At 38.1% G+C, this 57,671-nt stretch carries 53 protein-coding genes, 1 tRNA gene, 2 pseudogenes and 2 riboswitches (2 of these 58 only partly in view); of the genes and pseudogenes, 48 read left to right on the top strand and 8 right to left on the bottom strand.

All coding sequences use genetic code 11. From position 1 onward, the window contains the following. A protein-coding gene (locus IGI38_RS07965) for a lipoate--protein ligase family protein (RefSeq protein WP_438728610.1) crosses the window boundary here: on the bottom strand, positions 1 to 135 show its 5' end (the start). It extends 675 nt beyond the left edge of the window; only the first 135 of its 810 coding nucleotides appear in the window; the start codon lies at positions 133 to 135; the stop codon falls past the left edge of the window. Positions 136 to 279: 144 nt separating this feature from the next. On the opposite strand from IGI38_RS07965, the gene IGI38_RS07960 reads away from it, so the two are divergent. Together IGI38_RS07960 and rpoE are read left to right on the top strand one after the other, a co-directional pair. Continuing rightward, positions 280 to 714, top strand: a complete 435-nt coding sequence (locus IGI38_RS07960; protein WP_438728608.1) for a DUF1934 domain-containing protein — start codon at positions 280 to 282, stop codon at positions 712 to 714. Between the two features lie 73 nt (positions 715 to 787). Beyond that, positions 788 to 1,396: a DNA-directed RNA polymerase subunit delta gene (rpoE, locus tag IGI38_RS07955; RefSeq protein ID WP_438728606.1), complete on the top strand. Its 609-nt coding sequence runs from the start codon at positions 788 to 790 to the stop codon at positions 1,394 to 1,396. Between the two features lie 287 nt (positions 1,397 to 1,683). On the opposite strand, the gene IGI38_RS07950 is transcribed toward rpoE, so the two are convergent. Then, a tRNA-Arg gene (locus IGI38_RS07950) sits at positions 1,684 to 1,755 on the bottom strand. 52 nt (positions 1,756 to 1,807) lie between these two features. Between IGI38_RS07950 and rpoN the strand changes: the two genes are divergently transcribed. The 7 genes from rpoN (at position 1,808) to IGI38_RS07915 (ending at position 10,105) form a co-directional block, all read left to right on the top strand. Further along, positions 1,808 to 3,109, top strand: a complete 1,302-nt coding sequence (gene rpoN, locus IGI38_RS07945) for an RNA polymerase factor sigma-54 (protein WP_438728604.1) — start codon at positions 1,808 to 1,810, stop codon at positions 3,107 to 3,109. Positions 3,110 to 3,284: 175 nt separating this feature from the next. Next, positions 3,285 to 4,328 (top strand): sugar-binding transcriptional regulator, encoded by a 1,044-nt coding sequence (locus tag IGI38_RS07940; RefSeq protein WP_438728602.1) that lies wholly within the window; start codon positions 3,285 to 3,287, stop codon positions 4,326 to 4,328. Positions 4,329 to 4,363: 35 nt separating this feature from the next. Continuing rightward, the gene (gap, locus tag IGI38_RS07935) at positions 4,364 to 5,365 is read left to right on the top strand and encodes a type I glyceraldehyde-3-phosphate dehydrogenase (protein ID WP_438728600.1); all 1,002 of its coding nucleotides are present in this window, start codon (positions 4,364 to 4,366) and stop codon (positions 5,363 to 5,365) included. Between the two features lie 150 nt (positions 5,366 to 5,515). Continuing rightward, entirely contained in the window at positions 5,516 to 6,706 is a 1,191-nt protein-coding gene (locus tag IGI38_RS07930) for a phosphoglycerate kinase (RefSeq protein ID WP_438728598.1), read from the top strand. Positions 6,707 to 6,914: 208 nt separating this feature from the next. Then, positions 6,915 to 7,670, top strand: a complete 756-nt coding sequence (tpiA, locus tag IGI38_RS07925; RefSeq protein ID WP_438728596.1) for a triose-phosphate isomerase — start codon at positions 6,915 to 6,917, stop codon at positions 7,668 to 7,670. 118 nt (positions 7,671 to 7,788) lie between these two features. Beyond that, positions 7,789 to 9,102, top strand: a complete 1,314-nt coding sequence (gene eno, locus IGI38_RS07920) for a phosphopyruvate hydratase (RefSeq protein ID WP_438728594.1) — start codon at positions 7,789 to 7,791, stop codon at positions 9,100 to 9,102. A 295-nt stretch (positions 9,103 to 9,397) separates the two neighbouring features. Next, the gene (locus IGI38_RS07915; protein WP_438728592.1) at positions 9,398 to 10,105 is read left to right on the top strand and encodes a hypothetical protein; all 708 of its coding nucleotides are present in this window, start codon (positions 9,398 to 9,400) and stop codon (positions 10,103 to 10,105) included. 47 nt (positions 10,106 to 10,152) lie between these two features. Here IGI38_RS07915 and IGI38_RS07910 read toward each other — a convergent pair. Then, positions 10,153 to 11,211 (bottom strand): annotated as a pseudogene (locus tag IGI38_RS07910) (SulP family inorganic anion transporter); the annotation flags it as partial. 140 nt (positions 11,212 to 11,351) lie between these two features. On the opposite strand from IGI38_RS07910, the gene IGI38_RS07905 reads away from it, so the two are divergent. Then, positions 11,352 to 12,248 (top strand): IS30 family transposase, encoded by an 897-nt coding sequence (locus tag IGI38_RS07905; RefSeq protein ID WP_438728590.1) that lies wholly within the window; start codon positions 11,352 to 11,354, stop codon positions 12,246 to 12,248. A gap of 8 nt (positions 12,249 to 12,256) precedes the next feature. On the opposite strand, the pseudogene IGI38_RS07900 reads toward IGI38_RS07905, so the two are convergent. Beyond that, positions 12,257 to 12,823: pseudogene (locus IGI38_RS07900) on the bottom strand (SulP family inorganic anion transporter); the annotation flags it as partial. A 227-nt stretch (positions 12,824 to 13,050) separates the two neighbouring features. On the opposite strand from IGI38_RS07900, the gene IGI38_RS07895 reads away from it, so the two are divergent. From IGI38_RS07895 to IGI38_RS07870, 6 genes are all read left to right on the top strand, one after another. After that, complete coding sequence (locus IGI38_RS07895) at positions 13,051 to 13,500, top strand: YueI family protein (protein ID WP_438728588.1); 450 nt, start codon at positions 13,051 to 13,053, stop codon at positions 13,498 to 13,500. 190 nt (positions 13,501 to 13,690) lie between these two features. Next, complete coding sequence (locus IGI38_RS07890; RefSeq protein WP_438728586.1) at positions 13,691 to 15,301, top strand: CTP synthase; 1,611 nt, start codon at positions 13,691 to 13,693, stop codon at positions 15,299 to 15,301. A 181-nt stretch (positions 15,302 to 15,482) separates the two neighbouring features. Then, positions 15,483 to 16,352 (top strand): class II fructose-bisphosphate aldolase, encoded by an 870-nt coding sequence (locus IGI38_RS07885; RefSeq protein ID WP_010739541.1) that lies wholly within the window; start codon positions 15,483 to 15,485, stop codon positions 16,350 to 16,352. Positions 16,353 to 16,686: 334 nt separating this feature from the next. Continuing rightward, complete coding sequence (locus IGI38_RS07880) at positions 16,687 to 17,958, top strand: UDP-N-acetylglucosamine 1-carboxyvinyltransferase (protein ID WP_438728583.1); 1,272 nt, start codon at positions 16,687 to 16,689, stop codon at positions 17,956 to 17,958. After that, positions 17,958 to 19,253, top strand: coding sequence for a transcription termination factor Rho (rho, locus tag IGI38_RS07875; RefSeq protein WP_438728581.1), 1,296 nt, complete (start codon positions 17,958 to 17,960; stop codon positions 19,251 to 19,253). Before IGI38_RS07880 ends, rho begins: the two co-directional genes overlap by 1 nt. Before the next feature lie 99 nt (positions 19,254 to 19,352). Further along, positions 19,353 to 19,616 carry a type B 50S ribosomal protein L31 gene (locus IGI38_RS07870; protein ID WP_438728579.1) on the top strand — a complete coding sequence of 88 codons (264 nt, stop codon included), beginning with the start codon at positions 19,353 to 19,355 and terminating at the stop codon, positions 19,614 to 19,616. Between the two features lie 677 nt (positions 19,617 to 20,293). Here the strand turns inward: IGI38_RS07870 and IGI38_RS07865 are convergent. Further along, a complete protein-coding gene (locus tag IGI38_RS07865; protein WP_438728577.1) occupies positions 20,294 to 22,192 on the bottom strand; it encodes a PfkB family carbohydrate kinase in 1,899 nt (632 codons plus the stop codon). A gap of 215 nt (positions 22,193 to 22,407) precedes the next feature. On the opposite strand from IGI38_RS07865, the gene IGI38_RS07860 reads away from it, so the two are divergent. From IGI38_RS07860 to IGI38_RS07805, 12 genes are all read left to right on the top strand, one after another. Next, positions 22,408 to 23,049 carry an ECF transporter S component gene (locus IGI38_RS07860; RefSeq protein ID WP_438728575.1) on the top strand — a complete coding sequence of 214 codons (642 nt, stop codon included), beginning with the start codon at positions 22,408 to 22,410 and terminating at the stop codon, positions 23,047 to 23,049. Next, positions 23,046 to 23,810, top strand: a complete 765-nt coding sequence (locus IGI38_RS07855; RefSeq protein ID WP_438728572.1) for an energy-coupling factor transporter transmembrane component T — start codon at positions 23,046 to 23,048, stop codon at positions 23,808 to 23,810. Before IGI38_RS07860 ends, IGI38_RS07855 begins: the two co-directional genes overlap by 4 nt. Positions 23,811 to 23,822: 12 nt before the next feature. After that, the gene (locus IGI38_RS07850; protein ID WP_438728570.1) at positions 23,823 to 24,665 is read left to right on the top strand and encodes an energy-coupling factor ABC transporter ATP-binding protein; all 843 of its coding nucleotides are present in this window, start codon (positions 23,823 to 23,825) and stop codon (positions 24,663 to 24,665) included. After that, positions 24,655 to 25,464, top strand: coding sequence for an energy-coupling factor ABC transporter ATP-binding protein (locus tag IGI38_RS07845; protein ID WP_438728568.1), 810 nt, complete (start codon positions 24,655 to 24,657; stop codon positions 25,462 to 25,464). Before IGI38_RS07850 ends, IGI38_RS07845 begins: the two co-directional genes overlap by 11 nt. A gap of 54 nt (positions 25,465 to 25,518) precedes the next feature. Beyond that, complete coding sequence (locus IGI38_RS07840) at positions 25,519 to 26,967, top strand: MFS transporter (RefSeq protein ID WP_438728566.1); 1,449 nt, start codon at positions 25,519 to 25,521, stop codon at positions 26,965 to 26,967. Positions 26,968 to 26,994: 27 nt separating this feature from the next. Further along, the gene (locus IGI38_RS07835) at positions 26,995 to 27,942 is read left to right on the top strand and encodes a nucleoside hydrolase (protein ID WP_438728564.1); all 948 of its coding nucleotides are present in this window, start codon (positions 26,995 to 26,997) and stop codon (positions 27,940 to 27,942) included. A gap of 54 nt (positions 27,943 to 27,996) precedes the next feature. Beyond that, positions 27,997 to 28,911 (top strand): ribokinase, encoded by a 915-nt coding sequence (rbsK, locus tag IGI38_RS07830; protein WP_438728562.1) that lies wholly within the window; start codon positions 27,997 to 27,999, stop codon positions 28,909 to 28,911. Positions 28,912 to 29,192: 281 nt separating this feature from the next. After that, positions 29,193 to 30,293, top strand: coding sequence for a YncE family protein (locus IGI38_RS07825; protein ID WP_438728560.1), 1,101 nt, complete (start codon positions 29,193 to 29,195; stop codon positions 30,291 to 30,293). A 193-nt stretch (positions 30,294 to 30,486) separates the two neighbouring features. Continuing rightward, positions 30,487 to 32,100, top strand: a complete 1,614-nt coding sequence (locus tag IGI38_RS07820) for a PTS transporter subunit EIIC (protein WP_438728558.1) — start codon at positions 30,487 to 30,489, stop codon at positions 32,098 to 32,100. Positions 32,101 to 32,102: 2 nt separating this feature from the next. Then, positions 32,103 to 33,434: a 6-phospho-alpha-glucosidase gene (locus IGI38_RS07815; RefSeq protein WP_438728556.1), complete on the top strand. Its 1,332-nt coding sequence runs from the start codon at positions 32,103 to 32,105 to the stop codon at positions 33,432 to 33,434. 84 nt (positions 33,435 to 33,518) lie between these two features. Further along, a complete protein-coding gene (gene gnd / locus IGI38_RS07810) occupies positions 33,519 to 34,418 on the top strand; it encodes a phosphogluconate dehydrogenase (NAD(+)-dependent, decarboxylating) (RefSeq protein WP_438728554.1) in 900 nt (299 codons plus the stop codon). Next, positions 34,415 to 35,794, top strand: a complete 1,380-nt coding sequence (locus IGI38_RS07805) for a gluconokinase (protein ID WP_438728552.1) — start codon at positions 34,415 to 34,417, stop codon at positions 35,792 to 35,794. Before gnd ends, IGI38_RS07805 begins: the two co-directional genes overlap by 4 nt. On the opposite strand, the gene IGI38_RS07800 is transcribed toward IGI38_RS07805, so the two are convergent. Next, positions 35,791 to 36,513: a MurR/RpiR family transcriptional regulator gene (locus IGI38_RS07800; protein WP_438728550.1), complete on the bottom strand. Its 723-nt coding sequence runs from the start codon at positions 36,511 to 36,513 to the stop codon at positions 35,791 to 35,793. The genes IGI38_RS07805 and IGI38_RS07800 overlap by 4 nt on opposite strands. A 122-nt stretch (positions 36,514 to 36,635) precedes the next feature. On the opposite strand from IGI38_RS07800, the gene IGI38_RS07795 reads away from it, so the two are divergent. From IGI38_RS07795 to IGI38_RS07770, 6 genes are all read left to right on the top strand, one after another. Further along, a complete protein-coding gene (locus IGI38_RS07795) occupies positions 36,636 to 37,103 on the top strand; it encodes a PTS sugar transporter subunit IIA (protein WP_438730361.1) in 468 nt (155 codons plus the stop codon). Between the two features lie 44 nt (positions 37,104 to 37,147). Further along, the gene (gene tnpA / locus IGI38_RS07790) at positions 37,148 to 37,618 is read left to right on the top strand and encodes an IS200/IS605 family transposase (protein ID WP_438728548.1); all 471 of its coding nucleotides are present in this window, start codon (positions 37,148 to 37,150) and stop codon (positions 37,616 to 37,618) included. Between the two features lie 272 nt (positions 37,619 to 37,890). After that, entirely contained in the window at positions 37,891 to 38,733 is an 843-nt protein-coding gene (locus IGI38_RS07785; RefSeq protein ID WP_438728546.1) for a sialate O-acetylesterase, read from the top strand. 17 nt (positions 38,734 to 38,750) lie between these two features. After that, entirely contained in the window at positions 38,751 to 39,266 is a 516-nt protein-coding gene (locus IGI38_RS07780; RefSeq protein ID WP_438728544.1) for a PadR family transcriptional regulator, read from the top strand. Between the two features lie 135 nt (positions 39,267 to 39,401). Further along, entirely contained in the window at positions 39,402 to 40,790 is a 1,389-nt protein-coding gene (locus IGI38_RS07775) for a GNAT family N-acetyltransferase (RefSeq protein WP_438728542.1), read from the top strand. Beyond that, complete coding sequence (locus tag IGI38_RS07770; protein WP_438728540.1) at positions 40,768 to 41,703, top strand: phosphotransferase family protein; 936 nt, start codon at positions 40,768 to 40,770, stop codon at positions 41,701 to 41,703. The genes IGI38_RS07775 and IGI38_RS07770 overlap by 23 nt, the downstream gene beginning before the upstream one ends. Positions 41,704 to 41,772: 69 nt before the next feature. On the opposite strand, the gene IGI38_RS07765 is transcribed toward IGI38_RS07770, so the two are convergent. Further along, positions 41,773 to 43,020, bottom strand: a complete 1,248-nt coding sequence (locus tag IGI38_RS07765; RefSeq protein ID WP_438728538.1) for an MFS transporter — start codon at positions 43,018 to 43,020, stop codon at positions 41,773 to 41,775. Positions 43,021 to 43,112: 92 nt separating this feature from the next. Here IGI38_RS07765 and IGI38_RS07760 point away from each other — a divergent pair, with 92 nt between their 5' ends. Then, the gene (locus IGI38_RS07760; RefSeq protein WP_438728536.1) at positions 43,113 to 44,021 is read left to right on the top strand and encodes a helix-turn-helix transcriptional regulator; all 909 of its coding nucleotides are present in this window, start codon (positions 43,113 to 43,115) and stop codon (positions 44,019 to 44,021) included. Between the two features lie 64 nt (positions 44,022 to 44,085). Here the strand turns inward: IGI38_RS07760 and IGI38_RS07755 are convergent, their stop codons facing one another. Then, positions 44,086 to 44,808 carry a DUF1003 domain-containing protein gene (locus tag IGI38_RS07755; protein WP_438728533.1) on the bottom strand — a complete coding sequence of 241 codons (723 nt, stop codon included), beginning with the start codon at positions 44,806 to 44,808 and terminating at the stop codon, positions 44,086 to 44,088. Between the two features lie 338 nt (positions 44,809 to 45,146). Continuing rightward, a riboswitch (glycine riboswitch) is annotated at positions 45,147 to 45,253 on the top strand. Then, positions 45,254 to 45,337, top strand: a riboswitch (glycine riboswitch). Between the two features lie 83 nt (positions 45,338 to 45,420). Between IGI38_RS07755 and IGI38_RS07750 the strand changes: the two genes are divergently transcribed. From IGI38_RS07750 to IGI38_RS07690, 13 genes are all read left to right on the top strand, one after another. After that, a complete protein-coding gene (locus tag IGI38_RS07750) occupies positions 45,421 to 45,807 on the top strand; it encodes a GrdX family protein (protein WP_438728531.1) in 387 nt (128 codons plus the stop codon). Between the two features lie 40 nt (positions 45,808 to 45,847). After that, positions 45,848 to 47,134 carry a glycine/sarcosine/betaine reductase component B subunit gene (locus IGI38_RS07745; RefSeq protein WP_438728529.1) on the top strand — a complete coding sequence of 429 codons (1,287 nt, stop codon included), beginning with the start codon at positions 45,848 to 45,850 and terminating at the stop codon, positions 47,132 to 47,134. 23 nt (positions 47,135 to 47,157) lie between these two features. Continuing rightward, positions 47,158 to 47,631 carry a glycine/sarcosine/betaine reductase complex selenoprotein A gene (gene grdA / locus IGI38_RS07740; protein WP_088932293.1) on the top strand — a complete coding sequence of 158 codons (474 nt, stop codon included), beginning with the start codon at positions 47,158 to 47,160 and terminating at the stop codon, positions 47,629 to 47,631. 18 nt (positions 47,632 to 47,649) lie between these two features. Further along, positions 47,650 to 48,951 carry a glycine reductase complex selenoprotein B gene (grdB, locus tag IGI38_RS07735; RefSeq protein ID WP_438728527.1) on the top strand — a complete coding sequence of 434 codons (1,302 nt, stop codon included), beginning with the start codon at positions 47,650 to 47,652 and terminating at the stop codon, positions 48,949 to 48,951. 58 nt (positions 48,952 to 49,009) lie between these two features. Further along, positions 49,010 to 49,978 carry an NAD(P)/FAD-dependent oxidoreductase gene (locus IGI38_RS07730; protein WP_438728525.1) on the top strand — a complete coding sequence of 323 codons (969 nt, stop codon included), beginning with the start codon at positions 49,010 to 49,012 and terminating at the stop codon, positions 49,976 to 49,978. Next, positions 49,975 to 50,298, top strand: coding sequence for a thioredoxin TrxA (trxA, locus tag IGI38_RS07725; RefSeq protein WP_438728524.1), 324 nt, complete (start codon positions 49,975 to 49,977; stop codon positions 50,296 to 50,298). The genes IGI38_RS07730 and trxA overlap by 4 nt, the downstream gene beginning before the upstream one ends. A 12-nt stretch (positions 50,299 to 50,310) precedes the next feature. Continuing rightward, positions 50,311 to 51,846, top strand: a complete 1,536-nt coding sequence (gene grdC, locus IGI38_RS07720; RefSeq protein WP_438728522.1) for a glycine/sarcosine/betaine reductase complex component C subunit beta — start codon at positions 50,311 to 50,313, stop codon at positions 51,844 to 51,846. Between the two features lie 10 nt (positions 51,847 to 51,856). Further along, positions 51,857 to 53,014, top strand: coding sequence for a glycine/sarcosine/betaine reductase complex component C subunit alpha (grdD, locus tag IGI38_RS07715; RefSeq protein ID WP_438728520.1), 1,158 nt, complete (start codon positions 51,857 to 51,859; stop codon positions 53,012 to 53,014). Between the two features lie 182 nt (positions 53,015 to 53,196). After that, positions 53,197 to 55,467, top strand: a complete 2,271-nt coding sequence (locus IGI38_RS07710) for an ATP-binding cassette domain-containing protein (RefSeq protein ID WP_438728518.1) — start codon at positions 53,197 to 53,199, stop codon at positions 55,465 to 55,467. A 256-nt stretch (positions 55,468 to 55,723) separates the two neighbouring features. Beyond that, on the top strand, positions 55,724 to 55,999 hold the full coding sequence (locus IGI38_RS07705; protein WP_438728516.1) for a hypothetical protein: 276 nt from the start codon (positions 55,724 to 55,726) through the stop codon (positions 55,997 to 55,999). Further along, complete coding sequence (locus IGI38_RS07700; RefSeq protein WP_438728514.1) at positions 55,980 to 56,198, top strand: hypothetical protein; 219 nt, start codon at positions 55,980 to 55,982, stop codon at positions 56,196 to 56,198. Before IGI38_RS07705 ends, IGI38_RS07700 begins: the two co-directional genes overlap by 20 nt. A 122-nt stretch (positions 56,199 to 56,320) precedes the next feature. Further along, entirely contained in the window at positions 56,321 to 57,187 is an 867-nt protein-coding gene (locus IGI38_RS07695) for an arginase family protein (RefSeq protein WP_438728512.1), read from the top strand. Between the two features lie 214 nt (positions 57,188 to 57,401). Next, positions 57,402 to 57,671: the 5' portion of an IS30 family transposase gene (locus IGI38_RS07690; protein ID WP_438728510.1), read on the top strand. It continues 678 nt past the right edge of the window; the window shows 270 of its 948 coding nt (coding positions 1-270); it begins with the start codon at positions 57,402 to 57,404; its stop codon lies off the right edge, out of view.

Genomic DNA, 57,671 nt, shown 5'->3' with positions numbered 1-57,671 from the left:
CGGCAGTTGCCAAAAATGAATAATACGTTGATTTCGATCTCCGCTGAATTCTGTCAGCACATCAGTCAAAGCAAAGGGATTGAATAAATCCTGTTCTGGGAGCATACCTTGATCAAAAAGTAATGCCTTTTCCATCTAATCTTCCTCTCGTTCCTTGTTTTCTCTTTCTATTATAAACAAAAATACGGAAAGCAAGTAATTAAGCCACTTAAAAAGAAGAAGTAGTTGACAAAAAAAGCAAAACCGACAAAAATAAATAGTGGAAGGAGTGGAAGCTCTGTGAATATAAAAGAAGGCATTCCCGCAAAAATAAAAGTTCAAACGAAGGTCACTCAAAACAATGAGACAGAAGACTTCGTATTTGATCTCCCTGGTCAAGTAGTCAAGATGGGAGATACCCTGTACATTCGTTACAAAGAAGTACAACCTGATGGACAAGAATTTCCAGTTACTGTAAAAGTAACACCAGACTCACAAGTACAATTGATTCGTTCTGGTGAAGGGCGAATGAGGATGCGTTTTGCATATCGCGAAAAAATGGAAACAAACTACAAAACTCCTTTTGGCACCTTTATGATCTCGACCTATGCAAAAAATTTACATGTGAGTTTAAAGGATCGTCCATTTTCAGGTATTATCAACATTGATTATGCGCTTTATATGAAGGAAGAAAAAGTCGGTGATTATCATTTGGTACTGGAATTTACTACTTAAGTATAAGAAAGGTTTGCTTTTTAGTCTTTGATTTTGTATGATAAGGAGTAGACTTTGAAAGGACGTGTCATACTTGGAACTTAGTATTTTTGATGGTTTGAACAAAGATGAATTATCAATGATTGAAGTGGCACACGCAATTCTGGAAGAACGCGCAGATGTAATGGATTTTTCGGATCTAGTCAATCAAATCCAAAACTATCTTGGCAAATCAGACAGTGAGATTCGTGATGCATTAGCACAATTTTATACCGATTTGAATATTGATGGAAGTTTTATTTCTCTAGGAGATAATCGCTGGGGATTACGTTCATGGTATGCAATTGATTCAATTGATGAAGAAGTAAACCATGGCTTAGAAGATGAAGAAGAAGACAAACCACGTCGTAAAAAACGTAAGAAAGTCAATGCTTTTATTAATGGTGATGAAGACGCAATTGACTATAACGATGACGATCCTGAAGATACGGATCTGTTAGCTGACGATGAAGAAGATGAAATCGACGACGATGACGACGATGATGATGACGAAATCGCAGCATACAACTCTGATTTACAAGAAATCGGTGCTGATGCGAATGAAGACGACGAAGAGGTTGTCCCAGGCGGAATCGAAGATGATCTAAGTGTAATCGATGATGACGATGATGAATTTGAAGAAGAAGATGGAGAAGAAGAGTAGATCAATTGATCTACTCTTTTCTTTTTTTCTGGCCAATGAGGCCTATATCTACTATAACGAATGACATGAAATGATTGCTTTAAACGATCAAGAAAATGCTCAACTAAGTAGGAGAATAATCTTAAATAAATAGAGTACTATTTCGTATATTCATTTGGCAAGAGGCATTAGTTGAATGAAAATTGATAAGTATCCATTAAAAAAGTATAATGGGTTTTACGGAGTGGTACTAATTCAATTGAAAAAAGAAACGACACTCCTCAAAAAAGAGAAGTGTCGCAAAAGTACGCGCCCTGAGGGAATCGAACCCCCGTCTCAAGAACCGGAATCTTACGTGATATCCACTACACTAAGGGCGCAAGCACGATTATTAGTTTAGCATATAATTTTAAAAAAACAAGGGGAAAGTCTATGAAGTTTCAACAAGGGTATTCGCAAAAGCAACAACAAACCCAAAAATTGGCGATGACACAGGAATTGCAGCAAGCCATTCAAATTTTACAATTTAACACTGAAGAGTTGCAAGATTATGTTGAAACGGTCTCTTTAGAAAATCCACTGTTTGAAGTAGTCGCACCAAAAATCCAAAGTGACTTGATGCAAATGCATAGTGGAGCAGTTAAGGAAGAGTCGTTCATCCAGATTGCCGATCATCCAGTTTCTTTATTTGAACATTTGATCAATCAAATTCACTTGAATTATCGAGATACTTTAATTCGTGAAATTATGTTAGTACTAGTTGAGTATATTGATGTGAATGGCTACTTGAAGGTTGACGAAGAAGAGATCAAACAGGAATTAAACGCCACAGATATTCAATATCTTGATGCCTTAACACTGCTGCAACAATTAGATCCACCTGGTGTAGCTGCTAGAAATTTACAGGAGTGTTTGATGCTGCAAACTGAACAGGATGATTATGCACCAGAGTTGGCGTATCTTCTATTAGAAGAATCCTTTGATGCGATTGCTAAAAGAAAATTTGAACAAATAGCAAAGTCTTATCAAATCAGCTTGGTGCAAGTTCAGCAGATTCTTGACTATATTCGAACACTAAACCCCTTTCCAGGAGCAAGTTTTGGAGGTCAAGACTCAAATTTCATTATTCCAGATCTGACATTGGTAAGAAGAGAAGGTCAATTAGTCGTTCTATCGAATAAGCGTGGACAACTGCGGCTAAACTTTCAAGAAAATTATTTTAATCGTTTGAAACAACAGGCTGATGAAGAAACAAAAATTTATTTAAAGGAAAAGCTCCAGCAGTTCGAGTGGTTGAATAAAACGCTAGGCCAACGAAAAGATACGATTCTTGAAGTTGGAAAGATCATCGCTCAACATCAGGCACATTTTTTTGAAGAAAAGCAGGGGGCATTAAAACCATTAATGTTGAAAGATGTTGCGAAACAATTGGAGGTTCACGAGTCAACGATTAGTCGCGCGGTGAATGGTAAATATATCGAGACTGATTTTGGGGTCTTTGAATTACGAAGCTTTTTCGTAAACAAAGTGAATGACGAAGATACGTCTGCTGACGAAGTCAAACAAATGATTGCTTCATTTGTTGAGCAAGAAGATAAACGTAAACCATTATCCGACCAAAAGATTGTTGAATTGCTCGCAGAAAAGGAACAGAAAATATCTCGCCGGACGGTTGCAAAGTATCGAGATGCACTAAATATTCCCAGCTCATCGAAAAGAAAACGTTTTGATTAGGCCAAGTAAAAAAACTTGGCTTTTTCCTTGCGTAGAAGGTATAAAACTGTTACACTTTGTCATGTAAGAAATCAACAAATTCCAAAAGAGTAATTTGATTTTCTTATATTTTTTTAGAATTCATGGGTCGCTAAAAGTCTATGAGGGACTACTTAAGTCCAACGGAGGAATTCCTTTGTTAAGTGAATTAAGAGTGCTTGAAGCAGTCGCCCCTGATGTATTAGAGGTCGTAAAAAAAAGATATCGCATTATGCAGAATATTTTTTGGATGCAGCCTATCGGTCGGAGAAACTTGGCTGATTCATTGGGTCTTACTGAACGTGTTTTACGGAGCGAGACAGATTATCTTAGGGACCAGCGTTTGATTGATGCGACAAAGAGCGGTATGTTGTTAACTGAAAAAGGTGAAGGGCTGTTGCAACATCTGGAACTATTGATGGAACAGTTCACTGGCATGGATCAGTTAGAAAAGCAACTTGCTTCATTTTTTAAAATTGAACGTTGTTTGATTGTTTCTGGTAATAGCGATGAACAGGAAAAAGTGATTGGTGAATTTGGGGAACTAGTTGATGAAGCATTACAGCGTCAATTACCAGATGGCCGAAATATTATTGCAGTAATGGGTGGAACGACGATGGCCGAAGTTGCCAGACATGTGAGCCCGTTAGAAACAGCAAAACGGCACAATCTCTTTGTTCCAGCTAGAGGTGGGATTGGTGAATCAGTGTCAATCCAAGCAAACTCAGTGAGTGCGTTGATGGCAGCAAATGCTCATGGCGAGCATCGCGCATTATATGTACCGGAACAATTAAGTGAAGAAGCGTATCATACACTGCTGAAAGAACCTTCGATCAGAAGTGTCTTGGCGATGATTAAAGAGGCTAACTGTGTTGTTCACAGTATTGGTCGAGCCGTGCATATGGCGGCTAGACGGAAAATGTCGGAAGATGAGATTGTTCGTCTAAAACAAAAAAATGCTGTTGCAGAATCATTTGGTTACTTTTTTGACGAGAATGGAGAAATCGTTCATAAAGTGCCGCGTATTGGATTATCTTTAGAAGATATTCAAAAGATGTCAACGGTTCTCGCAGTCGCTGGTGGTAAAAGCAAAGTAAAAGCCATTACAGCTTACATGAAAAATGCTCCAAAACAGACGTGGCTCATCACCGATGAAGCTGCTGCAAACGAGATTTTAAAAGGGACAACCCCTTTAAAATAAATATATTTTTTGATTCCATAAGGAGGAAATCTTAAATGACAGTAAAAGTTGGAATTAACGGATTTGGACGTATCGGACGCTTAGCATTCCGCCGTATCCAAGATGTAGCAGGATTGGAAGTTGTAGCTATCAACGACTTAACAGACGCTAAAATGTTGGCTCACTTGTTAAAATATGATACAACTCAAGGTCGCTTTAACGGAACTGTTGAAGTTCATGATGGTTCATTCAACGTGAACGGAAAAGAAGTTAAAGTTCTTGCTAACCGCAACCCTGAAGAATTACCTTGGGGAGAACTAGGAGTAGATATCGTATTAGAATGTACTGGATTCTTCACTTCAAAATCTGCTGCTGAAAAACATTTAACAGCTGGTGCTAAACGTGTTGTTATCTCAGCTCCTGGTGGTAACGATGTTCCAACAATCGTTTACAACACTAACCACGAAACTTTAACTGGTGACGAAACAGTTATCTCTGGTGCTTCATGTACTACTAACTGTTTAGCTCCTATGGCTAAAACTTTAAATGATGAATTTGGTGTTGTTGAAGGATTAATGACAACTATCCATGCTTACACAGGGGACCAAATGACTCTTGATGGACCTCATCCTAAAGGTGACTTCCGTCGTGCGCGTGCTGCTGCAGCAAACATCGTGCCTAACTCAACTGGTGCTGCCAAAGCTATCGGTTTAGTTATTCCTGACTTGAATGGTAAATTAGACGGAGCTGCTCAACGTGTTCCTGTTGCTACTGGTTCATTAACTGAATTAGTTACTGTTCTTAACAAAAAAGTTACTGTTGATGAAGTAAATGCAGCTATGAAAGCAGCTGAAACTGAATCATTCGGTTACAATACTGACGAAATCGTTTCTTCAGATATCGTAGGTATGACTTACGGTTCATTATTTGACGAAACTCAAACTAAAGTAATGACAGTGGGCGAACAACAATTAGTTAAAACTGTTGCTTGGTATGATAACGAAATGTCATACACTGCTCAATTAGTTCGTACTTTAGAATACTTCGCTAAACTTTAAGATTTAAGTTGAACGAAGGCAACATTGTCTGAAACAAGGCGGGGAAGCAACGCGCTTCTCCGTTTTTTTGTAAGTTTATCATTGGCTCTTTTGTTGAAAAGAGTTGTATAATAATAAAGATTTAAAAAAATTATTTGGAGGTTTTCTTTCATGGCAAAAATGACAGTTAAAGATCTTGACTTGAAAGACAAGAAAGTTTTAGTTCGTGTGGACTTCAACGTTCCTGTTAAAGATGGCGTGATTACTGATGACACTCGTATCAAAGCGGCGTTACCAACAATCAACTACATTTTAGAACAAGGCGGCAAAGCAATTTTGTTCTCTCACCTAGGTCGTGTGAAAACAGAAGAAGACAAGGCAGGCAAGTCATTAAAACCTGTAGCTGAACGCTTAAGCGAATTATTAGGTAAAAAGGTAACATTTGTACCTGAAACTCGTGGTTCTGAATTAGAAGCAGCAATCGCAGACATGAAAGACGGCGAAGTGGTTGTCTTTGAAAACACTCGTTATGAAGATATCGACGGTAAAAAGGAAAGCGGCAATGACGCTGAACTTGGTAAATACTGGGCTTCACTAGGCGATGTATTCGTCAATGACGCATTTGGTACTGCTCACCGTGCTCACGCTTCAAACGTAGGTATCGCTTCTACTGGAATTCCAACTGTTGCTGGATTCTTGATGGAAAAAGAAATCAAATTCATCGGCGAAGCTGTTGAAGAACCTAAACGTCCTATGATCGCGATCTTAGGTGGCGCAAAAGTTTCCGACAAAATCGGCGTAATCAAAAACTTGATTCCTAAAGCTGACAAAATCTTGATCGGCGGCGGAATGACTTATACATTCTACAAAGCTAAAGGCATGGAAATCGGCAATTCATTAGTAGAAGCTGACAAAGTGGAATTAGCAAAAGAATTGATCGAAGCAGCTGGCGATAAATTAGTTTTACCGGTTGACTCAATCACAGCGGCTGAATTCTCAAATGATGTTCCAACTGAAGAACATACTGGTGATGTTCCTGTTGGACAAATGGGTCTTGACATTGGGCCAGAATCAATTGCTTTGTTTGCTCAAACATTAGAAGGTGCGAAAACAGTTGTTTGGAACGGACCTATGGGTGTGTTCGAAATGAGCAACTTCGCTCGCGGAACTATCGGTGTGTGTGAAGCAATTGCAAACTTAAAAGACGCTACAACGATCATCGGAGGTGGGGACTCTGCAGCAGCAGCTGAACAACTTGGCTTTGCTGACAAATTCACTCACATTTCAACTGGTGGCGGTGCAAGTCTTGAATTACTAGAAGGTAAAGAACTACCTGGACTAGCAGCAATCAACGACAAATAATCAGAAAAGTACTTTGAGCTCGTTAAGCTCTCGAGTACCAAGTAGGTACTGTTCTACATCAGCTCTGCTTCGGCAATCGCTGTGTGTCACTTCAATAAGTCTAAAATTTTGATGAATTGCTTCTCAAATTTCTAAAATTTTTCGTTTATTGTTGAAGAGAGCTAGCTCGTAATACTAGACAATCAAAATTTTAAAAGGAGTTTTTTAAATGCGTAAACCAATTATCGCTGGTAACTGGAAAATGAATTTAACTGCCTCAGAAGCAAAAGACTTTGCCGAAGCAGTAAAAACTAAAATTCCTGCAAACGATAAAGTAGATTCAGTGATTGGATCACCTGCTTTATTCTTACAAGAATTAGTTGAAGCAGCAAAAGGCACTGAACTAAAAATCTCTGCTCAAAACTGCTACTGGGAAAATGCTGGAGCATTCACTGGTGAAACTTCACCGGCAGCTTTAGCTGACCTTGGTGTGGATTATGTAATCATCGGCCATTCAGAACGCCGTGAATATTTCCACGAAACAGACGGAGAAATCAACAAAAAAGCCAAAGCAATCTTTGCTAACGGTATGTTGCCAATTCTTTGCTGCGGCGAGTCTTTAGAAACTTATGAAGCTGGCAAAACAGCTGAATGGATCGAAGGACAAATCAAAGCTGGTTTAGCTGATCTTTCTTCAGAACAAGTTTCAAGCATGGTGATTGCTTATGAACCAATCTGGGCTATCGGTACTGGTAAATCTGCTGACGCGCAAATCGCTGATGAAATCTGTGGCGTTGTTCGTTCAACAGTTGAAGGTATCTACGGCAAAGAAGTTTCTGAAGCTGTTCGTATTCAATACGGCGGTTCAGTAAAACCAGAAAACATCGCTGAATACATGGCAAAAGAAAACGTTGACGGTGCTTTAGTCGGTGGAGCCAGCTTAAAAGCTGATTCATTCTTAGCTTTATTAGAAGGCGCAAAATAATTTTTTACCGAAAATTGCAGCTTTTGTTTGCAACTGTCAGCAATTTTCACTAATATTGGTTATAAGGGTTTTTAAACCCCTATTTACAAAAAAACAAATTTTAAAGGAGAGACAAAACATGTCAATTATCTCAGATGTTTACGCACGCGAAGTCTTAGATTCACGTGGTAACCCAACAATCGAAGTAGAGGTTTATACAGAAGACGGCGCATTCGGCCGCGGTATGGTTCCTTCAGGTGCTTCAACAGGTGAATACGAAGCCGTTGAATTACGTGATGGCGACAAAGCTCGTTACGGTGGTAAAGGTGTTACTAAAGCAGTTGATAATGTAAACAACATCATCGCTGAAGCAATCATCGGCTACGACGTACGCGACCAAGCTGCAATTGATGCTGCTATGATCGAATTAGATGGCACTCCTAATAAAGGTAAATTAGGTGCAAACGCTATTCTTGGTGTTTCTATCGCTGTTGCTCGTGCAGCTGCTGATTACTTAGAAATCCCATTGTACAACTACCTTGGCGGATTCAATACAAAAGTTTTGCCTACTCCTATGATGAATATCATCAACGGCGGATCACATGCGGATAACTCTATCGACTTCCAAGAATTTATGATCATGCCTGTTGGCGCTCCAACATTCAAAGAAGCTTTACGTTATGGTGCAGAAGTATTCCACGCTTTAGCTTCAATCTTAAAATCTAAAGGTTTAGCTACTTCAGTTGGTGACGAAGGCGGATTCGCTCCTAACCTTGGTTCTAACGAAGAAGGTTTCGAAGTAATTATCGAAGCGATTGAAAAAGCTGGCTATGTACCTGGTAAAGACATCGTTCTTGCTATGGATGCTGCTTCTTCAGAATTCTACGACAAAGAAAAAGGTGTTTACGTTTTAGCTGATTCAGGCGAAGGCGAAAAAACAACTGAAGAAATGATCGCATTCTACGAAGAATTAGTTGCTAAATACCCAATCATCTCAATCGAAGATGGCCTGGACGAAAACGACTGGGAAGGTACTAAGAAATTAACTGAAGCTTTAGGTGATAAAGTTCAATTAGTTGGTGACGACTTGTTCGTTACAAACACTGAAAAATTAGCAAAAGCAATTGATTTAGGTGTTGCTAATTCAATCCTTATCAAAGTTAACCAAATCGGTACGTTAACAGAAACTTTCAATGCTATCGAAATGGCTAAAGAAGCTGGCTACACAGCAGTTGTATCTCACCGTTCTGGTGAAACAGAAGATTCAACAATCTCTGATATCGCTGTTGCAACAAATGCTGGTCAAATCAAAACTGGTTCTCTTTCACGTACTGACCGTATTGCTAAATACAATCAATTATTACGTATCGAAGACCAATTGGGTGATGTCGCAGAATATAAAGGAATCAAATCTTTCTACAACTTAAAAAACAACCCATTCATCGGTAAATAATAGACACAGATTATTTTTCGCTACTGTTTTTAGATAGCAGCTTTTCTAGTAATACCGAAAATATTGTATAACAAGATTTCCCTCATCTAATCATGGATGAGGGTTTTTGTATTTTTTGATTAATAAGCTATGAACTGAGAACAATCTGATAAGAAAATTTAGCAACAATATTAAAATAAGTCTTTTTTAAGGTAGACGATAGATCTTGTTATGTGGTTATAATAAAGGAAGCTATATATTTTAGGCTGTAAAGATGGTTGGAACTTTATTTTTACAATATAATTTGGAGGGATTTATGAAAAAGATTGTTGGGTTAGCAGCTATTGTTGCAAGTGTTCTTTTATTGACAGGGTGCAATAATGATAAGGAACAAAAAAGAGAAGCGAGTATTTCGCAGTCGTCTTCTGAGGAAAAGAAGAAGTTTGAAATTATTTGTTTTAAAACCTATGAAACAGACGAGCTGGGGAAGGCAATTATCACTGGCACGACAGAGCCAAACGCGACGGTTTCTATGGATGATCAAAAAGAAACCGCAGATGAACATGGCCTGTTTCGTTTAGAGTATCAATTGACCGAACCAGAAACCAAAGAATTAACACTAGTTTCTAAGAAAAATAGCGAAAAGGCTGAAAAAAAGATTAAAATAGAGCCATCGGAAAGTTATCTACGCTTTAAAGAAGAGACTTCATCATCAAAAGCTACAGTAGAAGCGCAATCGTCTACTGAGACTAGTCAGTCTCCGACACAAACGACGCCTTCATCATCAACTGAACAGCCGCAAAAAGATGATCAAGTCGGACAAGTGCTAGTGAGTCCTAACGGATCAGCAGTTACTGTTCTTCGTGTTTTACCAAATGGCGAGCGGGTTATTAGCGAGGAAACCTCACAAGCAGATTTGAATAATGATGGGGTCTTAACATTCGAAGAGCTGACTCAAGCCGAGAATGATTTAAACAAACAAACGGAAGAAATTAGACGTAAACAGCTGGAAGAAATGGAATAGAGGTAAACAAAGACCCGTGAAGGAACTTCTTCGCAGGTCTTTTTGAATTAATACTCTTGATGTAATGCATGAAGTGCATGAGCAACAGTGGGATGTTGGATGGGACAATAAGCTTGCTTATCCCATAATTGTTGGAACTGTTTCTCTACTTCAGGCTGCATTGAGGTGAAAATCAATTTTTGATTGGTTAATGTAGCAATTGAAAAATAGTCAGAAAAAGTATCGCAGGCAGTTAAGTCAATACTTGGCACTCCGCGAAGCGAGAAAATGATGCCTTTTCTATCTACAACTTGATCTAACTCTTTTTTTAGCTGATTAGCAGACATAAAAAACAACGGACCGGTGATGTAAATGACCGCCCAATCAGAACTTATGTCAGAATGAGGAAGTCCGATTCTTTGCCAATCGATTTCTTCGGTGACGATTGAAATTTGAGCGCTTTTCGCGATAAAGAAAATACATCCGCAAATAACTCCAATTACGATCGCCATGCTTAAATCAAAAATGATTGTACTAAGCATAGTTACGAAAAATAAAAGTATTGCTGTTCGATTTTTCTGCTTAATCATCGTTTTGATAGTTGCCCATTCATGCATTCGCCAGCTAGTAACAAGCAGAACGCTGGCAAGTGCCGCCATTGGAATCTGCGACATGATCGGTGCAAAAATAATCATAGATAAAAATAGAAAAAGAGCGTGGAAAATCCCAGCTAATCGTGTTTGAGCCCCAGATTTTATTGCTACACTCGTTCGTGCAATCGCGGCTGTTGCCGGAATTCCCCCAAAAAAAGGTAAAATCATATTACCGATTCCTTGAGCAATCAATTCTTGGTTGCTATCAAGATCTTTACCAGTCATACGGCCGGCAGACGCTCCGCAAAGTAAGCTTTCTATCATACCTAACATTGCAATACTTAAAGCAGGTAAAAACAGTTGTTTTACTAATGATAGATTGAGCGATGTTAAGTGGAGCCGTTCGCCGGTTAACAATGAAGTTGGAATCTTACCAACCTTTTCAACAGGTAGTTTGAATATAATAGAAGCAAAAGTAGCTAGAATAATTGCAACCAGGGATGCTGGTAAGAACTGGCTCCATTTTTTTGGATGCTGAATTGTAATATTAATCGCAACAAAGAACCCATCAAAAATTTCTAGTAAAATGAGTTTAGGATAACAAACTACTAGGAGTGATTTTGATGGGTTCACACAAAAAGCTTACACGAGATAATCGAAAATGTATAGAGACGATGATTTATGATGCCAAGAGTATTCAAGAAATAGCGGACAGAATTGGTGTTAGCCGAACAACGATTGATCGTGAGTTGAAACGAGTACCCGAAGATTTGATCTATAATGCCGACAATGCGCAATTAGATGCGGAAATGAAGCGCAGTGCCTGTGGTGCGAAGTCCAAATGGACTTCTGAATTCGCTTATCAGATTGAATGTGATCTTGAAGACAGCTGGTCCCCTGAACAAATTGCGAATGATCGTCAAATAGTTTCATTCAAAACCATTTACAATTGGCTCTATGCCGGTATTCTTAATGTGTCTAAACAGTGTCTGAGACATAAAGGCAGAAGACAAGAAAAACAAGAAGAGGCACGAGGCAAAATGACTGTAGGGCATACCATTGATGAACGCCCAGCTTCTGTGTCAACTCGAGAAGAATTTGGACATTGGGAGTTGGACACAGTTGTTTCTAGCAGAGGGGAAAGCAAAGCCTGCGAAGCAACGTTTATTGAACGGAAAACACGCTTTTATTGGGCGATCTCAATGAGGGATCGTACCGCGAAGTCAATGGCACAAGCGATTAAAGCTTTTGTGCAAGACCTAGGGAGTCACAAGGCATTTTTAAGCTTTACGGTCGACCGTGGGAAAGAGTTTTCTTGCTGGAAAGAAATTGAGAAAGATTTAGACGTACCTATGTATTTTTGTGATCCATACTCCCCATGGCAACGCGGATCTAACGAAAATGGGAATGGTTTATTTAGAGAATTCTTCCCTAAGGGAACTGATTTTTCAAAGGTACCCCCTACGGAGAAACAGGAAGCATTACGCAAGATAAATATGCGTCCTAAAAAAACATTGAACTGGAAAAATTGTTGGGAAGTCTTTCAAGAAGAAATGTTGCAATTAATTTGACAATTCAGCGGATAAAAAATCAGCAATAATAAAACGATTATACCTAACAATAATGTAGGAAGATCAGGTGTGAAGCTGGAGCGGTAACTGATTAATTTTGCTAAAGCACTCTCACCAATGGATGTAGTACCAAAAAAATTGTCAATTTGTCCCAAAGCAATAATGATAGCAATACCAGAAGTAAACCCTGTAATAACTGGTGAGGGAATGAATGAAGTAAGACTCCCGAGCTTAAATACACCTGCAATAAGCAAAATGACACCAGCGATAAAGGTCGCGACTAAAACCCCCGCTAAACCTTGTGTTGCGATAATTCCAGTTAAGATGGCAGCCATTGCTCCTGTTGGACCAGAAATCTGATAAAACCCTCCTGAAAGTGTTCCGATAACAATCCCTGCTATGATAGCTGTAATCATTCCGGCTGCTGCGTCGGCACCGCTAGACACGCCAAAAGCTAAAGCCAATGGTAACGCCACGGCGGCGACTGTCAATCCGGCTAATAGATCTTTTTGGAGTTTCCCTTTAGAGTAATGTCGAAATTCTTGTTGTAACAAATTCTTATAACGCTTGATCACAAAACACTCCTTTTTGAAAATACGACAAAAGCCCGCAAATAAACGGGCCTTTGATAAAATTTTAAAACCATCTTTAACTATAAAAGAGTAGCGATAAAAGTACAATGGTTTTATTATGATTTTTATACACTAGCTGTTTTTTATTACTTTTGGCAATGAATCAGCTTTTTTTTGACTATTTTGATATACTAGAGCCAAAAGAATCCTATCTATAAGGAAGTGAAAAGATGGCAAAAGATGAATTGCAGCAACATTTAGATAAGGGCCGTTTTGGTACCGCGAGAATCAATCCAGATGAACAGCGTAAATATTTAGGAACGTTTCGAGAACGGTGTTTTGTGAGTATGACGGTGCGGGAGATGAGTAGTAAACAAGATCGTGAAAATCTGATAGAAGAAATAAAAAAATATCCAGAAGGCAAGTTGCTGATCAATGGTGGAGTGAATGAGAAGTTGCAAAAAGATTTTATTGCGTTAGCTTCGAAAAATGCAACAGATTTTACTATTGTAAATGATGCAATAGTCGAATCGGATGAAAGTATCGGAGTATTGTTAGTAACAGACCATGCAGTAAATGAGGAAATTATTGATATTGAAGAAAAATACCCGCAAGAAAAAAATGCGGATAGTGAAGCGCCAAAAGAGAAAAAGGGATTCTTTGGCAGATTATTTGATTAAGGATAATGAGGCAATCAATAATTTCAGTTGACATTTTTACCAAGTGTCGCTATTATATTGCTTGGGCACCCTTTTAGTAAGGGTCAAGTGTTTAGTTAATTCACAGCTCCCTATTCAAATTGGATAGGGAGCTTTATTTTGTTTTATCTAGACGTTTCCTGCAAATTAGTATGAAGGAGTTTTTTCATTTATGACAAAGTATATTTTTGTAACTGGCGGCGTAGTTTCATCAATCGGCAAAGGGATTGTGGCAGCATCATTAGGTCGTTTGCTTAAGAATCGTGGATTAAAAGTCACCATCCAAAAATTTGATCCTTATATCAATGTCGATCCAGGTACGATGAGTCCTTACCAACATGGGGAAGTTTTTGTAACAGACGATGGTGCTGAAACGGATTTGGACTTGGGTCACTATGAACGTTTTATCGATATTAACTTGAATCAATACTCCAACGTAACGACAGGAAAAATCTATTCAGAAGTTATTCGCAAAGAACGTAAAGGTGAATACTTAGGTGCGACAGTCCAAGTTATTCCACACATCACAAATGAGATCAAATCAAAAATCATGCGTGCTGCGAAGATGACAGACTCAGACGTAATCATTACAGAGGTTGGGGGTACTGTTGGAGATATCGAATCATTGCCATTTCTTGAAGCGTTGCGTCAAATGAAAGCAGAAGTTGGTGCTGATAATGTGATGTATATCCATACAACATTGATTCCTTATCTGAAAGCTGCAGGTGAAATGAAAACTAAACCAACACAGCATAGTGTAAAAGAATTACGTGGTTTAGGGATTCAACCAAATATTTTAGTCGTCCGTACAGAATCACCGGTTTCTCAAGGAACAAAAAATAAGTTGGCACAATTCTGTGACGTGGCTCCAGAAGCAGTTATCGAATCACGTGATGTGGAAACTCTTTACTCAATCCCATTAGCATTACAGGCGCAAGGAATGGATCAAATCGTTTGTGATCATTTAAAACTAGATGTTCCAGCAGCGGATATGACCGAGTGGCGTGCACTTGAAGAAAAAGTTTTGAACCTTAAGAATAAGGTCAAGATTGCATTAGTAGGAAAATATATAGAATTGCCAGATGCGTATATCTCAGTTGTAGAGGCGTTGAAACATTCTGGTTTTGCGTATGATTCTGACATTGAAATCGAATGGATCCAATCGCAAGATGTGACTCGTGAAAATGTTGAAGAAAAATTAGGAAGTGCTGACGGTATCTTGGTTCCTGGTGGATTCGGAGATCGTGGTATCGAAGGAAAGATTGAAGCAATTCGCTATGCTCGCGAGAACGACGTACCGTTCTTAGGAATCTGCCTAGGAATGCAAATGGCTTGTGTAGAATTTGCTCGCAACGTCGCTGATCTTGACGATGCAAATTCGGCTGAAACAGCTCCTGATACAACAAACAACATTATTGATTTGATGGCTGATCAAGAAAATGTTGAGAACCTAGGTGGCACTTTACGTTTAGGCTTGTATCCATGTAAATTGAAAAAGGGTAGCAAAACAGCGGCTGCTTACGGAAATGAAGATGTGATTCAAGAACGCCATCGTCATCGTTATGAATTCAACAACCAATATCGCCAATTGTTTGAAGATAAAGGATTAGTATTCTCAGGTGTTTCTCCAGATAATCGTTTAGTTGAGATTGTTGAGATCCCTGAAAATAAATTCTTTGTGGGTTGCCAATTCCATCCAGAATTAATCTCTCGCCCAAATCGTCCTCAACCATTGATTAAAGCATTTGTAGGTGCATCTTTAGAAAGTAAAGAAGCAAAATAGTAAATTTGACTGAAAGGCGTGGGCGCCTTTCAGTTTTTTTTACAAAAAAAGCAAAAAACTTGAAATGTAAAGGTTTTATCGAAAGGTTGGGAGTAGCAAAGATGCGAAAACTTTGATAGAATTAACACGTTAGTTAAGCACAGCTTAACCAAATAGTAAAAAACCTTAGGAGGAATTTTTTATGCCAGTAGTATCAGGAGCAGAATTCTTATCAGCAGCACGTAAAGGCGGATATGCAGTTGGTGGATTCAACACAAACAACTTAGAATGGACGCAAGCGATTTTAAAAGCTGCAGAAGCTAAAAAAGCACCAGTTCTTATCCAAACTTCAATGGGCGCTGCAAAATACATGGGCGGATACAAAGTTGCTAAAGATATCATCACTGATTTAGTTGACTCAATGGGTATCACCGTACCAGTTGCTATCCACTTAGACCATGGTGACTATGAAGCTGCTTTAGAATGTATCGAAGTTGGCTACACTTCAATCATGTTTGATGGTTCTCATCTTCCATTTGAAGAAAACTTGAAATTGGCTAAAGACGTTGTTGAAAAAGCTCACGCTAAAGGTATTTCTGTAGAGTGTGAAGTTGGTTCAATCGGTGGCGAAGAAGACGGAATCATTGGTGCTGGTGAATTAGCTGACATCGACGAATGTGTACAAATGGTTGCTACAGGTATTGATTACTTAGCATGCGGAATCGGTAACATTCATGGCGTATATCCTGAAAACTGGAAAGGCTTAGCATTTGACCACTTACAAGCTATCGCTGATGCTGTAGGTTCTGATGTTCCTTTAGTATTACACGGTGGATCAGGTATTCCTCAAGAACAAATCCAAAAAGCTATCACAATGGGTGTTTCTAAAGTTAACGTTAACACTGAATTCCAATTATCATTTGCTAAAGCAACTCGTGAATACATCGAAGCTGGCAAAGATAAAGAAGGAAAAGGCTTTGATCCTCGTAAATTGTTAGCACCAGGTGTTGCTGCAATCGTTAAAGATGCTGAAGAACATATCGACTGGTTCGGTTCAGCTAACAAAGCTTAATTTATAATTTTTAGTCTCGGAGCTTTTGCTTCGGGGCTTTTTTTATACTTAAATTAAAGTGACGAAAATATTCTAGAGTTAATTAGAAAGAAGTAGTCAATTCAATTTGAAGAAGAAATATTTCGATAAAATATTTCAAAAAATCCAATAAAATGGCTTGATCATTAGGAATGAAGATGAAAAATAGCCCTCCGCTAATCAAAAAAAACTTGAGCGTAAAAAACCTGCTTATTTTCTCCTGAGTTTTGAGAAAGCTTCCTTTTTATGCAAGCAATAATATGCTAGAATGGATAATGGTCTATAAACTTTAAAATAATTAATTGGGTGAAAATAAATGAAAAAAATCGAAATCCATGGCGGAAAGCCATTATCAGGCAATATTACAATCAGTGGTGCAAAAAACAGTGCAGTCGCTTTGATTCCAGCAGCAATTATGGCGGATTCGCCAGTTACTTTAGAAGGTGTTCCAGATATTCAAGATGTCCATTCATTAATCGAGATTTTGGAGATTATGGGTGCGAAAGTTTCTTTCGAGGATAATCGAATGGTGATTGATCCAAGTAACGTTGTATCAATCCCGATGCCGAGTGGTAAAATTAATTCATTACGCGCTTCATACTATTTTATGGGTGCTTTAGTGGGTAAATTTGGCGAAGCAGTTGTCGGTTTACCTGGTGGGTGCTTCTTAGGTCCGCGTCCAATTGACTTGCATATCAAAGGATTTGAGAGTTTAGGTGCAGACGTTTCAAATGAACATGGTGTAATTTATTTGCGTACTGACGATGAAGGGTTGACGGGGGATCGTATCTTCATGGATGTGGTTTCTATTGGTGCGACAATTAATGTAATGCTGGCAGCAGTAAAGGCTAAAGGTAAAACGATTATTGAAAATGCTGCAAGAGAACCGGAAATTATCGACGTAGCAACTTTGTTGAATAATATGGGTGCGAAGATCCGTGGTGCAGGTACTGATGAAATTCGTATTGAGGGTGTTGAAGAGTTGCATGGCTGTGTCCATTCAATTATTCCTGACCGAATCGAAGCAGGGACGTATTTGGCATTGGCGGCTGCGATAGGCGACGGCGTAACTGTTCATAACGTTATCTATGAGCATATTGAAAGTTTTATTGCTAAGTTGGAAGAAATTGGTGTGGAAATGAATATATCGGAAGACAGCATTGAAGTCTTGCCTTCAAAAAATTTGAAGACTGTTGATGTGACAACTTCGCCATACCCTGGATTTGCAACTGATTTGCAACAACCACTGACCCCTTTATTATTAAAGGCGCAAGGAACAGCTGAGATTATTGATACTATTTATTCAAAACGGGTAAATCACATTCCTGAATTGGTGCGGATGGGTGCGGATGCTCGTGTAGAAGGCAATCTGATCGTGTTGAATGGATCAAATAAATTACATGGCGCTGAAGTAGTGGCTTCTGATTTACGCGCTGGGGCTTGTTTGGTTATCGCTGGATTGATGGCAGAAGGAAAAACAACGATTTTTAACGTGGAATATATATTACGTGGATATGATCATATTATTGATAAACTAACGGCTCTTGGTGCTACTATCGAAATGATTGACGAGGAAGAGGCGGAATAATGAGCGATTATTTAACAATGGCGGAACTTGAAAACAAGACGCTGAAAGAAATTTATGCTTATGCAAAGGACTTTAAAATTCCTTATTATAGTCAAATGAATAAAAAGGAATTATCGCTGGCAGTGATTCGTGCACAGGCAGAAAAGCAAGGCTTCTTTTACATGGAAGGAGTCTTGGATATTGTTGGACAAGATGGGTATGGTTTTTTACGTCCAATCAATTATGGATCAAGTGCGGAAGATATCTACATTTCTTCTTCACAGATTCGCCGTTTTGGGCTAAGAAATGGGGATAAGGTAGCTGGAAAAGCTCGTCCACCAAAAGAGTCAGAACGTTATTATGGATTGATGCATGTTGAGAGTGTTAACGGCAAAGATCCAGAAGAAGCCAAAGAACGCCCGCACTTTCCTGCCTTAACGGCGCTTTACCCTGATAAACAATTAGTTTTGGAAACAACATCAGGTCGTTTGTCTACTCGAATGATCGATATCTTCTCTCCGGTTGGATTTGGTCAACGTGGACTGATCGTGGCACCGCCAAAGGCCGGAAAAACAACAATCCTTAAAGAAGTTGCCAATGGCATTACTGATAACTATCCTGATGTAGAACTGATCGTTTTATTGATTGACGAGCGGCCAGAAGAGGTTACTGACCTTGAACGCAGTGTTAAAGGCGATGTGGTTTATTCGACCTTTGATCAGCAACCGCAAAACCATACGCGTGTATCTGAGCTAGTATTGGAACGTGCGATGCGTTTAGTCGAAGACAAGCGAGATGTTGTGATATTGATGGACAGTATTACACGTCTGGCTCGTGCCTATAACTTAGTGGTTCCGCCAAGCGGCCGAACATTAAGTGGTGGGATTGATCCAGCCGCATTATACAAACCAAAGAAATTTTTTGGAGCTGCTAGAAATATCGAAGAAGGCGGCAGTTTGACGATTTTAGCAACGGCTTTAGTTGATACCGGCAGTCGAATGGATGATGTGATTTACGAAGAGTTTAAGGGGACAGGAAACTTAGAATTACAATTATCTCGTGAATTATCGGAACGTCGTGTCTTCCCAGCAATCGATATCAAGAAATCAGGAACGCGTAAAGAAGAATTGCTGATGAGTCCAGATCGTTTAGAAGAAATATTTAAGCTTCGTAATAACATGACTGGTGATTCCTTAGAGTATACCTCTCAATTTATAAACTTCCTCAAAAAGACAAAGAATAACGAAGGAGTTTTCAAAGCTTTTAAAGATGTTTCTTTCGGTGGGAAAACACCTCGCAGAAATCAAAAAAGATAATTGCATTGTCGAACCATTCATGATAGTATATTCATGTTGCAAATTGCAAAAAATAACTCTGGACCAGCAAATGATTCAGGGCAAAGGAGCGAAAAAACTATGAAACAAGGAATTCATCCAGAATATCATCCAGTTGTTTTTATGGACTCAACTACAGGTTTCAAATTCTTGTCAGGTTCAACTAAATCTTCACAAGAAACAGTTGAATGGGAAGACGGAAATACTTACCCAGTAATCCGTGTCGAAGTTACATCAGACTCTCATCCATTCTATACTGGACGTCAAAAATTCACTCAAGCAGATGGACGTGTCGATCGTTTCAACAAAAAATACGGTCTCAAAGATACAAACGCTGCAGAGTAATCAAAATTCTGTTCAAGCAGACTTTAACGAGTTTCCTATATTGGGAGGCTCGTTTTTTTGCGTAAATCATTTATTTTATTAAAGTTTAGGGAAGTTTTCAAAATTCATAACTTGATCTTACTACAATAAAAATGATTATGAGTGTTAAATAATTATCAAGCAAGATCAAGAGAAGATATGGTAAAACCCTGATAGAATAGGTGATTATAAGCGGTTTAAGATAAAAAAGCTTTAGTAAAAAATTGTCATTTAGGATTAGAACTAAAAAATTCTAGTTTTTTTGATTGCATGTAAGATGACTGCTTCCAATTCGCAGAAGGTTATAAAAGGAATGAAATACATTCGACATGTTTGTAAAACGCTGATTGTTTCAAAATCGAGTTTTACTAATTTTTCAAAAGAAAATCCATAAAAAGCTTTCCGTAAAATGAAATGAGCTTTAAGTATAAATTGAAGAGAATTTCAATATGATAATGTGTTGATGGAATAATCTCAAAAAACATAAAAAAGAGCTGAATCAATTATGCAAACTTCACAGATTGATTCAGCTCAATAGAAATATTTAAATATTTTTAAATCTACTACAATACGAGTGTATACGAGATTGGATAATCACTCTCATAAAGATTAGGATAAATAAAACTCTTCAAATAAGTTCTATAGAGAATACGGACAGTCTAATCTTTTATTAATAGTTCAGGATCTTTCTTTGCGATAAAGCTCTCTAGTGTCGTTCGATCAACCAAAGCTGTGGTTACGCCATCACGTGAGACTAGGAACCCTGCAGCATAAATCGCAATTTGGATAGCCTTTTCTAAGCAGTAGTCTCTTAACAAATAGGCTGACAGTGCACTAATAAATGCGTCACTTGCTCCAGTGCTATCAACTGCAGAGAAGTTGGCAGCTGAAAAATATTTTTCTTGTTCTGCGTTTTTTAAGAAGCAACCTCGTTTTCCTAAAGTAACAATAACATTCTTCACACCTTTTAAAATCAGAAGTTCAGCTTTTTCTTCGATCGTTTTGTAATCCGAACATACTGAAATTAATTCCTCCTCATTTGGAATAAAGTAATCTATTTTAGATAAAAGTGAATCTGAAATTTTTTTCGAAGCAGCAGGTTTTAATATTGTTTTTACGCCATTCTTTTTGGCTAATGTACAAGTCATTTCAACTGCATCTATTGGAATTTCCGTCTGCACGAGACAATACCTTACATTAGAAAATAGTTCTTGCTTACTTTTTATGATACTTGGCGATAAGTCAGCATTTGCTCCTGGTAGAATTGATATCATGGAATCACCACTAGATTCTACAGAAATATAGGCCTTACCGGTTTCTGTATCGTCCGAGCGTGTTAATCCCTCAGTATTGACACTGTTTTTCTTCAGCTCTTGAAACATAGTATTTGATTCACTATCGGATCCAACACATCCAATCAAACGAACTTGATGACCTAGTTTTGCGGTTCCAATAGCTTGGTTCAAGCCCTTTCCACCTGGTCGTTTGCTTAAATTAGATAAAAAATTTGTTGCACCGTTATGAGGAAGTTTTGAAGAATAGAGATAAGTGTCCATATTGATACTTCCAACAACAAGAATTTTAGGGCGCTCATTTTCAGCAGGAAACCCAATCGATTTTGTGTTATCCAAAACTATTTCCTCATAAAATGGTTTTGGTTCTTCATCTTTTGCAATTATGTTGACAAGCGTACGACATACATGCTCACCAAAATTTGTATTGTTGATAGTAACAGTAGAAAGGACATCTTGATAGTTTTCAAATTCTACTTCCGCATCATTCCGAATGGACAGTAACGAATAGTCCTTGGGTGCTTTGAGACCACTTTGCATAGTTAAATTATAGAGATCAATAGATTTATAAAAATCAGCAGATACGAAACCAGAGATTTGTTTATCAATAATAAAATCATTGATAGTAAGATCCAATTTGTAAACGACCATTGAATCATTAAACTTTATATTGTATTCAAAAAGAGCCTGTTTATACCCCTCGATAAAGGCGTCCTTATTACTGGCATTTCCAACAATACAGGCTATTTTTTTATGCTTTCTTTCAATCAGTTGTTTTGTTAAAAAATAGGCGATTTCTTCATACGGAAGAATATAGGATGTCCCAGTATGCCATTTACCCACTAATATTAGAGGGATATTTAAATCTTCAATGTGTTTTAAGTTTTTTAAACTACTTTCATTTATTGGATTCCAAATTATTCCTTCAACTTGCTTTGACCCTAAAGAAGTAATATTTCTAAGTTCTTGTTTGTGGTCTCCAAGGCTGTTAAAAATAATCGGACTATACCCCATTTGTTGCGCGTAATCAATCATTCCGTTTAAGGCATTATCCATATATTTATCTGAGTTAATCAATATACCAATCGAACCAGTGGTTGTTGTGGAGTTAATGGTAGATGAATAGGGAGTGTAATTGTATTCATGAACTATTTTTAAAACCCTTTCACGAGTTTCGTTACTAATGCTGGCGTCTTTTTTATTTACGATTTTTGAAACTGTAGATACAGATACTCCAGCCAATTTTGCAATATCTCTTATATTCATATACTTCTCCTTTATCCGCGTTATCTTTCTTCTCATCATACTCAACCAATTCAAAATGGGTCAAGGGTGTTTGTCAAAAAAGAATAAAAATTTTTGAGCTTCTAAAAATTATATTGACAAATCTGTTAGGCGATGATAAATTCTAATCAAGGAAAACGTTTTCCGAAAATGTTTTCTTGGATAGATTTTATCATATAATAAAAAGGGGAACTACAATGAAAAAGCAATTTCAAGCATTTCTCCATAAAAATTTTTCAACAAAAGTACTTGTATTGATACCAATCGCTGTCGGAATCAACTTGATTGGTGGCACTCTTTGCTCAGCATTAAAACTACCGCTGTTTCTAGACATGATTGGCACCGTTTTAGTAGCTTGTTTAGCTGGTCCTTGGGTGGCAGCGCTTTGCGGACTGATAACTAATCTATTTTTGGCAATTGTAACCAATCCAGTTTTCTTCCCATATGCACTTGTGAGCATCCTATGCGGATTAGTAACAGGATATCTAGTAAAGGCCGGTTTTTTTAGGAACATTGGAGGAGCGATATTTACATGGTTAGCCTGTACTTTGACAAATTCTTTTACCTCATCCTTAATCACTATCTTTGTATATGGTGGTGCAACAGGAATAAATACAAGTTCACTAGCAACAGCCGCGTTAATAGCTGCTACTAAAGAAATTGTGTTCTCCGTATTTTCAACATCATTAATAGAGAATTTGATAGACAAAGGATTAGTTTTTCTAATCGTATATTGGTTGGTAAAAAAAATACCTAAACGTTTTTCTAGCCAATATGCGCCATTAGATAATGCTTCACTGACAAATAGAAACAATAAAACTGAAGGTGAGAATTTGTGAAGTTAAATAATAAAATATATGGATTTATTAGAGAGTTGAATCCAATAACTAAATTATCATTAATCCTAAGTTTAGGAATAGGTTGTATGATCTATCCTAGTTCTTTTTTAGGATACTATCTGTTAGTAATAATTCTGATTCTTTCTTTTTTCATGGGATACGGTAGAAAAATTAGTTTATTGATCCTAGGTTTCGGAATTCCAGTTACATTTATGTTGCTTTTTATTCAAGGATTTTATAGTCCCCAAAATACGAAAATAATAGCTGATTTTGGTTTTGCTGAACTAGGTTTAGAAGGAACATTGTATGCATTAAAAATAGCTTCAACTTTATTGGTTTTTCTAACAACATTTTATCTTTTTTTACAGACAACTAAAAATTCAGAAACAGTCGCTGCATTAACTCAGTCTGGCCTAAATATGAAAATCGGCTACCTTATTCTTGCTAGTCTCAATGTTGTTCCGCAAATGCAAAAAAAAGTGAAAATAATTCAAGAAGCACAGGAATCTAGAGGGGTTGAGGTGACAGGTTCTTTTTTTCAACGAGCTAAAGCGTTTCTACCACTAATAGGACCGGTTGTTCTATCTTCTTTGACAGACGCTCAAGAAAGAGGCATGACCCTTGAGACGAGAGGATTTAGTATTAAAGGTATCAAACCAACAACATTAATCGAAGTTAAACAAGGTCCAAGTGATACATTTCTAAAAGTACTATCTATTTTTTTCCTATTGATTTGTCTAATTGTACGATTTTGGAAGTAGGGAGGTGTGTAGATGAATAAATTGGTTGAGGCAATAAATTTTTCTTATCGATACAATGAAGCTTTTGAGGTAGCTTTAAAAAATATAAATTTTGAAATCCAAACAGGAGATTTTGTCGCGATAATTGGAGCAAACGGTGCTGGTAAATCGACTTTATGTAATGCATTAGCTGGATTAATCCCGAATTATTTTATTGGTCATACAGATGGAGAAATAAGGATTAAGGGGGAAAACATCTCAGAACTTGGAGTGGGTGAATTATCACAAACGGTTGGGCTAGTTTTTCAAAATCCGTTTAATCAATTATCTTATACGGCTGATACAGTAAGTGAGGAGTTGGCTTTTGGATTAGGAAATAGAGGAATAGTGAAAGAAGTTATGATTGAAAAAATCAATAGGGTAGCTGAAATAGTACAGATTACTGATTTACTAAATAGAAACCCGTTAGAACTATCAGGAGGGCAAGTCCAAAGAGTAGCTCTTGCTGCTGCAATTATTTTAGAACCTCAAATTTTAATTTTAGATGAATGTACTACTCAACTAGATCCAGTAGGGAGTCAGCAAATTATGAAAACGGTTAAAAGGCTAAATCGTGAAGGCATGACAATCGTAATGGTAGATCATGACATGGAAAAAGTAGCTAGTTTAGCAAATAGAATTCTAGTTATGAAAGATGGAAATTTAGTGCTTAATGATACCCCAGAAGACGTTTTTGGAAATCCAAAACTAATGAAATATGATGTGAGTGTACCTGATTATTATGAATTAACTAAAGATTATCTTTCCAATTCGATTATTCTTACTGAGGAACAAGCTGTTAGAAGATTTCAGGAGGTGCTGATGAATGAAGATTGAAATAAAAAATCTCATACATAGGTACTCTTCTGGAGATATTGCGTTAAATGGTATTAGTACAGTAATTGAAGGAACAGAGCCAATTGCAATCATTGGTCAAAATGGTGCTGGAAAAACAACCTTTGTTAAGCATCTAAACGGTCTATTGCGACCTACCGAAGGTGAATTATTGATCAATGGTGAAAACATTGAGAAACACACAACAGCCTTCTGGTCTCGAAAAATTGGTTATGTCTTTCAAAATCCAGATAATCAATTGTTTTTGGAAAGTGTTAGAAAAGAATTTGAATTCGGACCAAAACAACAGGGAATATCGAAAAGAGAAATTAATGAAAGGTTAGAAAAGATTTCTGATTTAGTAGGATTAACTGATAAACTTTCTGTCCATCCATTCGATTTAAATGCGACAGAGAAAAAATTCTGCACAATCGGATCTATTCTCATGATGAATCCTGAAGTAATCATATTAGACGAACCTACTTGCGGGCAAGATATTCTGGGGAATCAGCGATTAACTAAGATTATTGCAGCATTACAATCAAATAATCAACTTTGCCTAACAATTACTCATGACATGAAATTTGTTGTAAAAAATTTCGATCAAATAGTTGTCATGTCAAAAGGAAAAATTCTAAAGAGAGACACAAAAGAAATAATTTTTTCTACGCCAGATATCTTAAAAGCAAGCCATATAAGTCCGCCACCAATTACAAGAGTGGGACAAAAATTAGGATTTTCACAACCTGTTTTTAATAAGGACGAATTCCAACAAGTTTTTGAGAAAAAGAGAGTTGAGTAAAGATAAATGGGTGAAGTTACCCTTTATATATATTAAGAAAGCGGGGATAAAAGTATGGATGCAACAAAAGAAAATGAGAAAATTATAGGTGTTCCGATACCAGAAGAGGGAAGTAAAGAGTTTGAAAAAATGAATCGAATGGCAAAAAAAGCTATACCTTTGATTTTATTGATATTTACTTTTGGTATTTTGGAGCAACAAGCTTTTGGTATGATTTTTGTCAATATTGGTCAACAATTGGGAGCTGCTAATTTGGCACCTCTAATTACTTCAATTCCAGGAATTATTTTGGGAATCGTCTGTGTAGTTTATGGGGCGCTGGGTGATTTTGTTTCATTGAAGAAAATGACATTATTTGGAGTAATTATTTTTGTTTTAGGTTCCATCATTGGATTTGGATTTGGACCTAGCAGTATTTGGGCAGTTGTTATTGCTCGTGTTCTACAGTCAGCTGGTGGACAAGTAGCAGGGTCGGTCTTTTTAGTTTTAGTATCAAAGTATATCGCTAAAGAAAATCGCGTTATCTATTATGGTATTTTTGTTGCCGTTTTCCGTTTTTCAGCTGCTTTAGGAGTTGTTGCTGCTGGGTACATTACGAAAATTGATTGGCGTTGGCTGTTTGCTGTTCCAATTATTTCTATTTTATTTATTCCTTCATTAGCAAAAAATTTACCTGATGAACGCGCAGAAGGGGCTAATATTGATTGGATTGGCTTCATCTTGATTGGTGCATTTGCTGGTGCGATGACTATGTTCTTCACTGATATGAATGCATTTTGGGCCATCTCATCTGTTGTAACATTAGTATTATTTATCGTTTATATTAATAAAGCGAAAAATCCTTTTATTACTCCTGAATTTTTAAAAAATCCTGCCTTGATTGCGACAATGTCAGTCATATTCATTGGATATTTTTTCAGCTACACATTAAATGCAGGAGTCAACGCTATCGGACTAAATGTTTTCGGAATTGATTCGGCAGAAGTTTCATTGTTGTTAGTGGGATCGATTCTATTGGCTGCTGTTTTAGGATTCGTCTGTGGGCCTGTTGTTAAGAAGATTGGGCGTTCAGCTGCTATTATTATGGCACTATCTTTTATGGGTCTAGGGTTGTTAGCTATTGCATTTGCGATTCCTCACGGTAAAGTTTGGGCACTGGCATTTGCGCCATGTATTTATTATTTTGGAACTTCATTCTTTTACTCACCAATTGTAGATACAGCAACTTTGACAGTTTCTCCTGAGGAATCTGGGCGTGTATTAGGTGTCAATGATTTGGTACAGGCTATCACTGGGTCAGTTGGTGTCGCCGTATTTGGAGGTATGATGTCTTCTGGTGTTATGTCCGGTAGTAGTGTCGTCGGTTCAGCAGCAGGAGCCGCTTCAACATATGCCAATATTTTCTTAATTGGCGGAGTAATAGTTTTAGTAGCGCTTATGATATTCATTGTCACCAAAAAAATGATTTACACTCATGGTGAAAAAATTCAACAAACTAAATAGGAATAATAAAGCATTGGAGGATTCAAAATGGTAAAAAAGGTGATTTTAGATTGTGATCCAGGGCATGATGACGCATTAGCGTTATTGATGGCTATTGCTTCAGAAAACATTGATTTATTAGCAGTTACTACATCAGCCGGTAATCAACTTCCAGAAAAGACATACATTAATGCGAAGAGATTATTAACACTTGCAAAAAATGAAGGAATACCTGTTGCAAGAGGTGCGAAGAAGCCGTTGCGTCGGGAATTGATTATTGCAGATGATGTTCATGGAGAATCAGGTATAGATGGTGCTGAACTGCCAGAGTCTACTATTGAGGATTTGGATATTTCAGCGAACGATCTGATGGCAAAAATTTTAAGAGAATCAGATGAAAAGATTACTCTGATTGCTACAGGACCATTAACAAATATTGCGATTTTCTTGTTATCACATCCTGAACTAAAAGAGAAAATCGAACTGATTTCCTTTATGGGAGGGGCCTGTTTTGGTGGGAATATGACACCTCATGCAGAATTTAATATTTATGTTGATCCTGAAGCGGCAGATATTGTTGTTAAATCAGGCGTTCCAGTTGCCATGTTTGGTTTAGATGTGACATTAAAAGCTCAATTATTCGAAGATGATATCAAGGAAATTCGTTCTATCGGAAATAAAGTAGCTATGACAATGGCTGATCTATTAGATTTTTTCAATTTAACAACTACACGACCATTTTGGGCTGATGAAACTCACGTTGAGGGTATCCATATGCATGATCCATGTGCTGTCGCTTATGTAATTGATCCAGATATGTTTACTGTATATCCAATGAATGTACAGGTAGAGACCAGTGACACATTAGCACTAGGTAGTACGGTGGTTGATTATGACGATGTCTATAAAAAAGACAAAAATGTTCAAGTTGCTTTTGATCTTGATTTAGAAAAATTTAGAAATTTGACGATGGAAACGATCAAATATTTTTCGTAAGATAATCTATTATTGAATACATGTAAGCGAAGACAATTGGAGAGAAGTGCAGAGATGAATAAGATTACTGTAGTGGGAAGCATTAATTTAGATACAACGATTCGTACAGAACAATTTCCAAAACCGGGTGAAACAATTCATTCAAAAGAAGTATTTACGAACGGTGGTGGAAAAGGAGCAAACCAAGCAATTGCAGCAGCCAGAAGTGGTGCGCATGTGAATTTTATAGGAGCTGTAGGAAATGATGACAGTGGAAAAACACTTGTAAATTTGCTTGAACAAGATGGGATTAATACTTCAGGAATTGATCAGTTAGGCAGCGTTAGAACCGGTAGCGCTTATGTAACTGTTGATGATAGTGGTGAGAATAGTATTGTAATCTATGGTGGAGCCAATCAAGAAATTTCTAATGAACATATTTTAGAGAATCAAAAAATGATCTCCACGAGTGATTATGTGGTTGCTCAATTGGAAACGAATCTTGAGAGTATTGAGAAAAGTTTTGAAATTGCTCAGAAAGGCTCTGCTTCTACAATTCTTAATCCTGCTCCTGCACCTGAAAAGTTGCCTGAAAAAATTATTCAAGCAACGGATATTTTAATACCAAATGAAATCGAATTAGAAACAATTGTTGGCATTAAAATTACTGGTGAAAGTGATTTAGTTAAGGCATCTAATAAAATTCATGAGTTAGGTGTTAAGATTCTGATTGTCACACTAGGAAGTAAAGGATCATTCTATTCTATCGCAGAAAGTAAATCAGGCTTTGTACCAGCTTTTGAGGTAAACGCAGTCGATACAACTGCAGCTGGTGATACATTCATTGGGGCCTTTGCATCAAAACTGTCTCATGATTTACAGAATATTGAAGAAGCAATAAAATATGGAAGTAAAGCCGCTTCGCTGACAGTCCAACGATACGGTGCTCAACCGTCTATTCCATATAAAACAGAATTAATGATTCAATAAGTTTTGACGGAATAAGTTGCAAGTAAAATATGAAACTGAATATTTTTAAAATTAACGGGGTAAAATTTTTAGTAAATACATGATGTAGGATTAAAATTGTTAAGAACTCAAAATAGTCAGTTGGAAATATTAGTATATTTTAACGAGCTTCCTAAATATGTGGAGCTCGTTTTTGCTTATGTATTGATACTTTATTTGTTGTTTCTAGAAATATTTGATATTGTTTTCTTAGAAAAACTTGTGAGAACTGTTTTAAAAGTAATCTGACTAGGAGATTTGATATGTATAAAAAAGTATTCAGAAGTATTTTTCTTTTATTCTCTTTTTTCTTTTTTCCATTAAGTGTAAAAGCAGATCATCAAGGACTGACTATCAATCACCAGAAAGAAAATATTAAACCATATGAATACTTTTATCACGCCGCTTTTTCTGGCAAGAGAGAGTACGATGATTTTGGAATGTATAAAATTCCGGGATTGTATAGCGCGAAGACACTCAGATTAGGAACGAATGATATTGTAGACGGTCGAACGATGACACCGCAGGGAATTACCGTGACAGAAAAGTATCTTTTAATATCTGCCTATAGTCACGATCATCAAGATCATTCCGTAATCTATCTATTGGATCGTCAAACCCATCATTTTATTAAGACGGTTGTCTTGCCGGGACGCCCACATCTTGGTGGGATAGCCTATGATCCGAAGCATCAACGGGTTTGGGTCACAACTGGTGGACCACTTGCAGGTCTGGCCTCCATTGACTTGAAGGAATTAGAATCTTATCAGCTTAAGAATGGCAGTGTTATTTCATATCATCAACAGATATTACTAAAGGAACTTTCTCATGCCTCAGCTCTGACTTATAACTCTGGTGTTTTGGTCGTAGGCTATTTTACGCTAGGTGAATATGGACGTATGGCGACCTATCGTCTAAATAGTCGAGGTGATTTAATGATAGCTGCTGATGAAAAAATCTCTAGTTTTGATCAAGGAAAGAGGGAGTATTCGGGTATGACACCTGTTCTGTCATCTCAATTTGCACGTTCGCTAGGTTCTTGGAAAACGTTGGATATGATCCAAGGAATCGCTTTTTATAAAGATTATTTGATAATGTCGCAATCATGGGGACCTGATCGATCAGGGAAAATCTACTTTTTTGATCTTAATAAGGTTGATGATTTTTTCTCTATAAAAGACGCAGCATTTGCGATTGACACACCGCCTTATATTGAGCAGATATCTGTAGCGAATGATCAGATTTTTGCTGTTTTTGAAGGTGGAGCCTGGCCGTATCGAACAAGAAATCCAGTATTAGTAGATCACGTTATCCAATTAGATATTACTGATTTATTGTCAAAAAAAGAGCAAGATCAAAAATAGTTTCTTAGACGCGTGATTTGGATAAAGTATTGAGTTAAGAGGGTTTCCTATCCAGGAAGCTCTTTTTCTATGTCACAATGCTTATGAAATGTGTTTCAGATAGTGAAACGGGTTGAGTTGTAAGCGGTATCCATTTATTTTTATAATTGTGCCCCGTATACTGAACACATCATAAAAAGAAGGAGATAAAGTGATGAAAACGAAAATCATGGATGGCATGCAAAAATTTTCGAAAGCAATGTTTGTTCCTGTGCTGATCTTACCGATAGCCGGTATTCTGATCGCGATTGGAAACGTTTTTACGAATCCGCGATTGATTGAGATGTTCGGTTTTTTAGATAATCCGATTACGATGGGGTTTGGCAGTATTTTGTCCGCGGCACTATTGCCGGTCTTAACAAATCTAGGGGTTATTTTCTGTGTGGGAATTGCTTTGGGATTGGCAAATAAGAAAAAAGCTGAGGCAGCTTTTACCGCTTTGCTCGGTTATTTAGTTTTCTTGTATGCGATGAACAAATTTATGGAGCTTAGAGATATGCTAGTGACTCCTGATCAATTACAAGGTTCTGGGCAAACGTTAGTTTTAGGTGTTCAGGTATTGGACATGGGGGTTTTTCTAGGAACTATTTTAGGTATAGTAGTTGCGTTAATTCACAATCGTTTTATAGATACAACATTCAATAATGCCTTTCAAGTATATGGTGGCGCACGTTTTGTCTTTATTGTGTTGATACCAGTATTAGTAATTGCAGCAATTGGACTTTCATTTGTTTGGCCTGTTATTCAACAAGGGATTGACGGTTTAGGCGGAGTTATTCAACAAACAGGTAATTTTGGAATCTTCCTTTATGGTTCATTAGAACGTTTATTGATTCCAACTGGATTGCATCATTTGATCTATACGCCGTTTTTATATACCTCACTTGGAGGTGTAGCTGAAGTCGGAGGTCAAGTATTTGAAGGGGCACGAAATATTTATTTTGCCGAAATTGCTGATCCAGCTGTGAGAGTGTTATCCCAAAGTGTGATTTGGGATGCACGAGGAATCTCAAAAATGTTTGGTCTGATTGGTGCTTGCCTAGCGATGTATCAAACGGCTAAACCAGAGAATAAGTTCAAAGTGAAAGCCATTCTGATTCCTGCGGTGGTCACTTCGTTTGTTGCCGGAGTAACAGAACCGATCGAATTTTCGTTTATGTTTGTGGCTCCCGTATTGTTCGTCATTCATTCAGCATTGAGCGGATTGAGTATGGTGGCATTGAATATCTTTGGTTCACGGGCGATCGGACCGAATGGGTTTATCGACTTTCTGCTTTATAACATTCCATTAGGAACAGAGAAGACCCGCTGGCCAATCTATCTTTTAGTTGGAGTTGCCTTTTTCTTCATCTATTACTTTATTTTCCGCTTCTTGATTGTTAAGTTCAACTTTAAAACGGTTGGACGTGAAGACGAGGATCAAGAGACGAAGCTGTATTCGAAAAAGGAGTATAACGAGAAAAACTCCTCAGTTCCAGCTGAAGGTGCTTTAGCAGCTCCCACATCGGATGAAGAATTATCAGGGAAAATAGTGGAAGGACTAGGTGGCGCAGAAAATATTAAGACGATTGATAATTGCTACACTCGTCTGAGATTGAAGCTAGCGAAACCAGAATTAGTGGATGAGGGCTTATTAAAAAATCAGACCCAAGCAAAAGGCGTTATTAGCAATGGCGAAAATGTCCACGTGGTCTACGGATTAACAGTGCCTCAGGTCCGGGAAAAACTAGAGAAATATTTAGGCAGAGACAATGGAGGAGACGAATAGTGATGAAAAATTTTTCAGTAGTAATTGCCGGCGGTGGGAGTACCTTTACTCCAGGAATCGTCATGATGATGTTAGATAATTTGGAGCGTTTTCCATTACGAACACTGAAACTCTATGATAATGATGGCAATCGGCAAGGGATTCTTGGTGAGGCTTTAGAGATTTTATTAAAAGAGCAGGCACCTGAGATTGACTTCTTATATACGACTGATCCAGAAATTGCTTTCACAGATGTCGATTTCTGTATGGCTCATATTCGTGTAGGAAAATATGCGATGCGTGAGAAGGATGAAAAAGTCCCATTGCGTCATGGTGTTTTTGGACAAGAGACTTGTGGACCTGGTGGAATCGCCTACGGTATGCGTAGTATTACTGGCATGCTGGAGATTATCGATTATATGGAAAAATATTCGCCGGAATGCTGGATGTTGAATTATTCTAATCCAGCGGCAATTGTGGCGGAGGCTTGTCGCGTATTAAGGCCCGATTCAAAAGTCTTGAATATTTGTGATATGCCGGTAGGAACTTTACGTCGGATGTCGCAGATCATTGGCAAGACACCAGAAGAATTAGAAGTAAGCTATTTTGGTTTGAATCATTTTGGTTGGTGGACCAGCGTCAAGGACAAAGAGGGTCATGAGTATCTTGATCAAATTCGTGCTTATGTTTCTGAACATGGTTATTTGACTCAAGTTGAGGTGGATACTCAACATACAGATCCTAGCTGGCAGGAAACTCACAAAAAGGCTAAAGATATTTTAGCGGTTACGCCAGAATACCTACCGAATACCTATTTGAAATATTATTTGTACCCTGATTATGTCTTTGAGCATATGAAGAATCATCCAGAGTTCACTCGTGCCAATGAAGTGATGGAAGGACGAGAAAAAAACGTCTTCGATCATGCACGTCAAATTATCGCGAATCAATCCGCAGAAGGGATTGCTTTTGATATTGATGCTCATGCGACCTTCATCGTTGACTTGGCTCGAGCCATCGCCTTCAATACCCATGAACGCATGGTAATGATCGTAGAAAATAATGGTGCGATCGCGAATTTCCCTGATGATGCAATGGTTGAAGTTCCATGTATTGTTGGAACAGATGGACCTGAAGCGTTAACTCAAGGACAAATTCCAGCTTTTCAGCAAGCACTAATGATCCAACAGGTCACGGTTGAAAAAATAGTTGTTGAAGCTTATGTAGAAAATAGTTATCAAAAAATGTGGCAGGCGTTAACCTTATCTAAAACAGTTCCAAGTGCACAGGTCGCCAAAGAACTATTGGATGATCTAATTATTGAAAATGGTGATACCTGGCCAAAACTATATTAATTAATAAGGGACGTAACAGCAGCGACTTAAGTGGATACGTTGTTGTTATGATCCCTTTTTCTAAAAATTTTAGGTGGTATGACGATGGAGATCACAATAATTGGTTTAGGAAAAATGGGGATGGGGATCGCCGAAAATTTATTGAAACATCAACATCAAGTAAAAGGATTTGATATTGATCCTGAGGTTGGTACAGCACTATTTGAATTGGGCGGAGAATTCTATTTTGATATTGAGAGTTTGTTACTAGATAAAGCAGCGCGTCAGATTGTTTGGTTAATGCTGCCAGCCGGAGAGTTAACCAATAATATGGTAATGAAAGTAGCCAATAATTTAAACGTGGGAGATATTCTGATCGAAGCTGGAAATTCTCATTATCAGGATAGTCTAGTTAACTTTGATTATTGCCGGGATAAAGGTGTTCATTTCATTGACATTGGAACTTCCGGTGGTGTGGAAGGAGCCAGAAATGGTGCGTGCATGATGGTTGGTGGAGAGCGATCTGTTTTTGAAGAATTAACGCCGCTATTTAATGATTTATGTGTTGAAAAAGGTTTCGTATATGGCGGGCCAGCGGGAAGTGGCCATTATCTTAAGATGGTTCATAATGGTATCGAATATGGAATGATGCAATCAATTGGTGAAGGCTTCAATTTACTGCATCACAGTCCTTATAATTATCAGATGAAGGAAGTGGCACAAGTGTTTAATCATGGATCAGTCATTCGTTCTTGGTTGATGGAACTAACAGAAAAAATCTATCAAGAACCATTAGATATAAATACAATCGCAGGAACGATTCCATCCTCAGGGGAAGGAAAATGGACAGTTGAAGAAGCATTACGCCTAAAAGTTAATCTTCCGGTAATCACTCAATCACTTATGACGCGCTTTGCATCCGAAGATTGTGATAAGATAAGTGAGAAACTTGTCGCATTATTGCGTAATCAGTTTGGCGGTCACGCCTATGTAAAGGATGAATGATTTTGTCAGTATTTTTAGGAATAGATATTGGAACGACAGCAATTAAGTTGGGGGTGATTCAGGAGAATGAGTTGCTTTATTCGAGTGATTTACCGCTTCAGACCTATGGTAATGATCGCATTAAGTATCAAAATGGAAGTGAACTTTTAATGATTTTGCAAGCTGGTATTTTGGCAATTCCCTTATCACTTCGCGCCCAAATCGCTACAATCAGCTTCAGTACAGCGATGCATAGCTTGATGCCTGATGATGGGAAAAAACAAATTTTTTTGTGGTCCGATCTTCAATCAGCTGCAAGTATAGAACGTTTTAAACTAACAGACATGGCTCCCTATTTTTATGAAATCTCTGGTACACCAATACATGCGATGTCATCATTTGCTAAGTTGCTTCATTTTCAAGAAATTAAAGCATATCCGACTGAGATTCATTGGTACGGAATCAAGGAAATGATTATGGACTATTTTACAGGAGTATCAGCCATTGATTATGCGACTGCTTCTGCTACGGGCTTGTTTGATTTACAGGAGAAAAGATGGAGCGAAGAAATACTTGGTTATCTGAACATTAAGATAGAACAACTGGCTTTGTTAGCAGATACCAATGAAGTCTTCAAAATATTGCCGAGTATACGTGATTTATTTGGTTTTTCTAAAACTATTCGAGTAATTATTGGCGCAAGTGATGGCACATTGGCTGCATATGCCAGTTACTATTCTACGGGTAGAACCGCTAGTTTAACTATTGGAACCAGTGCGGCCGTTCGTCAAATCTGTACTGACATTCAGCTAGATCAGGAGAAACAAAATTTCTGTTACTATTTGAAAGAAGGTTTGCTGGTAAGTGGGGCACCTTCGAATAATGGCGGGGTCGTTTTAGCTTGGGCTGCAGAGCATTTAGCGGAAAATCCAACGACATTTTATGATGAATTGCCAGAATTACTAACACAAACAGTAGTAGGAGCAAATGGACTACGTTTTTGGCCTTACTTGAATGGGGAGCGAGCTCCTTATTGGAGCAATGCGATTAAGGGAGGATTTTACGATCTGACCTTGCAGCATACCAGAAGTGATATGTTGCGGAGTGTGATTGAAGGCGTTTTGCTGAATATTCGCCAATTAGTTGACCTTGTTGCAAAGGGGAAAGAACTATCGGTTAGCGGTGGTTTCTTCCAAACATCGATCTTAGGACAACTAACCGCAGATATTATTGGTGTGAAATGCTACCAAGCTCAACAAAATGAACCAATTTTTGGTTTGTATTATTTATTAGAGCAGCCCAAATTAATGGTGGGAGAGAGCCAACAAGTCTTTACACCTGATTCATCTGAGTCTGGAACTTATAAACAGATCGCTGAAACCTATTTTGAGTACTAGTTTTGGGTGAATTCTTCGACAATGTACTCCATCAATAGCAATAATTTTCCGAAGAAGCTATTATATTTGATATTTTGACTGTCTAAGGGGCGTTCATCCGAAACTTCAAAAATAATCGTCGCAGATTCAGTTGCACGGGATTGGCTGTTTCCGGTTAATAAAATCGCAGGGATTTTTCGCTCTTGGGAAAAGTGCATTTTTTCAATGACCTTCTGAGTTTCGCCTGATTTAGAAATGACAATCAGCATACTGATATTTTCGGCGTTGTTATTGATGATTCCCGATGAATCTGCCGCATTAACGAACAGGGTCTTGATGCCATTTACCAATAGTTTTTTGTAAAGATATTCAGCAATGATACTTGAGAACCCTGTAGCATAAATAGTGATGAACTTGCCTTGATTTTCTTGGTATATTTTCTTCATGGTTTGAATCGAAGGAGCAATTTTTTCTGTAGGAATCGATATATCAACTGTTGCTTCAACGAATTGATTTTGTGGTCTGTATTGATTTTTCAAAAAGTAAAATAGTTCTAAATAGCCGGAGAATTCTAATTTTTGAGCTAAGCGTACGATAGTCGCCGGCGAAGTATAAAGTGTTGCAGCAATTTTTCTTAAGGATACGCCATCCAGTTCGTATACATGAGCAGCTAAGTAAATCAAAATTGTCCGGTCATTATCAGATAACTGTTTTCCTTTTGTAATCAATTCTAGATCCATTCCTGCACCTCCTAAATGAAATAATGAAACCTTTACTTTTGTATTATACACTAATGGTAATGAAAAAAAGTGAGGGGATTTTGAAGAATATTTTTAAACAATACGTAGAAGGGAGTAAGAAAATGTTTGGATTATTTAAAAGTAAAAATAATGAAATCAATACACCTGTAAACGGAGTGGTGATTGATCTGCTAGAAGTTAGCGACCCGGTCTTCAGTGGAAAAATGATGGGGGAAGGTTTTGCGGTGAGACCTTCAGATGGAAAAATCTGCGCCCCAATCAAGGGAACAATCAAATCAATTTTTCCCTCTCTGCACGCTCTAACATTGGAAGCCGAGGATGGTTTGGATATTTTAATCCATATCGGATTGGATACGGTAGAATTGAATGGTGCTGGTTTTAGCTCAACTGTTCAAGAAGGACAAAAAGTAAAAATGGGAGATCTATTAGTTCAAGTTGATCTAGCTTTTTTAGCTGAAGAAAATAAGGATGATAGTGTAATCGTTGTTTTTCCGGAAATGAAGAATAGAAAAATAGAGGTTAAGCTAGGCGAAAAACAAGTCGGTGAGGTTGCAGCGGAACTTAACTAATCTAAATTTTTTATGACTTCCTACTATGGTGGGAAGTTTTTTTCATGTCATCAAATGACGACAAAAGTTTATCACATACAAGATGGAATTGTAAGTACCACATCGTGTTCACTCCAAAATATAGAAGGAAAGTAATCTATGGAGAATTGAGAAAGGATATCGGAAGGATTTTGCGCAAGCTCTGTGAAATGAAAGAAGTAGAAATCATCGAAGCTCATGCAATGCCAGATCATATTCATATGTTAGTAAGAATTCCACCCAAAATAAGCATTTCCTACTTCATGGGATTTTTAAAAGGGAGAAGCGCGACACCGATCCATGAACAGCATGGAAACTTAGTCTATAAATATGGGAATAAAAGTTTCTGGTCAAAAGGGTATTACGTAAGTACAGTGGGTTTGAATCAGAAAACAATCGCAAAATATATACGAGAACAGGAATCAGATGATCGTATTCGAGATAGTATAAGTAAACGAGAATACGTTGATCCGTTCAAGAGTAAGAAAAAGAAATAAAGTAGCGAGCGACGAGCGGTTGGCGGTCTTTTAGAAAGCTCCATTTATGGAGTATGTGAGCGGGGACCTCTTCTAGAGGTGTTAAAAAGCCACCCGTTTTCACGGGTGGATGGGTTACTTGATTTCTTATAAAACAAGCAGATTATCAAGACTGTTAGCTGTTCTATTTATCATACTCGAAATAGAAGAGATTTTTTTGCAGGAAAGAATTATTGACACTATAGTCTAATTAGACTATAGTGATCAAAGTAAAGAATCTGAGGTGTAGAAAAATGAAATCAATTTTGTTGATTGGTCAATCAAATATGGCTGGTCGGGGCTATTTGAATGAGGTTCCAGCAATCTATAATGAAAACATCGAAATGCTACGCAATGGTAGATGGCAAATGATGGCAGAACCTATTCACTTTGATCGTGAAGTAGCGGGTGTTGGACCAGCGGCATCTTTTGCAGCGGCGTGGCTGCAAGACCATCCAGATGAAAAACTAGGACTAATTCCTTGTGCCGAGGGCGGCAGTTCGATTGATGAGTGGGCAGCTGATCAGGTATTGACGCGACATGCCCTTAACGAAGCCAAATTTGCGATAGACTCCAGTGAATTGATCGGAATTTTATGGCATCAAGGGGAGAATGACAGTTTAAATGGTCATTATAAAGAGTATGCTGAAAAATTAAAAGCAGTATTCAATCATTTCCGAAACGAATTAGACTTACCTGAGTTGCCGATTATTGTCGGTGAATTGCCAGATTTTCTTGGAAAAACAGGATTTGGGTTGAGCGCGACAGAATTTAGAGAAATCAATCGTGAAATAAGAAATGCCGCAGCCCAAATAGAAAATTGCTATTTAGTTAGTGCTGAAAATCTGATATCCAATCCTGATGGCATACACATCAATGCAGAGTCACAAAGACAATTCGGAATTCGTTATTATGCTGCCTATACTAAAAAAAGTGATGTCCTACATAGTTTAGGTGATGAGGATGAACAGCTTAGCAGGGTCTACGGCCGAGAAACAACGATAAATGAAAGAGTCTATTTATTAAGTCGTGATTTTGCTCTTGGTAAGTTGGATTATCAGAAATTTATGGAAAAATTTACTGAGTGTACTAAGTAATTGAAAGGGTCAGGCGTATGATACCACTTCTAATTTTAGGGCTGTTGAAGGAAAAGCCGCAATCTTATGGTTATGAATTGTTGGCTGATATGGAAGCAAATTATTTTCAGTATCTTGTCCGTTTCACTAAAGGTTCCTTCTATTACAATATTCAGCAACTTGAAGAAAAAAATATGATTGAAAAAGTATCAATAAATGAAGAGGGCAACGAAAAAGAAAAAAATCGGTATATTCTGACTGAGTCAGGTGAAAGAGAGTTTGAGCGGTTATTTGTAAAATATGGAAGTAAAAATGAACCAATCACTTTTCCATTTTATACACCGATGCTTTTTGTAAATCAAGTAGAACCAGATGAGATCAAACAGTTACTGGAAATGCAGATCAAACAGACGCGAAAAAAAATTCAAATGATTGATTCTGCACTGCAAACACAAGAGCAAGTACGACCTATTTTTGCTAAAATGATGGAGAATTCAAAACGTCATCATGAAGTTAATTTAGCTTGGTTTTATGAACAATTGACTGACTACTAAAAACAGCTCACAAGAACATTCTTGTGAGCTGTTTATTTGTTCAAATAGGGTAGTCATCAAGACATTTAGCCTGTATGATTAATTAAACAAATAGGATTTATAGTAAAGAATGACTCGTTTAGAAGGGAGGAGAAAATGAAAAAGAATTTCAGTTTTCATGTATACGCGATTGTTACGATTATTTGTTGGTCTTTAGCTTTTGTATTGTCTCGGCTAGTAATGAGAGAGTTAACATCGGAATCTTTAGGTTTTTTGCGGTATTTGGTTGCGTCAATCGTTCTGCTAGGTCTGACTCCCTTTTTAAAATTACGGAAAGTTGAATCGAAGGATTTGGGATTGATCATATTGACCGGATCCACTGGTTTTTTTCTTTATATGATCGCCTTTAATAAGGGTGTTAAGGAAGTAAATGCGGCGACAAGCAGTGTAATAATTGCCACAGTTCCAATGATAACGGCATTATTTTCCCGAGTGATCTACAAAGAAAAAATAACTATTAAACAATGGTTTGCAACAGGTGTTTCCTTTATAGGTGTACTGATTATTACCATTCTGAGTAAAGGGTTTACGATCAGCAACGGATTAAACTGGCTTTTTATCGCGTCCCTATTATTAGCGTCCTATAATTTACTACAAAAGAAATTAGTCCAAAGATACTCAGCAATTCAAAGCACAATGATGAGTATTTTCGCAGGAACAGTTATGTTGGCGATCTTTCTACCAAGAACAATCAATGAGGTGCGGGGAATCTCATTTAGTTCAGTGATCCTTGTCTTGATTATGGGCATTTTTTCAAGCGCAATTGCTTATGTTTCCTGGACAAAAGCTTTTGAAGTAGCGGAGAATATTGCATCGGTAAGCAACTATATGTATGTGACTCCCTTGTTGACCACCGTGTTAGGATTGGTAATTGCTAAAGAATTTCCTGATGGATCAACACTGATAGGTGGATTGATTATTTTAGCAGGGCTACTATTATTCAATAGTGACCAGTTATTCGCAAAAAAAGCGACTATTAAATGTTTAGATCAGGATGCGTTAGAAACAGCGGCTCAAGTTATTCGTGAGAGTTTTATGACGGTGGCGAATGAATTTGATTTAACGATCGATAATTGCCCAACCAATGGGGCCTTCACGCAGGCCAAACATTTAAAAATTGACTTAGAAAAAGGCAATCAGCTTTTTGGTGTTTATCAAGGAAAGAAAATGATTGGTTTTTTTGAACTAGTTTTTAATGAAAACTATCAAGTGACTTTAGAGAAGGTCGCTATCATTCCAGCTGAGCGAGGAAAGAATTATGGTGAATTCATTTTGAATAGTGCCAAAGAGATTGCTTATGAAAATAATATCAAGCACATTGATATTGGGAATATTAAGAATAATTTCCGATTGAAACAATGGTATCAAAAAAATGGCTATCAGGTTGTCTGTACTAAAAATTATTCACATTTACCTTTTGAGGTATTGCATTTAAAATTAAAATTGAAAGACGAGGTGGGCAATGGAAAAGTCAGAGGCGATTAGACAAATCAGACAGGTATACCCTGATTTGATAATTGAAGAAATGGTGTTTCTAGGAGCTGGATTCGATAGCGAAGCATTTTTACTAAATCGCTCATATGTTTTTAAATTTCCCCGTCATGCTAGAGCGGCAAAGAATCTTTATAAAGAAGCAATTGTTTTAAAGGAAATAAGGAACAAATTGCCATTAAAGGTCCCAGAGATCTGTTTTGTTGGAAAATCAACTAAACCTGACCAATTGATATTTGTTGGTCATGAGAAAATCGAAGGAGTTCCTTTAGACGCGGAGATTTTAGCGACATTCACAGGTGAACGAAAGGATGAAATGGCTAAAGAAATTGCTAGTTTCTTTAAGGTATTACACAATATTGAGTTGACGCCACAAATCGAAGGACTTGAGGTAGATAAAAAGAATAAAGCATCCTATGAATATGAGGTCATCAAAGAGTCTGCTTTTCCTCTTTTAAAAAAATCTGTTCAACAAGAAATCGACGAGGTCTATAACAGGTTGTTAAAGCAAAATTTTCACTATAAAAAATGCCTGATCCACAACGATTTCGGTGCTAGCAATGTCTACTATGATCAAGAAACAGATCAGATTTGCGGGATGATCGACTTTGGCGATATTGCTATTTATGATCGTGATATGGAATTCGTTTGCTTGATGTATGATTATGAAGAAGGGTTTGATCAAGAATTCGTTCAAAAAGTGTTGGCCTATTATGGCATTGATTCAGCTGAGTTAGTAAACAAGGCAAAGTTTGCCGGTTTCTATAATCAACTTGAGAATGTTTATTTAGGTAAGGAATTTGGAATGAAAGCTCTTTTTGATGAGAGTATCCTTGATATTCAAGAAGGTTTAGAAGGATACAAAGAAAATATTCTAATTGAAGATAGAACAATGTATTACATTTAATAAAATTAAGGCATATTTCCTCGATGGAACTATGCCTTTTTTTATTGTTCTAAGGTAACTCAGTAACAACTAATAATCTTCTTGCTTAATTGGACTTAGGATTTTTCTCGCGTAAAAGGATACAAAGAGATTAATAACAATGGTGAACATAAAGATTAAAGCAGCATGGTGTGAATAGGCTTCAAATAGAAAACCGTAAAGTATTTGCCCAAAAGGCCGTGTACAAGCTGTCAAAGCATAAATGTAAGATATGATTTTCCCCATCAGTCTATTTGGAGTGATCGATTGGATAAAACTAAGCATCATGATACTAAAAATTGTACTTACAATCATAAACAGGAAACAGCAAATACAGATGATGAATACTGTCGGCAATGCTGAAAGTCTGAGAAATAAACTAATCGGTATTGGCAGCAAAATGACTATCGTACTGGCGAAAAGTAAATAGCTGCGGTTCATTTTTAAATGATTGATAAAAAGAGTTAGAGTCAAGCTGCCAGATAGGGCTCCTAAAGATTGAGCCGATTGTGAAAGTCCATAAAAAGTACTATCCAGCTGTAAAGTATTTAGGATAACATGCGGTAGACCGATGATCAGTATAGATTCAAAAAATAAGTTGAAAATAGCTACTAACAAACTTATTTTAAGTAAAATTGGATTTTTCCTTAAGAAAGTAAGGGCATTTAACGTATCCACTTTAATTGTTGTACGCCATGAAATTCTTTTTTCTATGTTCAATTTTGGGATTCTCATAAAAATTTCCAATATAGCTGAAGCTAGAAAACTGAAGAGCGCTAAGATAATAGTTAACTGAATGCCAAAATAATTAAAAAGAATTCCACCTAATGCTGGCCCTATAATATTTGCTAAAGATTGGACTTGATTCACTAGTGCATTGGCGATACCAAGTTCTGTTTTAGGAAGCAGAAGTGAGATACTAGATAATACAGTTGGTTGATAAATCGCTTGGATGATTGAAAGTAATAGTGTAATCGTAGTAAATAGTAAGAATTGCCGCGAGGATTCTATTGCGTGCAAACTTAACAAACAAACGAAAGAAGTTAGGAGATCCAAGTAAATCAAGGTACTGCGTTTTGGAAATAAATCTGCAATCAAACCATTAACAGGACTTAGAAAAATGATTGGCAATACGGAAACCGCTAAATTAACGCTGAATGCAACCGTTGAACCATTCTTAGATAATAGATATAGAGGAATCGAAAACCGTAAAATGGCATTGCCAAAAAGTGACATGATTTGTCCAATAATTAGGATTAAAAAATCTCGAGTGAGCAATTTGCTTATTTGTGAATGCATAAGAACCTCCTTAAATAATGTATACTTAATTATAGAAATTAAATGGTGACATAAAGCTGTCACCAATAAGCATTTTTATAAGGAGGTTTCGCATGCAAGTTGAACGTTTACTTCAGATGATTTTCTTGCTGATTAAAAAAGAAAAAGTAACAACTCAAGAGTTAGCTGATTACTTCGATGTATCCAAACGCACAATTCTTAGAGATATCGACACACTTTCGATGGCGAATATCCCGATCTTTACGTTGAAAGGACGAAAAGGTGGCGTCGGGATCATGGAACAATACACAATCAATAAAATTATGTTTTCTCAAGAAGAACAAGAAAAAATCTTACACGGTTTGCATTTGTTGAAAGCAACACAGCTTTCTAGTATTGAGCGGTTACTCGATAAGGTGGATGTGTTGTTCAGCTCAAATGAGAGTTTCGATTGGCTGGAGATTGATTTCTCGTCTTTCGGAAGCCAAGAAAAGGAGCAGCAAAAATATAATTATTTGCAATATGCGGTCATTAACAAATGTGTAGTGACTTTCGATTATTTTACTTCGGAGCTCAAAAAGAATAAACGAACTGTTGAACCAGTTCGATTAGTTTTTAAAAATAGTGCTTGGTATGTTCAAGCTTATTGTCGTTATAAAAAAGATTTCCGTTTGTTTAGAGCCTCACGCATAATAAATTTGGAACTGCTAGCAGAAACGTTTATTCGAAAAATTCCGAAAGGCAGTGCAGTTAAGACTAACTATGAAGAACAATATGAAATGATTCCCTTTGTTTTAAAATTTTCTCAAGAGATTTCATATCGGTTGTTTGATGAGTACGATGAAGAATGTATGACAGTTGATGAAGAAGGCTACTATTATGTTACTTACGAATATGCGGATAATGATTGGTTGGTCAGACACCTTCTATCTTTTGGTGAGTATGTTGAAATTATTGAACCGGCATACATGAGGCAGCGAATGAAGGAGAAAATCAAAGAGGTGTTGAAGAATTATCACTAATATAATCAAACAGACAGCTAAACTTTTTACTGAATAAAAGAGTTTAGCTGTCTATTAGACGTATTTAAAATCTAGGCTTTTCACTTTGTTGAGTCGATTGAGTTTGTTGTGTCAATTCTTGTAAAAGTTCGATTTGCAATTGTTGAAGCTCAACTAAATGCTGCCATTTTGAATTCATCAAATAATCAATTTTTTCATGAAGAAGATGAATCTCGACTTCTGATTTGACGTTCACTTCAAAATCGTTATCTGCTTCAACGCGATCACGATCTGCTTGACGATTTTGACTCATTAAAATAATTGGCGCCTGAATGGCCGCTAGACAGGATAAAGCTAAGTTTAATAGGATATATGGGAATTTATCAAAAGGGTTAAAAAAGAGCGGCAAAGTATTCAATAAAATCCAAGCAGCTAAAACAAGAATAAAAATTATAATAAAAGTCCAGCTCCCGCCAAATTTTGCGATACCGTCCGCAATTTTTTGACCAAAGGTTTCTTTTGTTTTTAGTGCGTCGTTGACATTTTTAGTATGGACTTTCTGTGTACGAATTTTATGTTTTAATTCATGATCAAACTGTTTAGAAGTGGAAATTTCATTTTTTAATAGTTGATTAATATGTTGAAAGCGAAAATTCAACAAAGTCGTGTAAGGAATAGTAGTTTGCGCTGTTAAAGTCGCATCCGTTTTTAAAATAAACATCTGTAGGTCTTTATCTAGTTCTGAAATTTTAAAATCTTGATTGAGTCGTTCATCCGTCAAAAGAATCACCCGCCTTTTTTTAATCATAGCACGCTCATGAAATATCTGATTGTAAAATGCTTATTAAGTAGTAAGAAGTAAAGCATTCTCACTTTTTTTGCGCCTATTCTTAATGGAATAGTGAAAACAACTAATTTGACGCAAAACGCCGAAGTAGTTTGGGAGAAAGTATGTGTAAGACAAGTGCAAGTCATCATAATTTAGGATTAAATAAAGATCTATTTAATCAGTTTTGAAAGTAAAAATTGATTTTTTTACTTTGTGAGAAGTTTGCCATTTAACATGATAGTTTTTAGAGAGTGGGTTGTAATTTTCTATTGAACTTGATACTATCTAATTAAAGAAAACGTTTTCAATATAAATCGAAGAAAATTGCGGGAGAGTGCAAGATTATATTGCCACCGAAGGTTTAAGTTGTAAAATTTGCTGATTTTACAGTGAACATCTCAGGTATCCGGACCGTAATTGGATGATACTCTGGAGAGCAGTAATGCGCCGAAGGAGCAACCTCCTTTATAAGGGGAGAATCTCTCAGGCTAGTAACAGAGGATGACGGCACAGTGTGCTGTTGTCCTCTTTTTTGTAGTTTTTGAAAGTTCACATGTGAATATAAGCACAATTAGAAAGGTGAGCGATAAAATGATAGCTATAACAAACAATCCAATGGTGAAAGAAAAATTAAAGCAAATTGCCGATCTGTATTTTGTGGAAGGTGCTTATGATGATGTATTGAATGCAGCTAAACAGCAAATCATCGAAGACCATATCTGTTTACTGTCTCATCCATTAAGTGGAAGTATCAAGCCGAATGAAACGTATTACAAAACAATCTTTGTTTCAGAGACCAATTCTCAGTACATCGATATTGAGAGTTTAGAATATATAGAATCCGCGATAGCTGTCTACGAAAAATTTATCAAAAATAAACAACGCCCTAATTGGTCCTTAGCGGTGCTGCGAGATTTTGCTTTTGTAGATTTTTATATCGCACAAAGTACGTTGGGCAGAATGGGGGTGTCAATCTAAACGTTCAACTACTTGCAACCAATAGAACTGAGGTGAATAAATGAAACTCGAAATTGGAAACATTGAAATCAAGAAAGTTGTATTAAATGAAGAGGAAGGAATCAAAGAGGGGACATTATCGATCAATCCAGAAAAAATTAAAGCGTTAGTTTTGGAAGATGATCGTTTATCCGCCTGTGACATCGAGATCGCAACTCCTGGTGACAGTATCCGTATTACACCAGTTAAAGACGTGATCGAGCCAAGATGTAAAGTTGATTCAACGACAGGAATCTTCCCCGGTGTCATTAATAAAGTCGACATCGTAGGAAGTGGTCGCACTCATGTGTTGAAGGGCTGCGGCGTTATGACAGTAGGAAAAATTGTCGGCTTCCAAGAAGGAATTGTGGATATGCAAGGGCCCGGTTCAGAATTGACACCGTTTTCGAAATTGATCGAAATTTGTTTAGTGCTGAAGCCGCAGAAAGAACTTGATCCGCATCTATATGAAGAAGCAGCTCGTTTTGCCGGATTAAAAGCTGCCGATTATATCGGTAGGTTAGGTGAACTGGTTGAACCAGATACGATCGAAACATTCGAGACCTTACCGCTATTAGAACAGATTCAACAATATCCTGATCTGCCTAAAATTGGTTATGTCTACATGCTGCAAACACAAGGCCTGCTCCATGATACGTATGTTTATGGAACAGATGCCAAACATATCGTTCCGACGATTCTTTATCCAACGGAAGTCATGGATGGGGCGATCATCAGCGGGAACTGTGTCTCGGCCTGTGATAAGAATACGACGTATCACCACTTGAACAACCCAGTGATCGCAGATCTGTATAAACAACATGGAAAAGAGATCAATTTTGTAGGTGTGATCGTTACCAATGAAACAGTTTATTTGAAGGACAAACATCGTTCCAGTGATTTTGTCGCAAAATTAAGCGAATATCTAGGGTTAGACGGAGTGATTATTTCCCAAGAGGGATTTGGAAATCCGGATACAGATTTGATTATGAATTGTAAGAAAGTCGAAGAAAAAGGCATCAAAACAGTTATTGTAACAGATGAATATGCTGGAAGAGACGGAGCTAGCCAGTCTTTAGCAGATGCGGATAAATTAGCAACTGCGGTAGTTACTGGCGGAAACGCGAATGAAACGATCCAATTACCAAAAATGGATCGCTTGATTGGTCAATTAGATTATGTCGATGTGATCGCAGGCGGCTTTGATGGCAGTCTGAAGGACGATGGCACGATTGAAGTTGAAATCCAGGCAATTACCGGTGCAACCAACGAATTAGGTTTTAACAAAATGTCTGCTAAAGGCGTTTAAATCATAATAGGGAGGAAATACTAATGACTTTAGATTTAAAAAATAAAAAAGTCTTAGTGATCGGCGACCGTGATGGTATTCCAGGACAAGCGATTGAAGCTTGTATTGAGGGTACCGGAGCTGATGTAATATTCTCATCAACAGAATGTTTCGTCTGAACGGCCGCAGGTGCAATGGACTTAGAAAACCAACGTAGAGTAAAAGAAGCAGCAGAAAACTTCGGAGCAGAGAACGTTGTCGTTCTTATCGGTGCGGCTGAAGGAGAAGCAGCAGGTTTAGCTGCTGAAACTGTCACTAACGGAGACCCTACGTATGCAGGCCCATTGACCAATGAACAGCTAGGTTTAGCTGTATATCACGCTGTAGAGCCAGAATTTAAAGAAGTTGTCGACTCAGATGTTTTTGAAGAGCAGATCGGCATGATGGAAATGGTTTTAGATGTTGATGACATCATTGAAGAAGTATCTGAAATGAGGAATCAATACGCCAAATACTAACCAGTAAAGGAGCGTCTTATGACTAAGTTCAAAGTTGTTCACTACATTAACCAGTTTTATGCTGGGATTGGTGGTGAAGAAAAGGCGGATATCCAACCATTCTCTAAAGCCGAAGTAGTAGGACCAGGTCTTGCTTTTATGAATTCATTTGGTGATGAAGCAGAAATCGTCGGCACCGTAGTGTGTGGCGACAGTTTCTTTAATGAGAATTTGGATAGTGCCAGAAAAGATGTATTAGATCATATTAAACAATTTGAACCAGATATCGTTGTTGCAGGCCCAGCTTTTAATGCCGGCAGATATGGCATTGCTTGTGGCGAGGTTGCCCAAGCAGTCATGACTGAACTGGGCATTCCAGCTGTGACTGGGATGTATGAAGAAAATCCTGGAGTTGAAATGTACAAAAAAGGTGCCTATATCGTGCCGACTAGAAATAGTGCGGCCGGCATGAGAAAAGCAGTCCCTGTACTTGCGAGTCTTGCGTTGAAATTGTTGAAGAAAGAACAAGTTTCACCAGAAGTGGATAATTACTTTGTTCGTTATCGGAAAAATTTTCAGGATGAAAAACGCGGTTCAGCCAGAGCAGTTGATATGCTCATACGTAAACTGAATGACCAAGAATTTACGACTGAATACCCAATGCCTGAATTTGATAACGTCGCGCCAGCCACCGCGATAGGTGATCTGTCAAAAGCGAGAATCGCGCTTGTGACTTCTGGTGGAATTGTTCCAAAAGGCAATCCAGATCGGATCGAATCAAGTAGTGCTTCGAAGTATGGAACGTACTCAATCGAAAACGTTGATACATTGACAGCAGATTCGTATGAAACGGCTCACGGCGGATATGACCCGTCTTATGCAAACCAAGATCCAAACCGAGTATTGCCATTAGATATAGTTAGAACAATGGAAAAAGAAGGTGTGATCGGCAGTCTGCACAATTACTTCTATACAACAGTTGGGAATGGAACCGCCGTTGCCAACGCTAAGAAGTATGCAGCTGAGATCGCTCAAAAATTATTTGCAGATGGAGTCGATGCAGTTATTTTGACCTCCACCTGAGGAACCTGTACGCGTTGCGGTGCAACGATGGTGAAAGAAATTGAAAAAACAGGTCTGCCTGTGGTCCACATTTGTACAGTTGTTCCGATCTCGCAAACCGTTGGAGCGAATCGAATCGTTCCGGCCATTGCGATCCCTCACCCATTAGGTAATCCAAGCCTGAGCTTGAAGGAAGAACAAAAACTGCGTCGCGGTATCGTTGAGAAAGCCTTAGTAGCGATTACCACACCAGTTGACGAGCAAACTGTATTTGAATAAGTGATTTCTGCCTGAGTGAGTTTTCACTCAGGCGGTTCATTGAAAGGAGCATAAAAGGATGTACGATGTGGTCATTATTGGCGGCGGGCCCGCCGGATTAACTGCGGCAATTTATAATGCGCGAGCACGCTTGAAAGTTCTGGTTTTAGAAAAAACGAAATTAGGCGGACAAATCGTTTCGACTCATGAGATTGCTAATTTTCCCGGTTCGATTAAAGGAGCGGAAGAAGAAACTTCAGGTCCAGAGCTGATCAAACGAATGGCAGAGCAAGCGGAGCAGTTTGGTGCAGAGATTCAATTAAGAAAAGAAGTGTCGGATTTAGATCTTGAAGGTCGTGTTAAGAAAATCACTTGTAAAGATGGAACGGTCTATGAATCCCATGCGGTTATTTGTGCCAACGGAGCGTTTCCAAGAGAAATCGGCTGTGTTGGTGAACGTGAACTTGCTGGAAAAGGTGTCTCTTACTGCGCTACTTGTGATGGAGCTTTCTTTGAAGATATGGAAGTTTTTGTGATCGGTGGCGGAAATTCAGCTGTGGAAGAGGCGATGTTCATCACAACTTTTGCCCGTAAAGTAACGATCATTCAAAACCTGAGCGATTTGACGGCTGATGCGATCGCGGTTGAATCGGTTAAGGCGAATGATAAGATCAACTATATTTACGATTCAGTTGTTGATAGTATCGAAGGTGACGGCATGGTCGAGGCTATGACGATTCGAAATACGAAAACGGATGAATTGACTCGTTTTGAAGCGAATGAAGATGATGGCTTATTTGGAATTTTTGTCTTTATCGGCAATATCCCAAGTACGAAGTTATATGAAGGCAAAGTTCCATTAAATGAATACGGATACATGGTTACTGATGAAGCGATGTGTACTCCGATCGAAGGTGTCTTTGCGGCCGGCGATATGCGTCCAAAAGTTCTGCGTCAGGTTGTTACGGCAACTGGTGATGGGGCGATCGCAGCATTTTCAGCGCAGAAATATGTTGAAAGAATAAAAAGGGAGGTTCCAGCACAATGATTGAATTAACTGTTGATAATTTTGCTGCCGAAGTAATTGAACAAGATAAACCTGTTTTGGTTGATTGGTGGGGGGAGACTTGTGAAAATTGTTTGGCTTTAATGCCTGATGTAGAGGATTTATATGCTCAATACGGCAATCAAATCCGCTTCACTAAATTCAATACCTCACAGAAAAAAGTTCGTCGTTTTTGTATCCAGCACAAAATTCTAGGTCTACCAGTCATTTCCATCTATCAAAATGGTGAAAAAGTCGACGAAGTAGCCAAAGATGACTGTACTAAAGAAGCGATCGAAGAAATAATCAAGAAATATATTTAGGACGGGATGCTTATGAATTATTCGACATTAAGAGGGGCAAGTTATGTTTTAGTTCATACACCGGATATGATCGAGCATAATGGAACAACTCAAACGACCGAAAAAATCACTACGCCTGACAGTCCATATCTTGCGAATCTTTATGACAATATCCGCAGTTATGATGAGGTAGTGAATTATGCGCCGAATCAGACGTTTATTGGCAACATGGATTATCAAACGTTGAAGGAACTGCCCCAACCGTGGGTCAATCAACCAATTGAAGGCAAACGTGAAGGGAAGTTCGGCGAAATCATGCCTGAATTAGAATTTTACGGCTTATTACAGATCGCTGATGTTTTTGAATTGGTGCATTTAGAAGAAGCATTTGCAGAAGAAGTTCGAACAGCTTTGGCAGCTCATCCGCTTTTTAAAGAGGATGTAGAAAAGATCAAAAGTGAAAAACCGCTTGAGTGGATCGAAAACGAGCTGGCTGAAAATGCAGCAGAAGGATTGTATTACGATCGAAAATTAGTTGGTTGTGTTAGTCCGGCGCATCAGATTGATGTGAACTTGAATGCACATGTGATGCTGGAAAACCTAGTAGTGAAAGCCAGCGGTGTACTGGCTTTACGGCAACTGATCGACAACTATCAGCTTGATCCAAAAGAAATTGATTATGTGATCGAATGTAGTGAAGAAGCCTGCGGCGACATGAATCAACGGGGCGGCGGTAACTTCGCTAAATCTATCGCTGAGTTATGTGGTTGTGAACATGCCACAGGTTCGGATATTCGCAGTTTTTGCGCAGGTCCGACTCATGCTTTGATTACGGCGGCTTCGTTAGTTGCGGCAGGAACACATAAAAAAGTGGTGCTTGTGGCTGGTGGAGCAACAGCAAAATTAGGTATGAACGGAAAATCTCACGTCGGTAAAAACCTGCCGATATTAGAAGATGTACTAGGCGGTTTTGCGGCGCTGATCGGCGAAAATGATGGTATACATCCGATCTTGCGTCATGATTTGACTGGTAAACATGAAGTCGGTAGCGGCTCTAGCCCGCAAGCTGTAACGACGGCTTTGATCGGCAGTATTTTAGAAAAAGCACAATTGACGATCAAGGATGTTGATGTCTATTCGGTGGAGATGCAAAATCCGGATATCACTAAACCGGCTGGAGCAGGAGATGTGCCACTGGCTAATTTAAAGATGATCGGAGCGATCGGTGTTTTACGTAAAGATATCGAGAAAAAAGACTTGATGGCTTTTGTCAACGAAAAATCATTGGTTGGCTGGGCACCGACGCAAGGACATATTCCTAGTGGGATTCCTTATTTAGGGTTCGCCGCAGAAGATTTAGTCACTGGTGATAAAAATCGCGCCATGATCGTTGGTAAGGGATCATTATTCTTGGGACGAATGACGAATTTATTCGATGGCGTGTCGATCTTGATTGAACGCAATAGCGGAAAAGTTTCTGAGGAAAACCAAGAAGATCTAGAAGAACTGGTTAAACGAGAAGTGGCACAGGCATTAAGAAGTTTTGCTGCCAATCTTTCAGTAGAATAGAGGTGGAGCAATGTCTGATCAAGTAAAACAAACAGTCAAAAAAGTTTTTGAGGATTTGGCCACTAGTTTAGAGACCGGTCGAATGGAATCAAGGATCAAAATTGGTTTAACTATCGATGGCAGTGAACTAGGAACAGAAGTCATGAAGGCAGCAGCATATGCAATCAAACAAAAAGATCTGTTTGATTTGGTTCTGATCGGCAGCGATGTGGAGTGGGCTAAGGATTTTGATCACTATTCGACTACGAATTGTCAAAAAGAGTCTGCTGAGATTATGGAAGAGCTGCTTGACAGCGGTGAAATAAAAGGCTGTGTGACTTTGCATTATAATTTTCCGATCGGTGTTTCAACGGTTGGGAAAGTACTTACACCAGCTTTAGGCCGAGAACTGTTCTTAGCGACAACGACTGGAACAACCAGCGGCGTTCGCAATGAAGCGATGGTACTGAATGCGATCAATGGAATCGTTGCAGCAAAAGCTTGCGGAATCAAACAGCCGACGGTCGGGATTTTGAATGTCGAAGGGGCTAAAACGGTAGAACGTTCATTGATTGCACTGCAAGAAAATGGTTATGACCTGACATTTGGTACAAGTCAACGAGAAGACGGCGGAAAAGTGCTGCGAGGCAATGATCTATTGTTAGGCAGTGTTGATGTCGTGGTATGTGATAGTCTGACTGGCAACCTTTTGATGAAACTTTTCTCGGCCTATTCAAGCGGCGGGAATTATGAAACATTAGGTGCAGGTTATGGTCCTGGTATCGGACGAAATTATGATCGCAATATCTGTATTATTTCACGAGCAAGCGGAGCACCTGTGATCGCCAATGCTTTGGAATATGCTTACCAACTAGCCCAAGGTAAACTAGGGAAAATCAGTCAGAATGAATATCAAAAGGCTGATCAAGCTGGTTTGAAACAAATTTGTGCTGATTTAACAGCAGTACCTACAGCAGAAGTAAAAGAGATCGAACCGCCCGCTAAGGAAATTGTTACGAGTGAGATCACAGGAATCGAGATCATGGAATTAGATGATGCGATCAAAGTCCTGTGGGAAGTAGAGATTTATGCAGAGAGCGGGATGGGCTGTACCGGACCAATCGTTTTAGTCAATGAAAAGAATTTAGCAACTGCACAAAATGAATTGAAAAAAGCCAACTATTTATAAAAAGAAACCAGCTCAGCGAATGGGCTGGTTTTTTGACTGTTTAAGCAAACAAGAAAAAGAAGTCTTACCTTCTAAGCGATCATCAAAAAAAGAGTGAATGATCCTAAATAAAAAAATGTTAAACTCTCCTTGACTCTCCAGTTGCGGAAGACTTTAGACTAAATGGGTAAGGAGGGAAACAGATGAAACCATTAAGATTAATTGGTCTTACACAAAATAATTTGCAGAATCTCTCATTAGAGATCAAAAAGAACCAGCTGATTGTATTTACAGGGGTGTCAGGTTCAGGAAAGTCTAGTTTAGTTTTTGATACAATCGCTGCAGAGGCACAGCGGCAAATGAATGCGAATTATTCCGCCTTCGTACGGAACAGGATGCCTAAGTTCCTCAAACCAAAAGCTGAACGAATCGAAAATCTAAATCCAGCGGTCGTAATTGATCAAACTCCTTTAGGCGGGAATCAACGCTCTACAGTTGGTACGATCACTGAAACCTATTCACTACTACGTTTGTTATACTCGCGAGTAGGTCAGCCCCATATCGGATCAGCAAGTCAGTTTTCATTTAATCATCCTCAAGGGATGTGTCAGAAGTGCTCTGGACTAGGCCGTGTAAACCAGATCAATCTAAAAAAACTGATTGATCGGGAAAAATCTTGGAATCAAGGTGCGGTTAATGATACCAGATACGCGGTTGGAAATTGGTACTGGAAACAATATGCAGCGGCAGATTTTTTTGATAATGATCAACCATTGAAGGAATTAACGACGGCTCAATGGAATCAATTAATTTACGGGCATCCGGAAAAGGATTCGACACCAGTCAATCCAAAATTAGAAGGAATCTGTCGAAATTATGAGCGGGTCATTTTGAAACGAGACCTTTCCGAGCGCAGCAAAATGTATGAGGAAAAATTAAAAGAATTGTTGTATGAAGCCCCCTGTCCAGATTGTGAAGGACGCCGTTTGAATCAGGAGACTTTATCTGTAAAAATCAATGAGTGCTCAATCGCAGACTGTGTTCGGATGGACATGAATCAACTACTACAGTTTCTAAATCAATTATACTATCCTGAAGTGAAGGAAGTTATCAATGAGATTAAGCGACAAGTTCAGCGATTGATCGATATTGGCTTGGATTACTTACAGTTAGATCGAAAGACACCAACCTTGTCTGGCGGAGAAGCACAACGAGTAAAATTGGTAAAGCATATGGGAAGTGCTTTGAATGGGATGTTTTATATCTTTGATGAGCCAAGTACAGGAATGCACGCACGAGATGTTTCGCGTATCAATCGGTTATTACAGGATCTACGGGATAAGGAGAATACGGTATTTGTTGTAGAACATGACCCCGATGTTATTGCGATTGCCGATGAAGTCATTGATATTGGTCCCTTAGCCGGGAAACAGGGCGGGGAAATTATTTTTCGAGGAAGTTATCCGGCTCTGCTTCATTCAGACAGTTTAACCGGAAAAGAAATTTGTCAGACACTGCCGATCAACAGTCATCCTCGTAGCTGGCAGGAAAAAATGACGATCCGAGAGGCGAATTTACACAATTTAAAAAATGTGACAGTGGCTATTCCAAAGCAAGTGTTGACCGTCATTACTGGTGTGGCTGGTTCAGGAAAATCCACACTAATTACAAAAGTCCTACCAGAACAATTTCCTAATGAAATAGCCATCATCAATCAGGCACCTATCAAAGCGACAAGTCGTGCCACACCAGCCACTTATTTAGGGATTTACGATGAAATTCGTCGCACCTTCGCTAAGGCCAACAATGTTCCAGCCGGTATGTTCAGCTTTAACTCAACCGGAGCTTGTCCGACGTGTCATGGGAAAGGGGAGATAATGGTTGAGTTGGTCTTCATGGACCCCATCGTGAATGAATGTGAAGCTTGTGGGGGGAATCGTTTTTCCAATGAAGCACTAAGCTACCGCTTAAGAGGCTGTACAATTTTAGACGTGCTGGACATGACACCTAAAGAACTGCAAGATTTCTATGAGGGGCTTGGCAGTAGAAAATTATTCGAGAAATTACAAGCAATGATTGATACAGGTTTAACTTATTTACCAATTGGTCGGAACTTAGTCACTCTTTCTGGAGGAGAACGCCAGCGGTTAAAACTGACCAAAGCAATCACACAAAATGAATCGGTGTTTGTTTTAGACGAACCAACGACCGGCTTACATCTATCCGACATAAAAAAATTAAATGGGCTGTTTCAGCGGATGGTAGATAATGGTAATACATTGATTATCATTGAACACCACAGTGAAATTATTAAGCAAGCCGATTGGATCATTGATATCGGTCCAGATGGCGGTGTGAATGGTGGGAACGTGGTCTTTAGCGGTGTCCCTGAAGAATTATTGGAAAGCGGAACGATCACAGGTGAATATTTGAAAAAAAGTAATGAAATGATTAAAAACTCGATCTCCTGCTAAGTTAGCAGGAGGTTTTTAGTTTAGCAGTTTTTGTCATTAGTGACTGCTGGAAGCGTACTCTTCGCTAAAACCGTTCACAGTTTATAAACATGAGAAAATATTAATAAAAATAATTTAGATTAATTATTATTTAAAAGCTATAAGTTCAACGGGGAGTAGGCTTAGTGAATATTCTTTCATTTTTTAAAAGATGTTGGAGGGATTTTATCGCTTTTTGAAAGCCTTTTTTTGTTATACTTAAGAGGGGATGATCGTGATGGATAGACTGAAAAATATCTGTTGCTATGCACCCATGATGGTGTATGCAACACCAGAAGTAGAATCAAAAGTAGATAAATTATGTTTAGAAATGGTTACTCTAGCCGCAAAAGGCTGGAGTGTAGACCAGTTATATTATTATGTCTTGGAACACAGCAGTAAAGTGACAGGAATAGAAATGGTATTATCGGCGGATTCTAAAGGATTAGTCATCGTCTTTCGGTCAGAGCAAGAAAGACAGGAGGTGGAAGAATATGCCAGTGAATACTTTTAATTTAAGCCTTATTCATCAAAAGATGTGTGATGAATTTATTGCAGACATCTGGATTTTCGCCATTCAAAAATGTATGGACTTGCCCGAAGCATTCGTTGCGGTCAGAGGAGAGGATCAGCTTAAATACTTCTATAACTTGATTGATAAAAATGAAGAAATGTCTTTGTATGTACATGAGGAATTGGGACTTGATTGCTAGTCCCAATTCTTTTTTTTTCAATATCAATTGCTTCCCACAACAGAAGGCTTGTATACTTAAAGAAAAGGGTTCCATATCAAGTGACGGCTTGAAGAAGTTCAATTTTGAAGGAGGCAATTTTTATGAGCAAAACGCTGCGATTGGTATTTCCCCAATGGCAAGGTGGGAATAATCCATATTATGTTTTTGGTTCTGAATTATTGAGGCATATTGTTCCGCAAAGCAATACAGCTGAGACAATTCAAATCACTGTCGATGAGGATACATCACAAGAGTTACTGATCGAAAACGGTGTGATTGGCGGAAAAGGCCTGTTAAAACAGTTATCTGAGGCTTCGAGGGTTCTGATGGAAAAGCAACCTGAAAAAGTCATAACTTTAGGCGGGGATTGCTCTATATCTCAAGCGCCTTTTGATTATTTACATGGAAAATATCCTAATTCACTGGGGATTCTTTGGTTAGATGCTCATTCGGATATGTCAACAATCAAAGACAGTCAAAAAGGCCATATGCATGTATTGGGAAATCTTTTAGGGCACGGTGTACCACAGTTTGCGAAAGAAACTCGCCATCCCTTTACAGTAGAGCAGATTATGCTCGCTGGCTTAAAATACGAAGAGTTGCGTCCGTGCGATCATCAAGTCGATGATTTGAAGATGAATTATCTCACACCAGATAAGCTGATCGAAGATAGTCACTCAATAATTGATTGGATGACTCAAAATCAATTGAAGCACCTTGCGATCCATTTTGATTTAGATGTACTTTCTCCTCTGGATTACCGATCCATCAATCCTGGTAAACCATATTTGGATGTAGAAAAATTCCCTGCCCCGGTGGGAACGCTGACACTCGAACAAATTGCACGAATCATTAAAGATGTCTCTGAAAGAGTTGAGATCGTAGGGTTTAGTATCGGTGAACATTTACCGTGGGATGCGATCAATTTGCGAAGAGTCCTTGAGGATGTAGCGATCTTTAGGGAATGAAAAAGTCAGCAATATTATTGAGCATTGTATTATTTTACAATGTTTTATTTTTTGAAGTTTTGGCAAAATGAATGAAAAGCGAGGTAAACATATGAACAAGCAGGAAATATATGATTATTTAAATGCTGAATTGTAATATTAATCGCAACAAAGAACCCATCAAAAATTTCTAGTAAAATGAGTTTAGGATAACAAACTACTAGGAGTGATTTTGATGGGTTCACACAAAAAGCTTACACGAGATAATCGAAAATGTATAGAGACGATGATTTATGATGCCAAGAGTATTCAAGAAATAGCGGACAGAATTGGTGTTAGCCGAACAACGATTGATCGTGAGTTGAAACGAGTACCCGAAGATTTGATCTATAATGCCGACAATGCGCAATTAGATGCGGAAATGAAGCGCAGTGCCTGTGGTGCGAAGTCCAAATGGACTTCTGAATTCGCTTATCAGATTGAATGTGATCTTGAAGACAGCTGG

Source organism: Enterococcus sp. AZ128 (genome assembly GCF_051714485.1).
Classification (GTDB): Bacteria; Bacillota; Bacilli; order Lactobacillales; family Enterococcaceae; genus Enterococcus_A.
Note: the sequence above shows the minus strand (reverse complement) of the source record. Positions and strands in the feature narration are given on the sequence as shown.

Bases quoted from the DNA above. Each gene is read 5' to 3' on its own strand.
- rpoN (WP_438728604.1), top strand. From the start codon at position 1,808: ATGAAGTTTCAACAAGGGTATTCGCAAAAGCAACAACAAACCCAAAAA.
- IGI38_RS07895 (WP_438728588.1), top strand. From the start codon at position 13,051: ATGGCAAAAGATGAATTGCAGCAACATTTAGATAAGGGCCGTTTTGGT.
- IGI38_RS07745 (WP_438728529.1), top strand. From the start codon at position 45,848: ATGAAACTCGAAATTGGAAACATTGAAATCAAGAAAGTTGTATTAAAT.
- tpiA (WP_438728596.1), top strand. From the start codon at position 6,915: ATGCGTAAACCAATTATCGCTGGTAACTGGAAAATGAATTTAACTGCC.
- gap (WP_438728600.1), top strand. From the start codon at position 4,364: ATGACAGTAAAAGTTGGAATTAACGGATTTGGACGTATCGGACGCTTA.
- rho (WP_438728581.1), top strand. From the start codon at position 17,958: ATGAGCGATTATTTAACAATGGCGGAACTTGAAAACAAGACGCTGAAA.
- tnpA (WP_438728548.1), top strand. From the start codon at position 37,148: ATGTCATCAAATGACGACAAAAGTTTATCACATACAAGATGGAATTGT.
- IGI38_RS07770 (WP_438728540.1), top strand. From the start codon at position 40,768: ATGGAAAAGTCAGAGGCGATTAGACAAATCAGACAGGTATACCCTGAT.
- IGI38_RS07915 (WP_438728592.1), top strand. From the start codon at position 9,398: ATGAAAAAGATTGTTGGGTTAGCAGCTATTGTTGCAAGTGTTCTTTTA.
- IGI38_RS07785 (WP_438728546.1), top strand. From the start codon at position 37,891: ATGAAATCAATTTTGTTGATTGGTCAATCAAATATGGCTGGTCGGGGC.
- IGI38_RS07835 (WP_438728564.1), top strand. From the start codon at position 26,995: ATGGTAAAAAAGGTGATTTTAGATTGTGATCCAGGGCATGATGACGCA.
- IGI38_RS07795 (WP_438730361.1), top strand. From the start codon at position 36,636: ATGTTTGGATTATTTAAAAGTAAAAATAATGAAATCAATACACCTGTA.
- grdC (WP_438728522.1), top strand. From the start codon at position 50,311: ATGAATTATTCGACATTAAGAGGGGCAAGTTATGTTTTAGTTCATACA.
- rbsK (WP_438728562.1), top strand. From the start codon at position 27,997: ATGAATAAGATTACTGTAGTGGGAAGCATTAATTTAGATACAACGATT.
- IGI38_RS07890 (WP_438728586.1), top strand. From the start codon at position 13,691: ATGACAAAGTATATTTTTGTAACTGGCGGCGTAGTTTCATCAATCGGC.
- IGI38_RS07825 (WP_438728560.1), top strand. From the start codon at position 29,193: ATGTATAAAAAAGTATTCAGAAGTATTTTTCTTTTATTCTCTTTTTTC.
- IGI38_RS07700 (WP_438728514.1), top strand. From the start codon at position 55,980: ATGCCAGTGAATACTTTTAATTTAAGCCTTATTCATCAAAAGATGTGT.
- IGI38_RS07750 (WP_438728531.1), top strand. From the start codon at position 45,421: ATGATAGCTATAACAAACAATCCAATGGTGAAAGAAAAATTAAAGCAA.
- IGI38_RS07850 (WP_438728570.1), top strand. From the start codon at position 23,823: ATGAATAAATTGGTTGAGGCAATAAATTTTTCTTATCGATACAATGAA.
- IGI38_RS07840 (WP_438728566.1), top strand. From the start codon at position 25,519: ATGGATGCAACAAAAGAAAATGAGAAAATTATAGGTGTTCCGATACCA.
- IGI38_RS07705 (WP_438728516.1), top strand. From the start codon at position 55,724: ATGGATAGACTGAAAAATATCTGTTGCTATGCACCCATGATGGTGTAT.
- grdD (WP_438728520.1), top strand. From the start codon at position 51,857: ATGTCTGATCAAGTAAAACAAACAGTCAAAAAAGTTTTTGAGGATTTG.
- IGI38_RS07880 (WP_438728583.1), top strand. From the start codon at position 16,687: ATGAAAAAAATCGAAATCCATGGCGGAAAGCCATTATCAGGCAATATT.
- IGI38_RS07765 (WP_438728538.1), bottom strand. From the start codon at position 43,020: ATGCATTCACAAATAAGCAAATTGCTCACTCGAGATTTTTTAATCCTA.
- IGI38_RS07805 (WP_438728552.1), top strand. From the start codon at position 34,415: ATGATTTTGTCAGTATTTTTAGGAATAGATATTGGAACGACAGCAATT.
- IGI38_RS07870 (WP_438728579.1), top strand. From the start codon at position 19,353: ATGAAACAAGGAATTCATCCAGAATATCATCCAGTTGTTTTTATGGAC.
- trxA (WP_438728524.1), top strand. From the start codon at position 49,975: ATGATTGAATTAACTGTTGATAATTTTGCTGCCGAAGTAATTGAACAA.
- eno (WP_438728594.1), top strand. From the start codon at position 7,789: ATGTCAATTATCTCAGATGTTTACGCACGCGAAGTCTTAGATTCACGT.
- IGI38_RS07820 (WP_438728558.1), top strand. From the start codon at position 30,487: ATGAAAACGAAAATCATGGATGGCATGCAAAAATTTTCGAAAGCAATG.
- IGI38_RS07905 (WP_438728590.1), top strand. From the start codon at position 11,352: ATGATTTATGATGCCAAGAGTATTCAAGAAATAGCGGACAGAATTGGT.
- IGI38_RS07865 (WP_438728577.1), bottom strand. From the start codon at position 22,192: ATGAATATAAGAGATATTGCAAAATTGGCTGGAGTATCTGTATCTACA.
- IGI38_RS07860 (WP_438728575.1), top strand. From the start codon at position 22,408: ATGAAAAAGCAATTTCAAGCATTTCTCCATAAAAATTTTTCAACAAAA.
- IGI38_RS07930 (WP_438728598.1), top strand. From the start codon at position 5,516: ATGGCAAAAATGACAGTTAAAGATCTTGACTTGAAAGACAAGAAAGTT.
- IGI38_RS07730 (WP_438728525.1), top strand. From the start codon at position 49,010: ATGTACGATGTGGTCATTATTGGCGGCGGGCCCGCCGGATTAACTGCG.
- IGI38_RS07815 (WP_438728556.1), top strand. From the start codon at position 32,103: ATGAAAAATTTTTCAGTAGTAATTGCCGGCGGTGGGAGTACCTTTACT.
- IGI38_RS07780 (WP_438728544.1), top strand. From the start codon at position 38,751: ATGATACCACTTCTAATTTTAGGGCTGTTGAAGGAAAAGCCGCAATCT.
- gnd (WP_438728554.1), top strand. From the start codon at position 33,519: ATGGAGATCACAATAATTGGTTTAGGAAAAATGGGGATGGGGATCGCC.
- IGI38_RS07710 (WP_438728518.1), top strand. From the start codon at position 53,197: ATGAAACCATTAAGATTAATTGGTCTTACACAAAATAATTTGCAGAAT.
- IGI38_RS07800 (WP_438728550.1), bottom strand. From the start codon at position 36,513: ATGGATCTAGAATTGATTACAAAAGGAAAACAGTTATCTGATAATGAC.
- IGI38_RS07845 (WP_438728568.1), top strand. From the start codon at position 24,655: ATGAAGATTGAAATAAAAAATCTCATACATAGGTACTCTTCTGGAGAT.
- IGI38_RS07760 (WP_438728536.1), top strand. From the start codon at position 43,113: ATGCAAGTTGAACGTTTACTTCAGATGATTTTCTTGCTGATTAAAAAA.
- IGI38_RS07775 (WP_438728542.1), top strand. From the start codon at position 39,402: ATGAAAAAGAATTTCAGTTTTCATGTATACGCGATTGTTACGATTATT.
- IGI38_RS07885 (WP_010739541.1), top strand. From the start codon at position 15,483: ATGCCAGTAGTATCAGGAGCAGAATTCTTATCAGCAGCACGTAAAGGC.
- IGI38_RS07755 (WP_438728533.1), bottom strand. From the start codon at position 44,808: ATGATTAAAAAAAGGCGGGTGATTCTTTTGACGGATGAACGACTCAAT.
- IGI38_RS07695 (WP_438728512.1), top strand. From the start codon at position 56,321: ATGAGCAAAACGCTGCGATTGGTATTTCCCCAATGGCAAGGTGGGAAT.